33 protein-coding genes and 2 pseudogenes (1 of these 35 only partly in view) are annotated in these 46,572 nt (G+C 62.5%); 16 read left to right on the forward strand and 19 right to left on the reverse strand.

The features are described from left to right. Positions 1 to 8: the beginning of a glutaredoxin family protein gene (locus R3F00_RS04430; protein ID WP_371280509.1), read on the reverse strand. It extends 250 nt beyond the left edge of the window; only the first 8 of its 258 coding nucleotides appear in the window; its start codon is at positions 6 to 8; the stop codon falls past the left edge of the window. After that, a complete protein-coding gene (locus R3F00_RS04435) occupies positions 5 to 1,651 on the reverse strand; it encodes a sulfatase-like hydrolase/transferase (protein WP_371280511.1) in 1,647 nt (548 codons plus the stop codon). Before R3F00_RS04435 ends, R3F00_RS04430 begins: the two co-directional genes overlap by 4 nt. Positions 1,652 to 1,973: 322 nt before the next feature. Between R3F00_RS04435 and R3F00_RS04440 the strand changes: the two genes are divergently transcribed. The 3 genes from R3F00_RS04440 (at position 1,974) to R3F00_RS04450 (ending at position 5,556) form a co-directional block, all read left to right on the forward strand. Next, on the forward strand, positions 1,974 to 2,570 hold the full coding sequence (locus tag R3F00_RS04440; protein ID WP_371280512.1) for a hypothetical protein: 597 nt from the start codon (positions 1,974 to 1,976) through the stop codon (positions 2,568 to 2,570). A gap of 73 nt (positions 2,571 to 2,643) precedes the next feature. Next, the gene (locus tag R3F00_RS04445; protein WP_371280513.1) at positions 2,644 to 4,041 is read left to right on the forward strand and encodes a hypothetical protein; all 1,398 of its coding nucleotides are present in this window, start codon (positions 2,644 to 2,646) and stop codon (positions 4,039 to 4,041) included. 132 nt (positions 4,042 to 4,173) lie between these two features. Continuing rightward, on the forward strand, positions 4,174 to 5,556 hold the full coding sequence (locus tag R3F00_RS04450; RefSeq protein ID WP_371280514.1) for an L-serine ammonia-lyase: 1,383 nt from the start codon (positions 4,174 to 4,176) through the stop codon (positions 5,554 to 5,556). A 344-nt stretch (positions 5,557 to 5,900) separates the two neighbouring features. Here R3F00_RS04450 and R3F00_RS04455 read toward each other — a convergent pair whose 3' ends face one another. Beyond that, entirely contained in the window at positions 5,901 to 8,732 is a 2,832-nt protein-coding gene (locus R3F00_RS04455) for a S8 family serine peptidase (RefSeq protein WP_371280515.1), read from the reverse strand. 101 nt (positions 8,733 to 8,833) lie between these two features. On the opposite strand from R3F00_RS04455, the gene R3F00_RS04460 reads away from it, so the two are divergent. Continuing rightward, positions 8,834 to 9,169 (forward strand): hypothetical protein, encoded by a 336-nt coding sequence (locus R3F00_RS04460; protein WP_371280516.1) that lies wholly within the window; start codon positions 8,834 to 8,836, stop codon positions 9,167 to 9,169. Here R3F00_RS04460 and R3F00_RS04465 read toward each other — a convergent pair. The 3 genes from R3F00_RS04465 to mrcB all read right to left on the reverse strand — a co-directional run bounded on the left by R3F00_RS04465 (position 9,135) and on the right by mrcB (position 14,119). Beyond that, positions 9,135 to 11,057, reverse strand: coding sequence for an ATP-dependent DNA helicase (locus tag R3F00_RS04465; protein ID WP_371280517.1), 1,923 nt, complete (start codon positions 11,055 to 11,057; stop codon positions 9,135 to 9,137). The two genes, R3F00_RS04460 and R3F00_RS04465, sit on opposite strands and share 35 nt — an antisense overlap. A gap of 112 nt (positions 11,058 to 11,169) precedes the next feature. Further along, positions 11,170 to 11,712, reverse strand: coding sequence for a tetratricopeptide repeat protein (locus R3F00_RS04470; RefSeq protein ID WP_371280518.1), 543 nt, complete (start codon positions 11,710 to 11,712; stop codon positions 11,170 to 11,172). A gap of 145 nt (positions 11,713 to 11,857) precedes the next feature. Beyond that, positions 11,858 to 14,119: a penicillin-binding protein 1B gene (mrcB, locus tag R3F00_RS04475; protein WP_371280519.1), complete on the reverse strand. Its 2,262-nt coding sequence runs from the start codon at positions 14,117 to 14,119 to the stop codon at positions 11,858 to 11,860. Positions 14,120 to 15,733: 1,614 nt separating this feature from the next. Between mrcB and R3F00_RS04480 the strand changes: the two are divergent. Both R3F00_RS04480 and R3F00_RS04485 read left to right on the forward strand, forming a co-directional pair. Beyond that, positions 15,734 to 16,105, forward strand: a pseudogene (locus R3F00_RS04480) (glycosyltransferase); the annotation flags it as partial. Positions 16,106 to 16,540: 435 nt separating this feature from the next. Further along, complete coding sequence (locus R3F00_RS04485; protein ID WP_371280545.1) at positions 16,541 to 18,634, forward strand: glycosyltransferase; 2,094 nt, start codon at positions 16,541 to 16,543, stop codon at positions 18,632 to 18,634. 212 nt (positions 18,635 to 18,846) lie between these two features. Here R3F00_RS04485 and R3F00_RS04490 read toward each other — a convergent pair whose 3' ends face one another. From R3F00_RS04490 to R3F00_RS04500, 3 genes are read right to left on the reverse strand one after another with little or no spacing between them, the layout of a single operon-like run. After that, a complete protein-coding gene (locus tag R3F00_RS04490; RefSeq protein ID WP_371280520.1) occupies positions 18,847 to 19,827 on the reverse strand; it encodes a zinc-binding alcohol dehydrogenase family protein in 981 nt (326 codons plus the stop codon). Continuing rightward, positions 19,827 to 20,231 carry a DoxX family protein gene (locus R3F00_RS04495; RefSeq protein ID WP_371280521.1) on the reverse strand — a complete coding sequence of 135 codons (405 nt, stop codon included), beginning with the start codon at positions 20,229 to 20,231 and terminating at the stop codon, positions 19,827 to 19,829. The genes R3F00_RS04490 and R3F00_RS04495 overlap by 1 nt, the downstream gene beginning before the upstream one ends. Positions 20,232 to 20,252: 21 nt before the next feature. Continuing rightward, complete coding sequence (locus tag R3F00_RS04500; protein ID WP_371280522.1) at positions 20,253 to 20,729, reverse strand: SgcJ/EcaC family oxidoreductase; 477 nt, start codon at positions 20,727 to 20,729, stop codon at positions 20,253 to 20,255. A 113-nt stretch (positions 20,730 to 20,842) separates the two neighbouring features. On the opposite strand from R3F00_RS04500, the gene R3F00_RS04505 reads away from it, so the two are divergent. Next, a complete protein-coding gene (locus tag R3F00_RS04505) occupies positions 20,843 to 21,748 on the forward strand; it encodes a LysR substrate-binding domain-containing protein (RefSeq protein WP_371280523.1) in 906 nt (301 codons plus the stop codon). Positions 21,749 to 22,146: 398 nt separating this feature from the next. Here the strand turns inward: R3F00_RS04505 and R3F00_RS04510 are convergent, their stop codons facing one another. From R3F00_RS04510 to R3F00_RS04525, 4 genes are all read right to left on the reverse strand, one after another. Beyond that, complete coding sequence (locus R3F00_RS04510) at positions 22,147 to 22,944, reverse strand: NRDE family protein (RefSeq protein WP_371280524.1); 798 nt, start codon at positions 22,942 to 22,944, stop codon at positions 22,147 to 22,149. A gap of 60 nt (positions 22,945 to 23,004) precedes the next feature. Beyond that, positions 23,005 to 25,551 (reverse strand): protein kinase, encoded by a 2,547-nt coding sequence (locus R3F00_RS04515; RefSeq protein ID WP_371280525.1) that lies wholly within the window; start codon positions 25,549 to 25,551, stop codon positions 23,005 to 23,007. A 187-nt stretch (positions 25,552 to 25,738) separates the two neighbouring features. Then, a complete protein-coding gene (locus R3F00_RS04520; protein WP_371280526.1) occupies positions 25,739 to 27,865 on the reverse strand; it encodes a bifunctional (p)ppGpp synthetase/guanosine-3',5'-bis(diphosphate) 3'-pyrophosphohydrolase in 2,127 nt (708 codons plus the stop codon). A 146-nt stretch (positions 27,866 to 28,011) separates the two neighbouring features. Continuing rightward, positions 28,012 to 29,022, reverse strand: a complete 1,011-nt coding sequence (locus R3F00_RS04525; RefSeq protein WP_371280527.1) for a hypothetical protein — start codon at positions 29,020 to 29,022, stop codon at positions 28,012 to 28,014. Between the two features lie 235 nt (positions 29,023 to 29,257). On the opposite strand from R3F00_RS04525, the gene R3F00_RS04530 reads away from it, so the two are divergent. Further along, positions 29,258 to 29,737, forward strand: a complete 480-nt coding sequence (locus R3F00_RS04530) for a hypothetical protein (RefSeq protein ID WP_371280528.1) — start codon at positions 29,258 to 29,260, stop codon at positions 29,735 to 29,737. 21 nt (positions 29,738 to 29,758) lie between these two features. Here the strand turns inward: R3F00_RS04530 and R3F00_RS04535 are convergent, their stop codons facing one another. The 4 genes and pseudogenes from R3F00_RS04535 to R3F00_RS04550 form a co-directional block, all read right to left on the reverse strand. Further along, complete coding sequence (locus R3F00_RS04535) at positions 29,759 to 31,501, reverse strand: DUF3418 domain-containing protein (RefSeq protein ID WP_371280546.1); 1,743 nt, start codon at positions 31,499 to 31,501, stop codon at positions 29,759 to 29,761. Positions 31,502 to 31,567: 66 nt separating this feature from the next. Continuing rightward, positions 31,568 to 33,754 (reverse strand): annotated as a pseudogene (gene hrpA, locus R3F00_RS04540) (ATP-dependent RNA helicase HrpA); the annotation flags it as partial. Positions 33,755 to 33,943: 189 nt separating this feature from the next. Continuing rightward, positions 33,944 to 34,630, reverse strand: coding sequence for a YoaK family protein (locus tag R3F00_RS04545; RefSeq protein WP_371280547.1), 687 nt, complete (start codon positions 34,628 to 34,630; stop codon positions 33,944 to 33,946). Between the two features lie 2 nt (positions 34,631 to 34,632). Further along, positions 34,633 to 35,868, reverse strand: a complete 1,236-nt coding sequence (locus R3F00_RS04550; protein WP_371280529.1) for a threonine/serine exporter ThrE family protein — start codon at positions 35,866 to 35,868, stop codon at positions 34,633 to 34,635. Between the two features lie 481 nt (positions 35,869 to 36,349). Between R3F00_RS04550 and R3F00_RS04555 the strand changes: the two genes are divergently transcribed. From R3F00_RS04555 to R3F00_RS04570, 4 genes are read left to right on the forward strand one after another with little or no spacing between them, the layout of a single operon-like run. After that, a complete protein-coding gene (locus R3F00_RS04555; protein ID WP_371280530.1) occupies positions 36,350 to 37,462 on the forward strand; it encodes an ABC transporter permease in 1,113 nt (370 codons plus the stop codon). Beyond that, entirely contained in the window at positions 37,459 to 38,259 is an 801-nt protein-coding gene (locus tag R3F00_RS04560) for an ABC transporter ATP-binding protein (RefSeq protein ID WP_371280531.1), read from the forward strand. The genes R3F00_RS04555 and R3F00_RS04560 overlap by 4 nt, the downstream gene beginning before the upstream one ends. A 2-nt stretch (positions 38,260 to 38,261) precedes the next feature. Next, positions 38,262 to 39,206, forward strand: a complete 945-nt coding sequence (locus R3F00_RS04565; protein WP_371280532.1) for an MlaD family protein — start codon at positions 38,262 to 38,264, stop codon at positions 39,204 to 39,206. Beyond that, the gene (locus R3F00_RS04570; protein ID WP_371280533.1) at positions 39,203 to 39,832 is read left to right on the forward strand and encodes an ABC-type transport auxiliary lipoprotein family protein; all 630 of its coding nucleotides are present in this window, start codon (positions 39,203 to 39,205) and stop codon (positions 39,830 to 39,832) included. The genes R3F00_RS04565 and R3F00_RS04570 overlap by 4 nt, the downstream gene beginning before the upstream one ends. A 99-nt stretch (positions 39,833 to 39,931) precedes the next feature. Here the strand turns inward: R3F00_RS04570 and R3F00_RS04575 are convergent, their stop codons facing one another. Continuing rightward, positions 39,932 to 41,344, reverse strand: coding sequence for an amidase (locus tag R3F00_RS04575; protein ID WP_371280534.1), 1,413 nt, complete (start codon positions 41,342 to 41,344; stop codon positions 39,932 to 39,934). Between the two features lie 103 nt (positions 41,345 to 41,447). On the opposite strand from R3F00_RS04575, the gene R3F00_RS04580 reads away from it, so the two are divergent. After that, positions 41,448 to 43,052, forward strand: a complete 1,605-nt coding sequence (locus R3F00_RS04580; protein WP_371280535.1) for an electron transfer flavoprotein-ubiquinone oxidoreductase — start codon at positions 41,448 to 41,450, stop codon at positions 43,050 to 43,052. A gap of 24 nt (positions 43,053 to 43,076) precedes the next feature. Here R3F00_RS04580 and R3F00_RS04585 read toward each other — a convergent pair whose 3' ends face one another. Beyond that, a complete protein-coding gene (locus tag R3F00_RS04585; protein ID WP_371280536.1) occupies positions 43,077 to 43,589 on the reverse strand; it encodes a DUF1203 domain-containing protein in 513 nt (170 codons plus the stop codon). 458 nt (positions 43,590 to 44,047) lie between these two features. Between R3F00_RS04585 and R3F00_RS04590 the strand changes: the two genes are divergently transcribed. From R3F00_RS04590 to R3F00_RS04600, 3 genes are all read left to right on the forward strand, one after another. Further along, the gene (locus R3F00_RS04590; protein WP_371280537.1) at positions 44,048 to 44,428 is read left to right on the forward strand and encodes a hypothetical protein; all 381 of its coding nucleotides are present in this window, start codon (positions 44,048 to 44,050) and stop codon (positions 44,426 to 44,428) included. An 84-nt stretch (positions 44,429 to 44,512) separates the two neighbouring features. Continuing rightward, complete coding sequence (locus R3F00_RS04595) at positions 44,513 to 45,556, forward strand: alpha/beta hydrolase family protein (RefSeq protein WP_371280538.1); 1,044 nt, start codon at positions 44,513 to 44,515, stop codon at positions 45,554 to 45,556. A 165-nt stretch (positions 45,557 to 45,721) separates the two neighbouring features. Further along, on the forward strand, positions 45,722 to 46,441 hold the full coding sequence (locus tag R3F00_RS04600; protein ID WP_371280539.1) for a PaaI family thioesterase: 720 nt from the start codon (positions 45,722 to 45,724) through the stop codon (positions 46,439 to 46,441). Positions 46,442 to 46,572: the final 131 nt, after the last annotated feature.

Genomic DNA, 46,572 nt, shown 5'->3' on the forward strand with positions numbered 1-46,572 from the left:
GAACTCATGGACCGGCACTGCCCGATGTGGCTTCCTCAGTCTCGAGGCGGCGGTATTCCTGCATGGCGATGTCGGCTTGCTCCGCCTGCCCCGACTTCTCCAGGGCAGTCGCCAGATTGAACCAGGCCTCCTTGCGTCGTGGCTGCAATTCGGCCAGCACCGCCCACTGGTCTGCCGCCTCGGGAAACGCCTCGGATCGCATCAGGGCATCGCCCAGGGCGTAGCGTGCTTCGGCCCGGTGCGGCTCCACCTCAACCGCATGCTTGAGCACGCGCGTCGCCTCTTCAATTCTATTCAGACGCAGGAAAGCGATGCCCTGGCGCAGGTTGGCGAAACGGTTGTCGGGATCGGTGGCCAGCACATCGGCGAAAATCTCGGCCGCCTGAGCGTATCGCTGGGCTCGCAACAGGGCCTCGCCCTGTTGCAGGGTATTGCGCATGGCGATGCGCGACTTGGGATCGGCCAGATCATCCGGTGGCACCTCAACCGGAGCCCCCACGCCGACATAGCCCAGACTGCGCAAACGCTGCATGGCTTCATCGTCCGATGAGGTCTCGGCGACACGACCGGCGCTGGCTTGCATCCTGCCCAGGTCAAGACCCAGACGATCGGCGACTGCCGGCGAGGCTTCAGCCAGGTTGCTCTTTTCGTTGGGGTCCTTGATCACGTCATAGAGTTCCATGGCCGGCGCATCGATCAGCTTCCATGCTCCATCAAGCCACGCGCTCAAGGGTGCCCAACCGTAGTAGGTCCACGGCAGCCAGGTTTCCATCAAGGCCGGATGCAACGCGAGTTCGCCACCCGTGAGGCCTTGAGCGAGACTGCGCCCATCGGTCCGGGCCAGGGGTGGCAGATCGAGCAGATCGAGAATGGTGGCCGCCAGATCAATCAGCTGCACCGGTTCGGTACCTCTGGAAGGGCTGATACGGCCGGGCCACGAGATGATCAGGGGCACGCGCATGGTCGAGTCGTACACGAAGAAGCCGTGGGTGAGCTCTTCGTGCTCACCCAGTGCCTCGCCGTGATCAGCGGTCAATACGATCAACAACGGGCGATCGCCACTGGCCGCACGCGCCGTCTCCAGCAACTTGCCAACCCAGTAGTCCGTGTAGGTCACTTCGCCGTCATAGCTTCCACGCGGACCGGGCTGCCAGAATTCGCGCGGAGGCTCGTAGGGATCATGCGGGTCGTAGAAGTGGGTCCAGGCAAACCAGGGCTGCTGGCTTCCGGCTTGCCCTTGCAACCATTCCGATGCCGCTTTCACAGTATCTTCTGCGCGACGCTCGACCCAGCCCTGGTCGCCTTCGTTCATCACGTCGTCGTAGCGATCAAAGCCACGATCGAGGCCGAACATGGCCTGCAACGGAAACCCGCTGACAAAGGCGCCCGTGCTGAAGCCGCTATTCTTCAGGATCACCGGCAGCAACTCGGCATCGGCCGGAACGGTCTGTCCGTTATCGCGGACGCCATGATGGACCGGCAGCAGTCCGGTCAGCATCGAGGTATGCGATGGCAGGGTCAGGGGAACCGGCGAGACTGCGGACGAAAACAGGCGACCCGACTCAGCCAGGGCATCGATGGCCGGCGTATCCCGGCTCGCATCGATGATGCCCAGCGCATCCGGCCTGAGGGTATCGATGGTGATCAGCAACACGTTTGCCTGGGGCTGGCGGGGTGCGCAGCCGTTCAGCATCCACCCGCAAGGCAACAGGAAAAAGGCGATATGAAGAACTCGGGCAGGCACTGCACGCATGGGCAAGGGGCATCGGGGCGGCAGTACAGTCTATCGCCAGAGGGGGTTCCGGGTTGTTCTGGCCAGGCCCGATCGCACAAAAACAGCGCCATTGTTGACTTGGAGCCGCTTCATCGATAATTTCGCCTACTGGGTTCGTACGATTCACTTGTTGTGCCGCCGTTCTGGCCCTTGAGATGGTATCGCACGATCGACCAATTCCACTTTGGGGACCATTCTGATGAAGAAACTGCTTATCGCTTCCGCCGCTGCGGCCCTGTTCATGGGCGCGCTCTCTGCCAGTGCGGCCAATCGCTCCGATCCCGGGTTTGTCGCAGTGAATCCGCCTGGCGCCGGCGTAAACGGTGGCGGCAGCTGTGCCACCCCCGTGACGATCGGCGCGCTTCCATTCAGCCAGGCTGGCGACACCTGCGGCGGTGCCAACAACATCACGAACTACGGTGGGCCTTGTGGCACCGACTTGCCGTTTCCGTACCCTGGTCCGGAAGACGTCTGGGCCATCACGGTCGGAACTGGCAATGCGATCACCGTAAGCGCCGACCTGACGGGAAGCACAGGCGATCTCGCCCTGTTCTTCCTGAGCACCTGCGCAGACGGCAACAGCTGCCTGTTCAATTCGCAGGATGCTATCGGCGCTGGAGTCGGCCCCGAGGACATGAATGACGGCCTCGCGTTGACCGGCCTGACAGCGGGCAATACCTACTTCATCTACGTGGACTCCTACTACACAGTGGGAAGCGCGGGTGCGTGCGGCACCTACACGCTGAATGTCGGCGGTACCCTGCCGGTATCGCTTGAGTCCTACAGCATCGACTGACAGCTTGCACAGCGCTTACCCCGAAACCCACCGACTGGTGGGTTTCGGCATTTTTGGTTCCAGGAATTTTCCCATGGCGAGACTGTTCGCGCTGCTTGTAATGTTGAGTCTTTCCCCTCTTGCTTCCGGCGAAAGCCTGATCATCGAACCCAAACATGCACGGTTCGACACGAACATCGCGTCAACCCAGGTGCAGCAGGCGTACACGATAAGAAACCAGGGCTCCGAAACGGTTCACATCAAGAGCTGGAAGGCGATCAGCGATTTCGGAGAGGTCGTCAACTTGCCGCCCAGCCTGGCCCCTGGCGAATCTGCCGAGTTTCAAGTCGATCTGCCATTGCCCGGCAAGCTGGGAGAATCGACGTTCCGCTACGCGCTGTTCACCGATGAAGCTGATGTCGAGCGCTATCGGTTTACCTTGTCCGGCTTCGTTTTTTCGGTTATCTCACCCGAAAATGCTGTCATCGATCTGGGCAAGATTGAGGCAGGTTCGAAAGTGCGGCACGAACTGACCCTCGACGCGCGAGAGGAAATACCGCTGGAGCTCGTGCGGATCGTCGACGCACCGGACTGGCTTGATGCAAGCCTGAACGATACGACGGTTTCTGTGGGCGTTCGCCCGAATACGAGTCGAGGCATCAAGGCCGGGACGATTCGGGTGGCCACCAATCTCGCGCAACAGCCGTTCGTCGAGATCACGGCCAAGGCCATCATCGAAGGAAACCTGAAACCTTCCACTTACGTGCTCGGCTTCAAGCCTGCTGAAGTCGGAGAAACCGTTCAGGCACAAATGGAATTGCTCTACTCGGGCAAGCGAGAGCTGGGCAATCTCGAGCTCGACTTTCCCGGCAAATGGGAGGTCGAGCGCAAAGGGTGCTCCGACGCAGTCGGCAGCGAGTCGAAATGCGTGCGCATCACGCTGAAGAGAACCATTGAAGAATCGGGAAAAAACGCTGATGTCTTGCGTTTCAGCATGCCGGACGAGCCGGATCTCGAGATCCCGTTCGGCATCATGGGCTTGAATCCGGACCAATCAATCCGTGAAATCCTGATCGACGAGGATCAGAGAGCCGCCGTGCCGGCCAAGATCGACATCACCAAAGCCATCCAGGAACAGCGCGAAGCCAGCAAGGTCGAGCCAGAACCCAAGCAAGGGGCAGACGCCCGTAAAGTGTCGCGCGCCAAGGGCAGCGGACCGGTACGATTGCACTGGAAGGCTGCCAACGACGAATCCATCTATGGATACATGGTCTACCGTGCCAACGACCGGGCCGGTCCCTATAGGCGCATCACCGCAAAACCGCTTCCCAAGCAGCACATGGCGACAATGGCAACGCCGGAAGGTGGCCAGGTATTCGTCGATGAGAACGTCGAACCCGGGAAAACCTACTACTACTATATCGACACGATTGCGCGGAACGGCACACAGCAACGTTTGTCGCCGGTACTTTCGAAGACGGTAACTCCATAGGTGACTTTTCGCTGGCAGATTCTTGCCAGCGAATTTGTCACCCGGGATATTCCTCAATTCGGGGTCAGCCCGGAAAGCACTGGGTCTCGGTCCAGCGTAGAATCATGGGCCCACGCGTCCAGAACACACGCCATGGCTGTCAGCGTATTCGACCTCTTCAAGATCGGCATCGGCCCATCGTCATCACATACGGTGGGGCCGATGCGCGCCGCTGCGCGCTTCGTTACGCGCTGGCTCGACGAGCGCGACGTCCTTGAAAAGACGACTCGCATCCGGGTCGAGCTGTTCGGTTCGCTGGCGCTGACCGGTCGCGGCCACGGTACCGACAAGGCCGTGCTGTGCGGGCTGGAAGGGGAATGGCCCGACAGGATCGATCCCGACATCATCGAGGAGAAGTTGTCGCGCATCCGCAGCACGAAGCGAATCCTCCTGCTCGGCAAGCACGAGATCGATTTCGACGAAAAGACCGACCTGGTGTTCAACAAGCGCCAGAAATTGCCCTATCACAGCAACGGCATGCGTTTTGCCGCACTTGATGCCGAGGGCAATGAACTCGCTTCACGCGACTACTATTCGGTCGGCGGCGGCTTCGTGGTCAACCACGACGAAGCGGCGGACGATCGCATTGTTGCCGACACGACTGCTGTGCCCTATCCGTTCAACAGTGGTGACGAGTTGCTGGCGCAATGCGAGAAATCCGGATTGAGCATCGCTCAGGTGATTCTCGGCAACGAGCAGGTCTGGCGGCCGGAATCCGAGATTCGCGAGGGCCTGCTGAACCTGTGGCAGGCCATGCAGGATTGCGTGGCGCGCGGCATGCGCCAGACCGGCGTGCTGCCGGGCGGGCTCAAGGTCGCGCGACGTGCACCAGCCATGGTGGCCGAACTTCGCGAGCGCCCGGAACAGGCCTTGCGCGATCCGCTGACCATCCTCGATTGGGTCAATCTGTATGCATTGGCCGTGAATGAGGAAAATGCCGCCGGCGGTCGCGTCGTTACCGCACCGACCAATGGCGCTGCCGGCATCATGCCGGCCGTGATGCACTACTACATGCACTTCTGCCCGAAAGCGGACGAACAGGGAATCATCGATTTCCTGCTCACGGCCGGCGCGATCGGCATTCTGTACAAGGAAAACGCCTCGATCTCCGGTGCCGAAGTCGGCTGCCAGGGTGAAGTCGGCGTGGCCTGTTCGATGGCAGCCGGTGGCCTGACCGCCGCACTCGGCGGCAGCATCTACCAGGTCGAGAATGCCGCCGAGATCGGCATGGAACACAACCTCGGCCTGACCTGCGATCCGATCGGTGGCCTCGTGCAGATTCCGTGCATCGAGCGCAATGCCATGGGTTCGGTCAAGGCCATCAACGCCCAGCGCATGGCCATGCGCGGCGATGGCAAGCACCGTGTCTCACTCGACAAGGTCATCAAGACCATGCGCGATACCGGTCGCGACATGCGCGACAAGTACAAGGAAACCTCGCGTGGCGGCCTGGCGGTAAATGTCATTGAGTGTTGAGGCCTCCGCAACCTGCATCGAGTATCCCGCAAGAGCCGGCTTCAGCCGCGAAAGCTTCGCCGTATTCTTAGGAGCCAGCTGCAGCTGCGGTGCCCTTGCTCCTATGTAGAAGCCAGCTTCAGCTGCGATGTCTTCAGAAGCATTTCGAACAAGAGCATCACGGCAAAAGCCGGTTCCTGCAATATCTCAGCGCATCATGCGGACGCCGTTGCGTGATGGAGCGATCAACGCAATCCCTGCCATCCCTTTGAGCACTTGCTTGTCCGATGCAAAAAAAGAGGCGGGGTTTCCCCCGCCTCGATAGTTTCTGGTTCCGGCCTTTCAGCCGACAGACTCCAGCAGGCTTACGGCGTCGGAATTGTGATCGCCGCGCCGGAATTGTCAAACGTGTAGCTGACGAGAGTCGCGGGCATACCCGACACCCCTACCGCGCCCACGTTGTTTATGCGCAAGTAGCCGTAGTTGATAGTCGCAGTATCGGTATTCAGGAAGCGGAATCCAAGATAGCCGTCCACCCCTCCCGCAACTCGCCACGCCGAGGTCGGAGTTCCACCAGCACTATCAATGAATGTCGCCGCCGGACCGATAACGGCACCTGGAGCTGCCACGGTGTACGCCGTGCCCGTGCTCATGCCACCACGATTGGCCGTCGCACCTGTATAGGACCAAAAGAACGAAAGCAGGCGATCAGGAGTTCCCGAAGCAGTGTAGGCATTGAAATCATCGCCGGTGCAGCTCGCCAGATTGTCCCGTATGACGCCGGTCAGGAACTTCAGACAGGTACCGTTGATGTTGTTGAATACCGGCGCATTGAGAACAAACGTCACCAGGTTCGGATTCGGCGGCGGGACATCACCGTCGTATCCATCCTTGAAGATACCGTCACGCACTGCACGGATTGCAACCGTCATGTGCTCGTCGGGAGACAGGGCACCGGTTTCGACCAGCACGACATCACCGAAACTCGGATGGTTCGGCAGCTGGTTGTTCGGGCCATACTCGTCCGGCGTCACCGTGATGGTCAAGGCCTGAGTGGCGCCTGCAGCGATGGTGAAGCTGGATGGCGACACCGTTGCACTGACCCCATCTGCGGACTCGAAGCTTGCATTCCACGTGGATGAAGTGGCCAGCTTGCTGGTTACCGTGCGCGTGAACGTGCAGTTCGGGGTGCAGTTCGTGTTTCGCATCGACGGAATGTTGAGCGTCTTGATGTCGATGCTGCCTCCGTTCGGATTGGCGGCAAGGAAGTTGGCCACCGACTCTTCCAGGACCAGACCCGCCATGACCGCTTTACCCACTTGCACGCGGCCGTTGCCTATCTGGTCCGCATTCCACGGCGTCGTGCCGTCTTCCTGGACACCGGTACGTTTGGCCGTCATCTGCAGGGCAGACTTGATGGCCATGGGCGACCAGGTTGGATTCATGGCACGAATCAGTGCACCAGAACCGGCCGTATGCGGACTGGACATTGAGGTACCACCCAGGAACGCATAGTTGTTCGGCGCGATGTAGGCAGCATAAATATTGTCGCCCGGTGCGGTGATATCGGGCTTGGTCAGGTCGACCACGTCACCCGATGTCGGGCCACGCAAGCTGAAGTCCGAAAGCAGATCCCCAATCTTGGTAGCCGGCGTGAAGTCGACCGTTGTCGGTGTCGCGCCATTGCTGTCGATGAAGGCGCGCAGCGCCTGGCCATCAACCTGCAACATGCCATAGGCCGGCAGGGTCGCTCCGCCAATCGCCATGTTCAGCGTACCGGCAGCGTTGTTGTAGACGAAACCGACCAGTGCGCCAGCTGCCTGGGCGTTATTGAGCTTCTCCTCGAACGAGCAGGTGCCGCGCATGATCAGCGCCGCCGCATTGTCAAAGAAGCCGGGCGGGAAACCACCTGATGCCGTGCAGCCGATATCGTTCGCCGCGTTGACGCGGATGGGAATCACACCCCCGGTACCCACATTGATGCCAGCGACGCTGAGGACCAGATTCTGTGTGTTTGCTGGCGGTGTTCCGGGACCCGCCGCTGACAAGGTGCCGCCAACCGGATTCTGGTCGTGTGTCGAGGACGCCACGGTCATGACCCAGGGGCCGAGATGGTTGACTTCGCCAACCGGATCGGGCGTTTCAGCGCGCGTATTGCCGGCCGACGCCGCTACGAAAATATCGTTGTCGACGAAATCAAGGAAGGCTCGATCACTCTCGCTCGGATCCCAGGGTACTTCGCCGCCCGAAATGGAATAGTTGACAACATCGATGTCACCATCGATGAGAACGTTGGACAGGCCTGCCGTGATATCGGCCCCAGGACAGGTGCTGCCGGGGCAGACCTTGTAGGTGCGAATGGTGGCGCAAGGGGCAACGCCGCTGATGTTCGTGTAGCCGGGAGGAATGGCTGGCGGAGGGCTCACGGTGTTGTCGAGCATGTTGCCGCCGGAAGTGCTGGCCGTATGCGACCCGTGACCGTTGGTATCCAGCGGATTCGCGCCGTTGCAGACGCCGGCGGTACTGGAGGAACAGTCGACGAAGCTGCGCAACTTCACATCACCCGCGCCGAATCCGCAGCGCGGATCATTGGCGAAGGAAGGATGGGTTGCATTGACGCCGGAGTCGACGACACCGATGACGACACCCTTGCCGAACGATGCAGCTGTTCCGGGAGTCGGAACGGCACCGTTCCAGACATCGGTAGCGCCGATGAATGATGGGCCGCGGAATGTATCCAGTTGATACATCTTGTCGCGCTTGATCGAGACTACGCCAGGCATGCTTGCGACTCTCGCAGCTTCCGCCGGCGTCAATTTCGCAGCGAGTCCGCTGTGCGTGATCTGATAGGTATGCGGGACGCTGACATCACGGCCCAGCGCAGCCTTCATGCTGGCGATGAACGCAGCCTGTTCCTGTTCGAGGAACTGGCGATAGGCAAGAGCCTCGGGACTCTTGGCGTTGAAGCGCTCGCCTTCAGGGGCTGCCGTGCCCTGCAGGCTGCCGATGCCGCCACGGTAGGCGAGCGCGCCGGGGTCGGCGAAACGGATCATGTACGTTGCCGTCTCGTTGAGCGTGGTCACCGAACCCTGTTCGTCGGCTACGGTTGCCTGGCTCCACGCGACAGGTGCGCAAACGCCACCCAGACTGGCCGTGATCAACACAGCTAGGGTTTTCACACGAACTGTATTACGCATTTTGACTCCTGAACTTTCAAACAAAATGAAAACCCGGCAATCGACGGGCCAGCCAACTCAGATGGGAATTCAATGGGGATGGATGCGCACCTGAACACCTGATGTATAGCATCGCCAAGTGTGTTGATCAACGCGATTCTTGGCTGCTGCATCGCAGCATTCCTGGCGAGCTCCGTGGGTGCGATTTGATGAACGCAACCCGTGCAGGAAAGCTGAATGAAAAGGACAGCCAGATGCTCCGGATCAAGGCGTATTCAGACTCCGTCGGTGCGTCAATACTGCAGGATGAAGCTTCGATCCTTCCCTGGACCGAACAGGCACTCCATCGCGTCAGAAGGGGCACAGATCTGAACATCGAGATGAATCAATGCGACAACCGGTCAATCTCCACGCCGCGCTGTATCAGTCTGATGGCTCTTTTGCGAAGAACGCTTTGACAGTCGGCAGGTCACTCGTGCGTGGAAAGGTCGGAAGACTGGCAAGAAAAGTCCTCCCATAGGCCTTCGTGGAAAGGCGGGGATCGCACAGGACCAGCACACCGCGATCGCTGATGTCGCGGATCAGCCGCCCGGCTCCCTGCTTGAGGGCAATCACGGCATTCGGGATCTGCCACTCCATGAACGGGTTGAGACCCGATTCGCGCAGAACCTCGAGGCGTGCGACCAGGACCGGGTCATCCGGCGCGGCAAATGGCAGCTTGTCGATGACCACCACACTGAGCGCCTCACCGGCCACGTCGACACCTTCCCAGAAACTGGCGGCACCGAGCAGGATCCCATTGCCCGATTCGCGAAACCCGCTGAGCAATTGATGCCGGGGCACGGTCCCCTGAACGAACAGCGGCCAGGGTACCCGCCCATCAAGCAACTCGGCAGCGCGACGCAGGGCGCGATGTGAGGTGAACAACAGGAATGCGCGGCCATCCGAGGCCTCGAGCACCGGCATCACGGCCTCGACGACGCGCTCGGTGTAGTCACGTGCGCTCGGTTCGGGAAGACCGGGCGGCAAGTAGGCAAGCGCCTGGGTCGCATAGTCGAACGGACTGTCCAGGCACAAGCTGGCTGGATCTTCGAGGCCCAATTGGCGCGCGAAGTGATCAAAACGTCCTGCAATGGACAGTGTTGCCGAAGTGAAGATCCACGCGGCATGACTCTGTTCGCGCAACTCGCGCAGCGGCTGGGAAAGGTCCAGCGGCGTGGCATGCAGGGCAAACCCCTGTGCGGTCAATTCATACCAGTGCACGGAGTCGCGACTGCCGCTGTCGCACAGATGGACCAGGCGCGCGCACATCTGGACGGCGCGCTCGTGCACGGCATCGAGTCCGCGACTGCGTTCCGCATGCGCGGCCAGCGCCGTGGCCAGTTCGTCCAGGGCGACGCGCATGGCCTCGAGTTCGCGCTCGACTTCCGGATCCGTTTCAACGACGACAAATGCCGCCTTGGTCGGAAAGCGGTCGAGCGCAAGGCGCAGGCGACGCACGCCCGGAGCAATGGCTTCAACAGCCGCTTGCAGGGTGCCCAGAGCTCCGCTCACGGCCGCAGCTTCCGCCAGCGTGTCGCTGGCCAGTTCGGTCAGTTGCCGGGCTGTCAGGGTGATCGAAAAAAATTGCCCGGCCAGCTCGGGAATCTGGTGGGCTTCGTCGAGAATGAAGGCCTGCGCGCCCGGCAGAATCTCGCCAAACCCTTCCTGCTTGATGGCCAGGTCGGCGAACAACAGGTGATGGTTGACGACCACCAGATCCGCTTCCTGCGCGGCGCGGCGCGCCTTGACCACGAAGCAGTCGGAGAACATCGGGCACTCGCTGCCGAGGCAGTTCTCGGTGGTTGAGGTGACGCGGGGCCACAGTGGCGAGTCTTCCGGCAGCTCGGCCAGCTCGGCGCGATCGCCGCTCTGGGTTGTGGAAGACCAGGCATGGATCGTGTGCAGCTGGGCCACCTGTTCGCGCGTGGCGAAGCGGCCATCGCTGCGCGCCTGATCCAGCCGATGCAGGCAAAGGTAGTTGGCCCGGCCCTTGAGCAAGGCGGTCGACAGGCGCGCGCCGAGCACGCTGCGCACGCGCGGCAAGTCGCGATGGAACAGCTGATCCTGCAGGGCCTTGGTGCCGGTCGAGATGATAATGCGCTTGCCTGACAGCAAGGCCGGCACAAGGTAGGCAAAGGTCTTGCCGGTGCCGGTGCCGGCTTCGGCGATCAGTGCGTGACGCTGGTCGATGGCCTCTGCAACGGCTTCGGCCATGGTCTGCTGGACTTCGCGCGGCACGAAACCCGGGACTTCGCGCGCGAACGGTCCTTCCTCGCCAAGCAGTTCGGCCACCGCATCAGACATGCGCGGCGTATTTCCAAGCCGGCATCACGTGCCTTGTCCGCCCGGCAAGCACCGGTTGCCGGCGGTCGGATCGGGCGAAATCAAGTGGCGCACCCCTGCGACATTGGGCCCTTCAAAGACGCACCGGGCGCTTTGCCCTGCAGGCATCCCGTTTGCTTTCGGCATAGGGCAGATAGTCGTTGTCATTGAACACCTTGCGCGCCTCGAGGATGGTCTGCCAGTTCTGCTGACACAGGCGACCGATTTGCGGGCCATTCTTGAAACTTTCGTAGGCCCGCTTTTCAGCCTCGATCGTATTGCCACGCAGGAATTCGATTTCGGCTTCGTACTGCAGCAGGTCAGGCGCATCCGGAGCAAGATTCCTGGCCTTGCTGATTGCAACGAACGCGACGTCGAATTGCCCGGTCTCCTCGGCCCTGGCAGCCTCGGCAAGAAAACCTTCCACGGCAGGATCGCGCAGGGGATTGATCTGCAGGACGGATTCTTCATCGGCGCCGACTGCCCGAATCGCCTTGACTGCGCTGACGCTGGCGGGTTCGGCCTCTGGCCGGACCAGAACCGCCGTTTCCGGCTCGCTCGGAGAGGAGCAAGCGACCGAAGCAAGAACGAAGCAGGAAATCGCGATGGCGCGGATGTTGCGGGAAGCGAATGTCATGGATCTACGCGTGCTGGTATCCGGGAATCCGCCAAGCATAGCGTCAATCCGGACGAATCATGAGGGGTCGAGGGCGATCCCGACGCTGATGATGACAAGTGCTAGACGCGGAACGAGGGTCCGCGACCCCGTGAAAAAGACCGGATCAGTCGTCGCCGCGACCGAGCCATTCACGAATGCGGTCAAGTGCGCAGCCATGACGCTCGGTGGGCGCATAGCCGCTTGCAAAGGGCAGCTCGCGGGCTCCCGAGCAGACGGCATCGCTGCGTTCTCCGCTTTCCTGGTCGATCCATACGAATTCGATGCCGTCTTCCGATGGCAGCAACGGTTCCGCCGGCAGTCGCTTGAACAGGTCTATCCAGACCTTGAGCGCACCGGTGGATCCATACAGCGCAGTTGGCTTGTTGTCGTCGCGCCCGACCCAGACCACGCCAAGCTGGTTGCCGGTGAATCCGGCAAACCAGGAATCGCGCTGGGTGTCGCTGGTGCCGGTCTTGCCGGCCGCATGCAGATTGCCGAGTCCGGCTGCAACGATCGAACGGGCCGTGCCTGATTCGACGACCTGTTGCATGGCCCAGGTAACCAGTCGCGAAGCCGCCACGTAGTCTCCCGTTCCCGGCTCCACTCCGTATCGTGACAGCGTGCGGCCCTTGCCGTCGATCACGCCGCGAACGGCGCGCAATGGGACGGCATGTCCGTCGGCCGCAAAGTACTGGTAGAGCTGGGCAACATCGAACGGACTCAACTCCACGGCGCCAAGCAACAGGGAAGGATTGGGATTGATGTCACGGCCCAGCCCGAATGATTCGAGCAGACCGCGTACCTTGTCCACACCCAGACGCAGGCCAAGTTGCACCGTGGCCAGATTCCAGCTGTTCTTCAGTGCATCGATCAGCAGAACTTCGCCGTGCACGTCGCCATCGTCGTTTTTCGGCACCCAGCGCGTGCCATCGCGCTGCGGCAAATCGACTGGTGCATCATCAATATGCGAAGCCAGCGAGTAGCGTTGTGGCTGGGCCAGCGCGACCAGATAGACGAACGGCTTGATCAGCGAACCGATCGGCCTGCGCGCATCGAGGGCACGATTGAATCCCTGTGCATCGGCCTTGCGGCCGCCGATCAGGGCCTGGACTTCACCGCTCGGCACGCCAGTGAGGACGACTGCGGATTCGACCCCGGCGTCGCGCTTTCCAAGTTCGGCCAGCGCCGTTGAAAGCGCCTGTTCGGCCTGCAATTGCGCGGACGGAGCCAGCGTGGTGTGGATGCTCAGACCGGCGGCATCGAGCTCCCTGTCCTCGAAATCACGACGAAGCTGCTGCCGCACGAGCTCCAGAAACGCGGGATATCGATTGCGCGGCAGGGCACCGCGGGCGCTGACTCCGAGCTTGCTCGCCTGGGCGCCGGAAAGTGTCTTGGCATCGATCAGGCCCGTTTCATGAAATTGCTGCAGGACAAGATTGCGCCGCTCCAGCGCCCGCTGTGGCGAACGACGCGGATCATACAAGCTCGGACCCTGAACCATGCCCACGAGCAGGGCGATATCCGCGCTTCCGAGCGATCCGACGTCGCGCCCGAAATAGAATTCCGATGCGGCCGCGAATCCGTGCACGGCCTGACCGCCTTGCTGACCGAGAAAGATCTCGTTGACGTAGGCCTCAAGAATGCGGCGCTTGTCGTAGCGGTACTCGATAAGCAGCGCAATCAGCGCCTCATTGATCTTGCGCGCGAATCTCTGGCCGCGATCGAGAAACAGGTTCTTGACCAGCTGCTGGGTCAGGGTTGATCCGCCCTGCACGACACGACCGGCCGTGATGTTGGCCCAGGTCGCTCGCAGGATGGCGACTAGATCGATGCCGTGGTGATGCTTGAAGTCGCGATCCTCAACTGCCTGCAAACCCATCACCAGCAACGGCGGCAATTGCTCGAGCTGGACGATGCGTCGCTCTTCCTGCTGCAGGCCATACAGGGTGGCAATGCGTGCCGGGTCAAGCTCCGCGTGCTGCAGGGTCTGTCCGGAATCGCTGTCGCGCAGGCGCAGGACGCGGCCGCCCCCCAGTTCAAGGCTGATGCGCTGTGCGGGGTGGCGTCCATCGAGGCCGGCGAAGGCTCGCCGGGCGATGACAAATCCATCGCCATTGCGCGCATACGTACCCGGTGCGCGCGCACCGGCATCGGCCTGGTAGCGCGAAGCTTCCAGTTCCAGCAACAGGGTTTCGGTATTCATCGGCCGGCCCGGGGCCAGATCCAGCGGCCGCGCCAGCACCCGGCTCGGAATCTGCCAGCTCAGATCATCGAATCGATCGCGAACCTGCTGGTCAAGCACAATCGCGTAGGGAACCAGAAACCCCGCAATCGCGCCGATACCGAGCAGGATCGGCGCCCGGAAAATTCGCCACAGGAGGGCCATGAAGTTCAACAGTTTTCGAAACAAGGGCAGATGCACGTCCGCACGGAATGGGCCCGAGTTTAGCTGGAATAGTCCCGTACGATGAGACCGTTGCCACGCCACTGGTGATTCGAAAGCCGCGACCGGTCAGTGGCGGCGCGCTTGGGCATCACCGATAATCCGCCTCCACTCCCGTTCTGGAACGTCGTGCAGAATCAGTCGCCGGACATATTCCTGTGTGTGCACGGAAGCAAAACCTGCGGTGACGCATGGCTGGCTGCCGTGCTGGCGCAGGCGGAATCGACCGGGCTGGTCCTCTGCGGCAGCTGTGCGTCGGTGTCGGGGTATCCTGATGCGCAGCGCTTTCCCGAGTGGACTGAAGAAGACGCGGAAGCGCTGGCCACGCGGTTCGGCAGCCGATTCCCGGGATCCGGCCTGCTCCTGGTTAGAAGTGATGCCGAGCTGCCGGCGCTGGCGCTCGCACGCCTGCAACGCGCGCTGGAGCAAGCCGACGTACTTGCCGCCGGCGCCCTCGACAACCTGTGCGAAGAGCGCTCGCCCTTGCCGACAGGCACCGGCAGCGAAGCGACAACCGAGCGCATCGATGCTGTCTGCTACGCCTGTTCCCGCCGCCAGCTGATCGAGAGCCGTGGCGCATCGGCACTGGCTTCGGCCTGGCACGGCGAGCGCCTGGCCGAATGGCTGTCTGCCAGTGACGGCGCGGCGAACGCCGAGGCGAAAAGCGCATGGCGTCGAGTGACCCTGGATCATCTCTATGTGGGCGCATCCGGCCAGCCCTTGTCCGGCCCTGCCGAAGCTGCCGATCCGCGCGACCCGCTGCCGCCTTCGCCGCTGGCCGAACTGCGCAGCCGGGTCGCCGCGGCTCTGTCTGCAGGCCTGCATCCGGGATCCCCGGGGCTGGTGGCGCGGCCGGTCATCCTGCACGTCCTGCATGGCTGGGGAGGGGGCGCAGAGCGCTGGGTGCGCGATTTCTGCAGCGCGTTCGACACCGCACAGCATCTGGTTCTGGTCGCGCGTGGCAGTCACGCGCGGCGCTGCCATGGCGAATGGCTGGAACTGCATGACGGGTCAATGGCTGGACCGCCGCTGCGACGTGTTGCCCTGCCCTGCCCGATTGCCGACACGGCGATTTCGGATCCGGCCTACCGGCGCCTCCTGCAGGAATGGATTGCCGACTACTCGATTGACGCGGTTGTCGTGTCCTCGCTGATCGGCCACAGCCTTGATGCGCTCGGCACAGGCTTGCCAACCCTCAGGATCGTGCACGATCACTATCCCCTGTGGCCGGTGCTGCATCGCGATTTCAGCGACAGAACTCTGCGTTTCGACGACGAGCAGCGCGCCGCCGACCTGGCTGCGCTGGGATCCGATCGCGAATTCAGGAACACCCATCCGGCACACTGGAAGTCCATTCGCGACGCCTTCGTGCGTCGCATGCTGGCCGCGAACGCGACCCTAGTCGCACCAAGCCAGTCGGCATTGACGAACGAATTGCGTCTGGCGCCCGAATTGTCCACGCTGACCAGTGCCGTGATTCCCCACGGTCTGTCCGCCTGGCCGGATGGCAGTCCACGCTGCGGCGATCCGCCGGTGCGCGATCGTCTGCGCCTGGTCATGCCGGGACGCGTGCGTCGCGGCAAGGGTGCGCAATTGCTCGAGCAGGTGCTGCCGCGCCTGCGTGCGCATGCCGATGTATTTCTGCTCGGTGCGGGTTCCGATGCGCACGCATTCTTCGGACAGAGTGGCGTGCACGTCGTTCTCGATTACCAGCGCGATGAATTGCCCGAGCTGCTGTCCAGGCTGAACGCGGATGCAGCCGTGCTGATGCCGACCGTGGCCGAGACCTTCGGCTACATGCTTTCGGAACTGCGCGATCTGGGCTTGCCCGTGATCGCCACGCGCATGGGTGCCTATGTCGAGCGCATTGAGGACGGCGTCAGCGGCTTTCTGGTCGATGCCAGTGCCGATGCCATCGTTTCACGCATTGTCGCCCTCGCCGGCCAGCGCTCGCAGCTTGCATCGGTACGCGAGATCCTGCGCGAGCGAAGCGAGATGAACCTCTCGGCCATGGCCCAGGCCTATGCCCAGGCGTTCAGTTTGCCGGCGGTCCAGGCGCTGCGCTATCCGCTAGCCAGCCTCGACAGCACCGATTTGCAACTCATGCATCGCTCGACCGAGCGCGACGCGGCGCGAAAGCAAGCGGCGCAACTCGATGCGAAACTGGAGGCTGCACTGGCCGAAGCCGCCAGGCGCGGCGCATGGGGACACGGCCTGGACCGCGAGCTCGCCCAGTTGCGGGTCGAATTCGAGGAGCGCTCGAACTGGGCTCTGGCCCTGAACGAGGAGGTCGAGCAATTGCGCCCGATCGCCCTGAGTCGCTTCTGGCGCTACACCTGGCCGCTGCGCCGGTCTCTGCAGTTCCTGCGTGACCAGCGCGCTGCCTGGGGCTATCGCACGCATCATGCGCTGAATCAGGTTCGTCGCCTGCGCGGCAGCCTGGCCAGACACGGGATCCGCGGTACCTGGAATCGCCTGCTGCGCGAGGTCCGCGGCACCTCGCGGCACGTGGTACGCGAAACCTGGCCTGATCCGAGCGAACAGTTTTCGCCATTTTCCGTTCCGGGCAATGCCGAGCCACAAGTCTCGATCATCATTCCGGTGCACAACAAGTTCGCCTACACGGCGGCTTGTCTGCGCTCACTGGCGGCGCACGCGGGCCCGACGCCTTTCGAGGTCATAGTCGTCGATGATCTTTCCACCGATTCGACCGAGCAGCGCCTCGGCCAGATCGACGGCATCCGCGTGCTCCGCAACGCGGAAAACCTCGGCTTTGTCGGCTCCTGCAATGCCGGCGCAGGCATCGCTCGCGGGGAGTACGTGCTGTTCCTCAACAACGACACCCTGGTCACGCCGGGTTGGCTGGAAGCCCTGCTGCGCTGCTTCGAGGAAGCCCCCGACGCGGGACTGGTCGGTGCGCGACTGATCTACCCGGACGGACGATTGCAGGAAGCAGGCGGCATCATCTTCAGCGACGGATCCGGCTGGAACTACGGACGCTTCGAGGACCCGGAAGATTCCGCGTACGAATTCCTGCGTGAGGTCGACTACTGCTCGGGTGCGGCCATCCTGTTGCCTCGCGTCCTGTTTGAACGCCTCGGCCGATTCGATTCGCGCTACGCACCGGCCTACTACGAAGACACCGACCTCGCTTTCGCCGTGCGCGCGGCGGGGTTGAAGGTCTACTACCAGCCGCGCTCGCGCGTGGTCCATTTCGAGGGCATCACCGCCGGTACCGATACCGGCAGTGGCATGAAGCGTTACCAGGTCGTCAACCAGGCCAAGTTCCTCGACAAGTGGAGCGATGCGCTGCGCATGCAGCCGAAACCGGGTACGCCCATCCATGTCGCTGCCAGCCATCGCGCATCGCGTCGCATCCTCATCATCGATGCGGTAACACCCATGCCCGATCAGGATTCCGGCTCCCTGCGCATGGTCAACCTGATGCGCGTGCTGCGTCGGAATGGCTGCCATGTCGTATTCATGGCCAGCAATCGTGCCTGGACCGAGGGCTATACGCAGGATCTGCAGGCACTTGGCGTGGAAGTGCTCTACCACCCGTTCAACAATGATCCCGCGGCGCTGTTTCGCGAACGCGGTGCCGAGTTCGACGCGATACTGCTCTCGCGCCATTACGTGGCCGCCGAGTTTGTCGGCCTTGCGCGCATGTACGCGCCTAAGGCCCGGCTCGTATTCGACACGGTGGATCTGCACTATCTGCGTGAACAGCGTGCCGCCGAGCTTGAGGGCCGCGCCGATCTTGCTCGCGAATCGGAGCGGACGCGCGCGCAGGAAATCAGCATCATGCGCGCATGCGACGTGACGCTCGTGGTCAGTCCGGTCGAAAAGGAAATCCTCGCCAACGACGCGCCAGGCGTAGCGGTCGATGTGCTCTCCAACGTACATGAAGTCTATGGCTGTCGTCGCCCTTACCAGGAACGACGCGACTTGTTGTTCGTCGGCGGATTCCAGCATCCCCCCAACAGCGATGCGGTGCTCTGGTTCGCCCGGGAGATTTTTCCTCGCGTGCTTGAACGCATTCCGGATCTGCGCCTGAACGTGATCGGCAGCAAGGTCACCCCGGCGATACAGGCACTCGCCAGCGAGAACCTCATCGTGCACGGCTTCGTGGACGATATCGCGCCGGCCATGGATTCGGCGAGAATCTCGATTGCACCGCTACGCTACGGAGCAGGAGTCAAGGGCAAGGTCAACATGGCGATGAGCTACGGCCTGCCCGTGGTGGCCACGCCCATGGCCGTCGAAGGCATGCATGTGCGGCCCGGCGAAGAGGTGCTGGTCGCCACGGAGGCGGACGCTTTCGCCCAGGCAATCGTCGAGTTGCATGGCAACGAGGCGCTCTGGAACAGGCTTTCGGCGAACGGCCTGGCCAATGTGCGCGAACACTTTTCGTTCGAAGCCGCGGAAAAGGCCATTCGACGCATCATCGGATTCTGATTCAACAACATGAACGATTGGCCGAAAAGGCGGGTCTCGGACCCGCCCGCTCTTCTGACGAATTTCAAGATCCATCGTGGAGCCTGCACTGGGCCCAGCCTGCATGGATCGCAATTCCTGGCAAGACGCGGGCGAGTCTGAGACTCGCCGCTACGACGGTCGGTGCTGCCTCAGTCTGCAACTCCATCGCCCCGACCCAATCGGACTGCTGGTCACGCCAGCACAACGATTTTGCCACCCGCCTGGTTCCGCTCCATGCAGCGGTGCGCCTCGACGATTTCATCCAGGGAGAATGTCTTGCCTATGTGTGGCGAATACTCTCCCGCTTCAATCAGTTCGACAAAGTCTTGCAACGGTGTCCGCATGAAGTCCTCTGACCCGCCTGCATAGGTTGTCAGATTTACCGCAGTGGGTATCGCGCTCATCGGACTGAAGTCTGCAAGCGACCAGCTGTTGCCGACCATGCCGGTCATGCAGACCACACCACCTGCTCTGGCCGACTGCAGTGAATCAAGCAGGGTGTTGGTCCCGATCAACTCGAGGACCTTGTTCACGCCGCAGGGGAAGACCTCCCGAATCTGCGGGGCGAGCGCCCCATTGTCGATGAATACCTGGTCCGCACCATTTCTTCGCAACGTTTCCTCCCGCGCAGGGTCGCGCGTGGTCGCCGCCACCACGGCGCCGTGGCGCTTCGCCAGCGCGGCGGCGGCGAGCCCTACGGAGGTGGTGCCGCCGCGTATCAGGATCGTGTCGCCTTCCTGGAGTCGAAGCGACTTGAACAAGGAGCCCCAGGCCGTCGGCAACATCTCCGGGATTGCGCCCAGCACCTCCCAGGCAAGCCTGGTGTCCAGCTTCTTTACCTGTGAGACCGGTACGAGAGTGTATTCCGCATAGCTGCCATCGAAGGCGCGACCCAGCCCACCCATCGCCGTGGCCACGACGTCTCCAGGCTCGAATTCTCCACCCGGCGCCGCCTCGACCAGTCCAGTCGCTTCGATGCCGAGCACGCGCGGGAACTGCACGTTGGGTGAGTGGCCTTGCCGCGTGAAGAGCTCCGATCGGTTAAGGCCGAACGCCTTGACCCGAATCAGTACCTCACCCCGCTTGGGTGTCGGAACCGGGAGGCGCTCCAGCTTGAGCACGTCCGGCCCGCCTGCCTCGCGGATGACCGCGGCTTTCATGGTTCGGTTCATCACGCGCTCCTCCTTCTTCTTGAGATCAGGTTCTCGATGCTTTGCCCAGGCGCCCCGGTTTTCGCCAGCAGGAGCAAGCCGCCTGCCATCGCTACGTTCTTCAGGAACATGATCTGCTGAATCTGATCGCTGAAGTCCCGATGAAACACGGCGGCCGCGAGCAAGCTGAAACCGGCAAGCAGCAAGGCGCAGTAGCGAGTTCGAAATCCGACCAGCAACGCCATTCCGGCACCGAATTCGAATGCAATCGTCGGTACCAGAAGCACACCGGGGACGCCGAATGCCTCCATGTAGCCTTGGGTCATGTCAAATGCGCTGACCTTGCCGAGCGCGGAGAGGATGAATATCGCAGACATGGCTGCTCGCGCAGGCAGATCGGCCAGTCTTGTGATCTTGTCGAGCATGATCATTCTTCCTTGCTAGGACTACTGGCGAGGTGGGTTGGTGGTGGAAAAGATGTATCGAGCGATCTTCCATGCACCCTCCCGGGACTTGTGGAACATGAACAACTCCTGGTTGGCCTCCGGCATGCGTTCGCCGCTGGCGTGCAACGTGACGAACCCTTCAGAGCGCGTGCGTGCAAATGCCCACGTCGGCGCCACCTGCACGATCTCGTCGACGACGAAGTTGATCTCGAGGGATATCGCCTTGAACACAATCCCGTATGCAATGCGCACGGCATCCTTGCCCACGCTGGGTAGGCTGTGCTGCGGCATGAACACGCCATCGTCGGCATAGAGCGTGAGCACCGTCTCTGTGTCCGAATTGTTCAATGCGGTTTCGTAAGTGGAGAGCACGGACTCGATCGCAGCCCGATCGGTCGGGTGTACTTCGGCGGCGAGGCCCGGCAAGGCGGTCGCCGCGCCAGCGACGAGCAGTGCCGAGGTCAAGAAACTTTTCATCGGACATCTCCTTCGGTTGCGGCGGAATCGCCGCTGAAGGAAAGGTAGGACTTTTCTATCCAGAGGATTAGTAGGAGACTTAGGGAAAGATTGTTCCATTTATGGGAAAATCAATGATGGACCTTAACGCGCTGCTTGTCTTCGCGCGGGTGGCCGGGGCTAACAGCTTCTCCGAAGCGGCCCGCCGCCTGAACATGCCGATCTCTACCGTTTCGCGGAAAGTGGCAGATCTCGAAGACGCGCTCGGCGTCCGTCTGCTCGAACGTTCGACGCGAAGCCTCCGGCTGACCGACATAGGTGAAGAAATTCTGGCCGAAGCGCAACGAGGCGTTGAGCTTGAGGAGGCCGTGGAGAGCATTGTTTCCAATCAGTTGTCCGAGGTGCGTGGCCTGCTGCGCCTTTCAGCCCCGCCCAGCATCGGCGACAGCTTGTTGGCACCGATCATTACGGCATTTCAGTCCTCCTATCCCGGCGTGAGAGTTCACGTTCTGGTCACGGATCGTTTCGTCGACCCTATTTCGGAAGGGGTCGATCTGGCGTTTCGTGTTGGTAACCTAAAGGATTCTTCGCTGGTCGCAAGAACGGTACTCACTTACCGACGGCAGTTGGTGGCCAGCCCCGAGTACCTCTCAAGAAACCCTCCTCCGAAACATCCAAGGGAGCTTGGCCGGCATCGGTTGTTGGCATTCTCCTACACCAGCGATGAGCGAAGCTGGTCGTTCAGTTGCGGCAAAAGCAAGGAAACGATCAAGTACCTTCCTTTTCTTGCCATGAACGATTACGCGGGACTCGCCGAAGCGCTTCTGTCCGGCAGTGGGATCAGTGACATGCCGCCCATCGTACGGCCCGATTTGATCAGGGAAGGACGACTGGTGGAGGTCATGCCTGAGTGGCATCTTGCGCCAGAATCGCTTTCGATGATCCATCTCAGCAACCGCCATGTTCCGCGGGCGCTTAGACTGTTCAAGGAGTTTGCGGCCCAGATGGCGCCGTCGATTTTTCCGGACCTGCCGGTCTGATAGGGCACTGAATCCCGGACCGGGAATACACTTTCGACGTCCGCTTCTGGCCCAGGCTGCGTGAAAACTCCAGCCGATCTTTCGAGCATGCACACGTACGTCTCGTTAGAGCAGTTGATCTGAGCAAAATTCGCTTTGACACGTCGTACGAGGCCCGGTTTTGCGCGCTTTCTGTCACGCGATCATACGTATTCGCGTTTTCACACAGCCTGGGCCGACTCCAGCCTGCGCCGGAATGACGTGCGTCAAGTCGGTGCCAGTCGTCTCGGACCCGCCCGCTCTTCTGACGAATTTCAAGATCCATCGTGGATCCTGCACTGGGCCCAGCCTGCATGGATCGCAATTCCTGGCAGACGCGGGCGAGTGTGAGACTCGCCGCTACGACGGTCGGTGCTGCCTCAGTCTTCGACTCCATCGCCCAGGCGCCACTCGCCACTGATCGAGAGGCAATCCCAACTGACATCGCCGGATGGAATTCCCTGCGCTGCAAAACTGCGTTCGCAGAAATGCAGCGTGCCGTCCGAGTGCTGCATGACCAGGCTGCTGGCCCGGGTTCCGTAGTGCTCGCCGCGAATGAAGATGGGCGACAGAAGTCGTTCGCGTTCGATGCCGACGCCGGTATCCGGCAACTCCGCATCGTCGGCTTGTCGGGTATCGGCAAGCAGCGCGAGCAGACTCGCATCATCTCGCCAGCCTGCATTCGCGGTGCGGACAAAGTTGCTGCGCAAGCGCTCATGCTTGGGCCAGGCGCTGTCGAAGGGCCCGTTGCCGACGACATGCACACCCGCGCCCAGGCGTTGAACCGTGGCGCTGTGGCCATCAATCAACCAGACTGCCGAACGATCGCCGAATACCAGATTGAATCCGCCGTATTGTTGGATTTCGGCAAGAACGTGCCGGGCGAATTCTGCGGCGGGTCGATTGCCGATGACGAAGTCGCGGACCAGCATGCCACGTGATTTGGGCGCCTGCGCTGGAATGCCGCTGCGCAAATTGGTGACGGCGGCAAAGCGGCCGTCGTTGCGTTGCGCCAGCCAGCTGCCGCCGCCGACCCGATCGAGTCCGCCGAGGCAATCCGCGGCGCCCTGCCAGGGCTGCGCGGCAAGCGTCGCACGCGAGTGAAACTCGTCGCGGTTCCCGAGCAGCAGCACGGGCCAGTCAAGCACGGCATCGATCGCTATCAGCAGGATGCACATGGAGGAGCCCAGGCAAGTACAGCCAGATTCGGACCCGGGTCTGCAAATCGGCTGCGCATTTCAGTTTGCCGGTGTCGACTGGCCACGCAGTTGCTGTTCGATGGTGCCGAGACGGGGATGATTGGGGCTAAGATCGCGCGCAGTCTTCAACGAGCGCCTGGCATCTTCGAGCTCACTCCTGGCCATCTGCTTTTCGGCCTGGTCCAGATAGGCCGAAGCCAGCAGTGCCGACATCGAAGCCAGGGTCGAGTCCGCGGGAGACACCTGACGAACCACCTCAAGCATTCCGAGCGCGCGCGCCAGTGAACCTTCGCCAAGATACTCGTCGAACAATTGCCTGGCGCGTACCGGCAACTGGTTGAGTCCGATCAGGGCATCCTGATTGTTGCCATCTATCGCCAGCGCGGCGCGGTACTTGTCGTAGGCGCTGTTGCCGGGCGGGTTGATCAGCCGCCCGGCCCGCACCGCCGATGCGGCATCGGCGATCAGGGTCTGCACGCGCTGGATTTCGGCCGCAGAGGGCGGCGGCCGTTCTGCCGCGATCGCCAGGCGTTCGCGCAACTCGCGCAGTTCGATCCGGGCACTGCGCAAATCCGCCGTCTCCGGGGCGATTGCCGCGGCTTGCTTGAGCAACTTGTCCGCGTTCCCGGGATTGCTGTCTTCGATGGCGGCACGAGCCTGCGCCACAAGGGCTTGTGCCACTCGGCGCAGGCCAGCGCGCGCTCGTGCATTGTCCGGATCGCGCTGCAGCACGGATTCAAACAGGGCCTGGGCCGAATCGGCATTGCCGGCATAGCGCCCGGCACGCAATTGCGACTCGCCCCTGGTCAGATCCTTGTCGATATCCTGCGCTGCCGATTCGAGCTGACTGGCCAGTTGTGCACGCAATTCCGGCAAGCCCGGGAAGGCTGGCAGGATGCGCGCGATATCCTCGATTCGGGCCGACGCCGTTTCCAGTTCGCGCGCTTCAAATGCGGCAGCAGCCTGATCGGATAGGATTTTCGCACTGCGGCTGATGCCTGCGGTGGCCAGCGAATTGCCCGGATCGGCAACCAGCATGCGCTGATACAGGGCAACTGCACCGTCTTCGCCCAGGATACGACCCGCATCAAGCGCCTGTTGGGCCGAGTCGAGCAATGCCTCGGTTTCCGTGCTGCGTGCGTCCAGCGCTGCAATGGCCTGGTCAACCTCGTCCACCGAGATGCCACCACCGAGCAGCTCGCGCGCCGCAGCCACCGACTTGCGCGCCGTGTCGGGATCGTTGCGTGCCAGCGCATCGCGGGCGCGCGCCAGCAGTTTTTCGCCCACGCTGCGCAGTCCGCGCCGGGCGATTTCGTTGTCGAGATCCAGTGCACGCGCGCGCTCGAACAGCTCGCGTGCGCTGCTTCCCTGGTTGCCATCGAGCTCTCCGGCATCCTGGGCGCGCTGGGCGCGCGCGAGGATGTCGTTGAGTTCGGTGTTCGGCAGCAGGGCGCGCAGCCAGTCCTGGTTTTTCCAGACCAGGGCGGCGCCCGAACCCATCGCCAGAAGCAGCACCAGCAAGGTCACCCACAATCCGGTGCGTCGCTTTTTCGGGGTTGCTCGCCGTGCTGAGCTGCGACGCGCACGCATGATGTGGTCGTCGGTCGCCGCCATGATTTCCTCGAGCCTGCCCATGCTTGGATCGGCCCTGTTGCGCCCGCCAGCATCGGCCGAATCCGGTCGCGGCGAATGCTGGGTCAGGGGCAAGGGAGAAACTCGCGTTTCGGCAGAATGCGATTCGGATCGCTCGCCCGAAGTGAGCGACTCGAGCCCCTCCAGTTCGCCGCTGGCGATCGCCTGTTCGTAACGCGCGATTGCAAGCGCGGCATCGTTGCCGGTCTGGAACCGGTCGTGCGGTTCCTTGGCCAGCAATCCATCGACCAGAGGCTGCAGCACGGAGAGGGAATCGGGCAGCTTCGGAACCGGCTGGGTGATATGCATGATGCCGACCGCGAGCGAATCCTCGGCATGGTAGGGCACGCGCCCGACCAGCATTTCGTAGAGCACCACACCCAGGCTATACAGATCGGCACGCCCATCGAGCTGCTTGCCGCGCGCCTGTTCGGGACTCATGTAGTGCGGCGTGCCGACAACAGCACCCGTGCGCGTCATGCGCGTCGCCGAATCGTTGGCGCGGGCAATTCCGAAATCGGTCAATACCGAGGATTCGTCGTCGCGCAGCAGAATATTGTCGGGCTTGATATCCCGGTGGATGAAGCCCTTCTGCTGGGCGTAATTGATGGCGCCGGCTATTTCGCGGGTCACGCGCAACGCGAACGACACCGGTCGGGCCGGTCCATCCTTGCTCAGGACCGGGCCGCCAGCCAGATATTCCATGGCGATGTAGTGATAGTCGCCTACCCGGCTGACATCATGAATGCCGACGACGTGGCGATGATGCAGGCGCGCGGCGATCTTGGCCTCGCGCAGGAAGCGTTCTCCGAAGTTCGGATCCACGAGCAGGGCCGGCGACATGATCTTGAGCGCGACTTCGCGGTCCACGGACTCCTGGACCGCCAGATACACGGTAGCCATGCCGCCACGCCCAAGCTGGCGCAGCAATCGGTATCCAGGGATTTCGATCACTTCCGGTTTCTATCCATGCAAACTGCCGCGCTGCAGCGGGGCCTGTAGCATATCAGCCCGCCTGCCCGTTTCGCCCGTCAGCCGCAACGCGAGCCTTGCCAGGGTCAGCAGCCTTCACTCTGCCTCGCAGTACGGCAGGCAGACTTTCTGAACGCCATGACGGTTGTGCCACTTGATCCGGATTGGCTTAAACCTGACGCTGCGCCTCGATCACGTTGGGTAGCGCATGCAGTTGCCCGAGCAGGGTCGAAAGCTGGCCGAAGTCGGCCACGCGCAAGGCCAGATCCATGCGCACCTGATTGCTGCCCGGATCGACCCGCGCCTCGATGGCAAGAATCTGGACATTGGCTGCGGCAATCACGTTGCTGACATCCTTGTGCAGGCCCTTTCGGTCATATGCCTCAAGCACCACGCTGACCTCGTAGGCCTGCTGTCGCCCGCCTCCCCATTCGACCTCGATGATGCGATCAGGATCCAGCGTGCGCAACCGCTGCAGTTGGCGGCAGTCCGCGCGATGCACGCTGACACCGCGGCCGCGCGTGATGAACCCGCAGACCGGATCGCCCGGAACAGGCTGGCAGCAGCGCGCCAGCACGGACAACAGGTTGCCGACCCCCTCGATGACCAGGGCGTCCCGCGCGCGCGTCGGCAGCTTCGGCATGGAAGTGCGGGAAGGCACCAGTTCCTCGTTGCGCTCACCCTCGTGCAAGGTGCGTGCGATCTGGGTGGGGGTCACGTCGCCCAGGGCCAGAGCTTCGAAAAGATCATCCACGCTGCGCAGGCCGAAGCGCGCCGGCAGGCTGTCGAGCTCGACGTTGTGCAGGGCCAGACGCTTGAACTCGCGTTCGAGAACGCTGCGACCGGCGGCGATGTTGATTTCCCGGTCTGCCTGCTTGAACCAGCTGCGGACCTTGTTGCGGCCGCGAGCCGTATGCAGGAATCCATGGTGGCTGGACAGCCAGTCGCGGCGCGGCTCGGCGGTCTTGCCGGTCAGGATCTCGATGCGGTCGCCGCTGGCTGGTTGGAACGTCAGCGGAACAATGCGCCCGTTGACCTTGGCACCGCGGCAGCGGTGTCCGACATCGGTGTGGATCACGTAGGCGAAATCCAGAACGGTCGCACCCTTGGGCAGATCGACGACCTGCCCTTTAGGAGTCAGCAGGTAGACGCGGTCCTCGATGACTTCGGTGCGGAAACTGGCCAACAAGGCCGACTCATCATCCTGATCGTCGCGCGATTCAAGCAACTGGCGCATCCAGGCGATCTTGCGTTCGAAGCTCGCGTCGCCGCCGCTGCCTTCCTTGTAGCGCCAATGGGCGGCAAAGCCGAGTTCGGCGTTGGCGTGCATGTCGTGCGAGCGGATCTGCACCTCGAGCGTGCGCCCCGCGGGGCCGACCACCGCGGTGTGCAGGGACTGGTAGTTGTTGCCCTTTGGGCTGGCGATATAGTCGTCGAACTCTCCGGCGATGAATGGCCACAGCGAGTGCACGACGCCGAGCGCCGCATAGCAGGCGGGCACATCCTTGACGAGAACGCGCAGCGCACGAATATCGTAGAGGCCGGAGAAATCCAGCCCCTTTTTCTGCATTTTCTTCCAGATCGAGCTGATGTGCTTGGGCCGACCGGCGATCTCGGCCTCGACTCCGGCTTCATCCAGCGCTGCCTGCAGGATCGAGCGTGCCTGCGCGATCCAGGCCTCACGATCGCCCCGGCGTTCGTCGAGCAGTTCGACGATGCGTCGATACGTCTCGGGCTGCAGGTAGCGGAAGGCGAGATCCTCCAGCTCCCATTTCAGCTGCCATATGCCCAGGCGATTGGCCAGCGGAGCATGGATGTCGGCAGTCAGCTGGGCCAGTGCCTGGCGCTCGGCGACATCCAGGCTCATCGCGCTGCGCATGCGCACGAGCTGTCCGGCCAGCAGGATGAAAACAACGCGCAAGTCGCGGATGATCGCCAGCAGCAGGCGGCGCAAGCCCTCTGCTGCGCCAGATCCTGCGCGTACCGAGTAGAGAGGCCAGACCTTTTCGGCAGCACGCTGGCCTTCGACCAGGTCTGCCACTTCCTCACCGAACGCCTTCAGGTCGGCGGCACCAAATTCGCAGCCTGCCCGCATGGCCTCATGCAGCAACAACGCAACCTGGGCGGCGCTCCCGGTTTCCAGGCGCTCGAGCTCAGCGAGGATTGCCTGTCTCTGGGCGGCATCCGCATCCCAGCGAGCGCGAACTTCCGGCTGTCCAGCCAACCGCTCTTCGATACGGGCCAGCGTGGCGACCGTGGAAACCGGACTATTCGGCCCTTCGCTGGGCTGGTTCACGACACCATCCTCGAATCAGGTACGCGGACGCCCCGGCAATGGCCATTCACGCTGGTTGAACGCAGGAGTGCTGCGGCGCGGGCTCAACAGGGAGCACCCGCGGCAGTCGGAGCCTCCAACCGCCGCGGAAAATCAGGTGACGGGCGTCAGTAGACGTACCAGACGCTGTCGTCGCTGTACCAGTCCTGCACTTCTTCGGGTACGCCGGCCATGCCACCGCTGGTGCGAATGGCAGCAAATCCCTGCGCAGGCGTTCCTGCAGCGGGGCTGCCCACTACGTCACGATAGACCAGCACCTGGAACGGGCCGGTGCTACTAATCGGAAACACCAGCGGCTGGTAGACATACGGGCCGGTCTCCTTGAAGAAGCCCGGAAACAGGATGCTGGTGTCGTCGCACAGCCCGGCCGGCGGAACCGAACCCGGCACCCAGTCCGATCGCAGCAGGCACCAGTTTGCATCGAAGCTCGCGGACAGTGCCTGGGTGTTGAACCCATCGACCAGGGTCCAGCCGGCCGCTGCCGGCGAGGACGGATCGAACTGCATCTCGACGCTGACAACGGTGACAGCCTTGCCGGTGAAGCCAGGAAACGCCTCGCCCGTGACAACGATGTTCTGGTGCGGGCCGCTGGGCGGCGTGGGCGCGGAATTCCCACCGAAGCCGCTATCGAACAGGCCCTGGCTGACGTTCGGATATTCCGTGCTGGATCCCGGCACCGAATTCAGGCAGCGGAACTGGCTGGTTGCGAGATTCGAGGCCTGACCGAGATAGAGCGTGGGCGCTCCGTTCTTGTGGAAGCCGCTGCCTTCGTAGACAAGGGACTGCAGATAAATGTCGGGGAAACGCCAGACATTGCTGCCCTGTGCAACCGACTGCTGGAAGCGGGGACGCAGGGTCGTCTGGCTCGGCTCAAGTGGCGATTCCGCGCAGAAGACATGGGATGTGAAATAGGCAGTCGCCGTCGAAGGCCCCACTGTCGGCTTCTGGAAACTGAAGGCCGATGACACATTGGCATCGAGTTCAACCGTGGCCTGGTCTCCAGAGACCAGATCACCGCCGATCAGGGCGGAAGTGCCATCTGCAAGGACCGCGCCGGAACCGGCGATCAGTGCGAGGGAGAGCGCGGCCCGCAAGCTGGGAGCAAGATTCTTGTTCATCAATTTCATCAAATCCGGTTTACATGGTGAATCGGGGAAGGGATCGCCTGTGGCATCGGCATTTCGTCCAACGCTCACGCAAAAACAGGGCACACGGTTTTCCGTTGCCCGATGCTAGACTGCACGGGCTGACATTCTACCCTCTGAATTTCCGCAACGCACCTGTTAACCTCCCGTTAGACAACGAGTTTTCGACCAACTGGTCACGTTTTGACCAATGCCAAGAGCCCAAGTCATGCATTCCCGAGCCCTGTTTATCGCCCTGTTTCTCGTCCTTCCGTTGTCCGCTGGCGTCCTGGCGCAGTCCCAGACTCCCACGTTCGAGGAGCGCATGTCGCAATCGGAATTCAAGGCAGCGGGCCTCGAGAAGTTGACTCCGGAAGAATTGAAATTCCTGAACGAATGGATCCAGACCAAGGGGGTCAGCCAGATGGGCGCGCCCATGATCAAGGCCGATGGTTCGACTGTCTTCTATGCCGACGGCAGCGAGCGTCAGCTGATCGAATCGAATATCGTGGGCGAATTCAATGGCTGGGGAACGAAGACCCGCGTCACCCTCGAAAACGGCCAGGTCTGGGAGCAGGCCGAATCCGGTTCGAAGGGCGGATATCGTCTCATCTCGCCCAGCGTGCGCATCAAGCCGATGAGCTTTGGCAGCTGGCTCATGTACGTTGACGGCTGCGCATGTGACGTACGCGTCAAGCGCATCAAGTAGAGTGCCCCGCGTCGAACCCGATCAAAGTCTGGCCAGCACGCTGGCCAGGCGTTTTGGCGAAACCGGCTCCGCCGTGCGCAGTTCCTGAGCGAACACCGAAACGCGCAATTCCTCGATCAGCCAGCGCAGTTCCTCGAGCGCGTCCGGATCGGCATTTCCGCTCGCCCGATGTTTGAGGTATTCGCGCCAGTACGTGTGCACGTTGAACATGCGCGCCTGATCCCGGGACGGATCCTGGCGCAGCCGCTCTGCGCGCAGGCGCATGCCGCGCAGGTAACGCGGGTAATGCGCAAGTCGCCGAGGGTCGGTGTCGCGAAGAAATCCCGGCGAAAGCAATTCGTCGCGCTGTTCGAGCAGGTCCTCGTAGTTGGCCGTTGCAAAACCCAGCAATGGCGGTTCCAGCCACGGCATCAGCTCGGCATGGGCCTCGATGATGGCCTCGGCAAGCTTCAAGCGCTCGACGGCGGCGGCAAACAACTCACTGCCGAGTTGTGACCTGAGACTTTCGAAGGCAGCCCGTGTCCGGGCGTCGAGCACATGGGCCTGAAGGCGCTCGGCAAGTGCCGCTTCGACCAGGTCGGCACGCAGGGTTTCGGCGCTGCCCAATGCCGCCCACTTCAAAGCGGTCAGGTTGGCCAGGGGCAGTTGTCGTCGCGCCTGCTTGACCTTGTCTGCCAGCGCGCGACGCAGAAGTCGTTCGAGGCCATGCCGGTGCTGTTCGCGGGCGTCGTCTGCGTTCTCGAAGACGCGCAAGGCCACGCTATCGCCAAGATCGACAAGTGCGGGCCATGCGACCAGACCTTCGGGGGAACGAATTGACTCGGGGATGTCCTCGAGATCGAAGCCGCTCAGATCCTCCCGCGTCAGCTCGGCATCGGCGCGCTGTGAAAATGCCTCGCGTGCGGCTGAAGCCCAGGATTTCTGGATCGCGGCCAGATCCCTGCCCTCCGCAAGCTGCCGGCCTTTTTCATCCTCGACGCGAAAGCGCATCAGCAGATGCGCCGGCAATCCTGTCGCCGAAAAATCGTTGGCAGAAATGTCGACACCGGTCACTTTCTCGAGATACTCCGCCAGCGACTCGGTCAATGGTTGCTGGCGAGGTGCGCGTTGCTTGCCCAGGGATTCGACAAAAGCGCGCGCAAAATCAGGCGCCGGCACGAAGTTTCGACGCAGGGATTTGGGCAATCCCCGGATCAGTTCGGCAACCTTTTCATTGAGCAGTCCCGGCACCAGCCACTCGCAGGCATGCGCCGACATGGCATTCAGCAGCGCAAGAGGCACATGGGCGGTTACTCCGTCCGCCGGATCCCCGGGAACGAATCGATACTCCAGACGAACCTCGTGAGCACCGACTGCCAACGTGGTCGGAAAAGCTTCGGCGGCGAACCCGGGCGTGGATGACAGCACGTCTGCCAGGGACCAGCGCAATCCGGCCTGTTCGGCCGGCGTGGCCTTGCGGTACCAGGAATCGAGCGCTGCACTGGTATGGATGTCGGCGGGCACTTTCCCGGCAAAGAAACCCGCCAGTTCTTCGGGCGACTTGAGCAGGCCGGAGCGGCGCTGCCTGGCCTCGATTTCCGCGGCCTTCGAAAGCGTGCGCTGATTGGCCTGGATGAAGTCCGCGCGCGCGTTGATCTCGCCGGTAGCCAGCGCCTCGCGCACGAATATCTCGTGTGCCAACTCCGGCTCCTGCCTGCCGTACTGGACCGCTCGTCGCTCAACCAGGATCAGGCCAAACAGGATGACCTGCTCAAATGCGATCACCGCACCGCGTTTGCGCGACCAGTGCGCATCGTGCCAGCTGCGCCGGACCAGATGCGCCGCCTGCTGCTCGATCCAGACGGGTTCGACGCGCGCGCACTGCATGGCGTAGACCTTGCCGATGTCGATGATCTGCCCGGCCAGCAACCACTGCGGTGGCGACTTCGCCAACGCCGAGCCTGGAAAGATCGCGAACTTCCGCTCGCGCGTTCCGCGGTACTGATTTTTCTCATCCTTTCGCGCGACCTGAGTCGGCCAGCCGCTGAGCAGACAACGGTGAATGGATTCACTGTTGTCGGGAATGGGGAATCGGGAATGGGGAATGGTTGAAGCGGTTTGAGGTGCATCCGACTTGCTTGATGCCGCTCCTGTCTTGCTTCTTGCGCTGCCTTTGCGCCCGTTCTTGCCCCTCTCGACTCCGGATTCCTGGTTCCCGTTTCCCGCCCTTCCCATTCCCCATTCCCGATTCCCCACTCCCGGCTCCTGAACCACCAACTGCCGATGCAGCTCGCGCCATTCGCGCATGCGCATGAACGACAGGAAATGGGCGCGACACCAGTCGCGCAACTTTGACTGGGTGAATTCCTCGTGGGCCGTTGCGTAGGCAGCCCAGAGATTCAATACGCCGAGGAAGTCGGATTTCGGGTCGGTGAAAAGGGCGTGCGCGGCATCGGCTTGCGGGCGTGAGTCAGCAGGACGTTCGCGCGGATCCTGAATGCTCAGGAACGAGACCAGGATCATCAGCTCGCGCGAGACGCCAAGTCGCTGAGCCTCGATCAGCATGCGTGCCAGTGCGACATCGACCGGCACGCTTGCGATCGTGGCGCCGATTCGGGTCATTCGATGTTGCTCGTCGATCGCCCCGATCTCGATCAGACGCCGATATCCATCGCCGATTGCGCGCTCGGGCGGCGCCTCCACGAACGGGAAGTCGGCGACGTCGCCAAGCTTCAGGCTCAGCATGCGAAGGATTACGCCCGCCAACGAAGTACGCAGTATTTCGGGATCGGTATAGGCCGGTCGTTCGGCGAAATCGTCTTCCGCGTACAGGCGATAGCAAATGCCGGCTCCGACACGCCCACAGCGGCCCTTGCGCTGGTCGGCGGCGGCCCGCGAAATCGGCTCGATGTGGAGGCGCTCGAGTTGCCCGCGCTGGCTGTAGCGCTTGACTCTCGCCGTGCCGGTATCGACGACAAAACGAATTCGCGGAACGGTCAGTGAGGTCTCGGCGACATTGGTCGCCAGCACGATGCGCCGCTTCGGGCCCGGTTTGAAAACGCGGTCCTGTTCGTTGGCGGAAAGTCGCGCATACAGCGCAAGCACCTCGGTCTCGCGATACTTGCGTCGGTCAAGGGCGAGGTGGGCGTCGCGAATCTCGCGCTCGCCGGGCAGGAACACGAGCACGTCACCACGCGGATCCTCGGTCGTGATCTCATCCATGGCATCGACAATCTGCTCGACCAGACTCGTCTCGCCACGCTCCGGCGGTGGCCGCCAGCGTACTTCGACCGGGTAGGCACGTCCCTCAACCTCGATCACGGGGGCGTTGTCGAAGTGTTCCGCGAATCGCGCGGTATCGATGGTGGCCGAAGTCACGATCAACTTGAGGTCGCGCCGCCTGGCCAGCAGCCGCTTGAGATAGCCAAGCAGGAAATCGATATTGAGGCTGCGCTCGTGAGCTTCGTCGAGAATGATGGTGTCGTAGGCGCTGAGCCAGGCGTCACCCTGTGTTTCGGCGAGCAGGATGCCGTCGGTCATGAACTTGATCAGGGCGGCATCACCGACCTGCTCGGTAAAGCGCACCTGGAAACCGACCAGGTCGCCGACCGTCGTGCCGAGTTCACTGGCTACGCGTCGGGCGACCGTGCGTGCAGCAATTCGGCGCGGCTGCGTGCAGCCGATCATGCCGGCAACGCCACGCCCGGCAGCAAGGCAGAGCTTGGGCAACTGGGTGGTCTTGCCGGAGCCGGTCTCGCCGGCCAGCACGATGACCTGGTGCGCGCGGATCAACTTGATGATTTCGTCGCTGCGATCCGCTATCGGCAATGACTCGTCGACACGAATGGCCGGCACACGGGCCGCTCGCGCCGCAACGCGGGCAGTCGATGCCTCGATCTCCGAAGTCAGCCTGGCGACTTGTTCGGGCGTCGCGCTGGCGGGAGCCGTCTGCAATCGCCGCCAGCGGCCGAGCAGGCGTCCGCGATCGCGCGACATGATGCCCGACAGCGCTGTTTCGAGTTTTTTCAGTTCGGACATGGGTCGTCGGGAGGCTGTGCTGCAGGCAGTGCACGAAACCGGGCAAAGGCCGTGCGCAGAAAGGCGACATGATAGCGGCTGGCGCCCAACCGGTTGTCGATGCCGCGCTTGACGGAGGCCGGTCTGTGCCGTTGCACGCCCCGATCTTGCGGGACTTCATGAGCGCTGGACTGAAAGGCTTTCCACTCCCTATTTCGCGCTTCCCACTCCTTCCCGACGCAATTGATAGTGCCTGTAGCCTGCGTAGGCAATGCCCGTTGCCCCGGTCAGGATGGCGGGCACATACAGGGCGTTGTAGAGATAGGCGGCAAACAGCCAGCTTCCGACTACCGCGCCGATCAGAAATGAAGTGACCAGGGCCAGCAACAGGCGCACGCGACGCGAATCGACCGGCACGCCTCGCAATCGATGGCCGAAGAAAATACCGAGATCGGTCAGGGTGCCGGAAAAATGCGTGGTTCGCAGGACGGCACCGCTGTAGGTGCTGACCATCGCGTTTTGCAGGCCGCAAGCCGCCGAAGCCAGGCAGTCGCCGAGGAAATTGTCCACTCCCAGCAAGGGCACGGCGAGCACCAGCAGCAAGGCTTCGAGAGCAAGGACCACACCGTAGCGTCGTCCTAGTCGCAGCGTGGAATCCTGGATGATCATGCCGCTGAGCGTACAGCCCGTCATGAAGGCGAGGATCAGCGCGGCAAAATGCGCCGCCACGCGGAAATCCTGATTGCCAAGCGCAATGCCGAGCAGCGTCGTTGTGCCGGTCAGGTGGGTGATGCCCTGATGCTGCACGCCGAGGAACCCGGTGGCGTTGACGATACCCGCGACAAACGCCAGCAAGGCACCGCCTGCCAGCACCCAGCGTGGAAGTCTTGCGATGATCATCAGAGCTTGCGCCGCGGTGGAACGAGCAAGTCGCCGAACAGCAGGCCAGCGACCAGGGCCACAAGCAGGGTCATCAGGGTAATGCCGGTATCCAGCCCGAGCATGACATCCCGCTCGAAGACGAAACTGAGCGTGCGGAAGCCAACGCTTCCCGGTACCAGCAGGATGATGCCGGGCTCGCGGATCAGCGCTCCGGGTCGATTGAATACTCGCGCGAACACGTTGCTGGCGGCGCCAAGGAGCAGGCCGCCAGCGAACACGCCGAAAGCGGCCGAGACATAGACGCCGCCGACGCGCGTGCAAATGTAGCCGGCGATGACCGCGCCGATGACGATCGGAAAGTAGCGCAGGGGACTGCGGAAGGTGATCGCAAACGTGATCGCCGACAGCGGCACCGCGACCCATTCGGTCCAGGCCGGAATCGCCAGCAGCGGCACCGGCGGCGGCACCAGGCCAAACAGGGCACAGATCTGCGTCGCTGCAACCGTACCGAATGCGAGTTTCAGCAGTACCGCCATTGCGCCCGCCATGCGAGCCGTGCCGGATACGAGATCCTGGCTGGACAGTTCGCGCACGGCTGCAGTCAGGCTCATGCCGGGCAAGAGGATGATCAGGCTGGCAACCACTACCGAGCGCACCTGAATCGGAACCAGATAGACCGCGACCACGGTGGCGATGATGGTCGCCAACAGCGCCGATATGGCCTCGAACGCTGCCGCGATATTCGGTCGCTTGCGCGCACTGAGCGCGGTCACGCCGGTCACCAATCCGATCGCTGCCGCGGTGCCGACACCTGCCCAGCCTGTGAGCAGGATCGCGGCGACGCAGGCAGGTGCCACGGCATAGGCCAGAAGGGTCAGCAATTTTATCGCCAGCGAGGGTTTCAGCGTGGCGATATCGCGCAGCCGACGCCTGCCCTCCGCCAGATCCATGCTGCCGTTGATGACCTGATCGGCAATCTCGTCGACCAGGCACAGGTGCTTCAGGTTCACCTCACCTGGCGGCAGACGCAGCACCTGGGTCAGTTCCGCGATCCCGCTTTCGCTGTTGCCCAGGTGCGAGAACGACATGATGATCGAGGTTGGCGTCGACAGGATGTCGCAGCTCAGAGAAAGGCGCTGGGCCACCAGGCTGATTGCGGCTTCCAGTCGCGGAGCCGCCGTGCCGTACTCGTGCAGGCGCCTGGCCAGCTCGACGATGAATTCCACACGCGTGGTCAGGGGCACACTGGTCATTCAGCTTGTCCATCAGGTTCTTGCGGGATCGGGCGACAGCCACAGGCGCGCGGTTTGCGGCGCGACGATCGCCGCTCCCGGTGCATCGACACATCGAGCTGCAAGCCGCGCCAGCCATCTGGGGCTGGGCCTGCGGCATTCAATGGATCACCCCCCCGACGGGCCGCCGAAATCCGGACGACCATGCCATCGCGCCTGGCACGCAATCCGGCGGGGCCTCGCTTGCTGCGGCCATCCGGAATGACGATCCACGCGACGAAGTGTGCAGGATAGCTGCTAACCTTTGCACGCGTGCGAATGTCGAGGAGCCGTAGGCAGGATGGTAGGCAATCGTGGCGAACGAGTTTCGCCATTCATTCCGATGAAATCGGGCGTTGACGGGGCGACATCCCGGAACAATCCGCATTTTGCACACCGCCCCGCCGGCTACTCGCTTAACGCCATGCAATTGGCATCGTCTGACAACGGATTCCCTGGCTGAATGGATAGCATCGGAACTGCCAGCTTCGCTGAAGAAAGCAACACGATCGTTGCCAGCGGCGACTGGACGCTCGATCACCTGAACGCGCTGTCCGCGCTATGCAAGACGTTGCGCCGTGGCATCGGCACCCAGGTCAGTGTGGACGCCAGCGCCGTCGGGCGCATGGACACGGCCGGGGCCAGCATCCTGCTCGAGCTGGTCGACGACGATCCAGCCCGCGTCAAGGTCGATTCCGAGGCTGTGCGAAAGCTGATTGCCGCGGTCGCAAAGGCAGAAAATGCGCCGCCTGCCGCCCCTCCAAAGCGGGATACGGGCTTTCTTTCCAGCGTGGCCAATGTGGGCGCTTCTCTGGAGGAATTCTGGAACAATGCCGTCGAGCTGATCGGATTCGTCGGTCTGATCCTGTCGGCGTTCGGGCGCACGGTATTCCGGCCAGGCACCTGGCGACTCACTTCGACGATCGCGCACATCGAGCAGACCGGCCTGAACGCGCTGCCCATCGTCGGATTGCTGTGCTTTCTGGTCGGTGCCGTTGTCGCCTTCCTGGGCGCAACCGTGCTCAAGGAGTTCGGGGCCAGCATCTACACGGTGGAACTGGTCGGCTATTCCTTCCTGCGCGAATTCGGCGTGCTGCTGACAGCAATCATGGTCGCGGGCCGCTCGGGCAGCGCGTTCACCGCACAGATCGGCTCGATGAAGGCACGTGAGGAAGTCGACGCCATCCGCACCCTGGGCCTCGAGCCTGTCGATGTGCTGGTCATGCCGCGGGTCCTGGCCCTGCTCGTGTCGATGCCGATCCTGACCCTGGTCGGCATGCTGGCCGGACTGATCGGGGGCGCAGCGGTCTGCGTGTTTGCGCTTGATGTATCCCCGACCATGTTCATCGTGCGCTTGCACGAAACGACAACCGTGCGCCACTTCTGGGTCGGCATGAGCAAGGCGCCCATCTTCGCCTTCCTGATTGCCGCGATCGGGTGCCTGGAAGGATTCAAGGTTTCCGGAAGTGCGGAGTCGGTGGGCTCGCACACCACCTCAAGCGTCGTGCAATCGATTTTCGTGGTCATCCTGATCGATGCACTGGCCGCAATCTTCTTCATGGAAATCGATCTATGAGCCAGGAAGAGCCGGTCATCCGCATTCGCGGCCTGCGCAACCAGTTCGGCAGCCAGGTCGTGCACGAGAATCTGGATCTCGATGTCTATCGTGGCAACATCATTGGTGTGGTCGGCGGCTCCGGATCGGGCAAATCGGTCTTGCTGCGTTCGATCATCGGCCTGGGTCACCCGGCTGCAGGCAGCATCAAGCTGTTCGGCGAAGAGGTGTCGACCCTGACCGATGCGCGTCGCGCCATGATTGAACGTCGCTGCGGAGTACTGTTTCAGAACGGCGCCCTGTTTTCCTCACTGACCGTGGCCGAGAACGTGGCGGTCGCGCTGACCGAACACCACGATATCGACCCGCAATGGGTGGCCCATCTGTCCAAGCTCAAGATTTCCCTGGCCGGGCTGCCGCTGAGTTCGGCCGACAAGTATCCGGCGCAATTGTCGGGCGGCATGGTCAAGCGCGCCGCACTGGCGCGCTCGCTGGCCCTGGATCCGGACATCCTGTTTCTGGACGAGCCCACCGCCGGTCTGGATCCGATCGGTGCCGCAGCATTCGATCAGCTGATCCTGACCTTGCGCGACAGTCTTGGCCTGACCGTATTCCTGATCACCCACGATCTCGATACGCTGTACACGATCTGCGACCGGGTCGCCGTGCTGGCCGAAAAACGCATCCTCGTCGCCGACTCGCTGGATGTCGTGGAAAACAACAGCAATGAATGGATCCAGGAATACTTCCAGGGTCCCCGCGGGCGCGCGGCGCAACGCGCATCCGCCAATCACGCACACCAACCCGCAGGCCATTGACGATGGAAACCCGTGCACACCACGTTCTCATAGGAGCATTCGCCATCACCGCCTTCCTGGTCGGGCTCGGCTTCGTGCTCTGGCTTTCCAACTCGGGTGCCGACAGCAAGTTCAGCAACTACGAGGTCGTTTTCACCGAAGCCGTGACCGGCCTGTCCAAGGGCGGCCTCGTGCAGTACAACGGCATCAAGGTCGGCGAAGTCACCCAGCTCAAGCTGGACGCCAAGGACCCGAGAAAGGTCGTGGCCCTCATCCGGCTTGATGGCGACACACCGGTCAAGGTGGATACCAAGGCCAAACTCGGCCTGCTTGGCCTGACCGGCACGGCCTTCATTCAATTGTCGGGCGGCAGCCCGGGCAGCAAGCCCTTGCTGCCGACTCCGGAGCACCCGGTGCCGGTGATCGTGGCCGAAGAGTCGGCCCTGGCCAAGATCATGGCCTCGGGCGAGGATATCGTCACCAGCGTCAATGAATCGCTGCTGCGGGTCGGTCAGTTGCTGTCCAGGGAGAACATCGATCACGTCACCGCGACGCTGGAGAACATCAATCTGATCACGACCACGGTCGCCGACCAGCGTCAGGACATGACCATCGCCCTGACCCAGTTGGCCGATGCCAGCAGCGAGCTCAAATCGACGCTCGCAACCCTGCACAACATGGCCACCACAACCAACGAATTGATCAATACGGATGTTCGACGCGTTCTGGAATCCACCGACAAGGCCATCGCATCGATCGAACGCGTCGCCGAGTCGGCCGATCTGCTGGTGACCGAAAACCAGGCCGCGCTTTCCAACTTCAGCAACCAGGGCCTGCGCCAGGTGGGTCCGACGCTGTACGAACTTCGCGAAACGCTACGCTCCTTCCGCCAGCTCAGTGACCAGCTCGGCAGCTCCAATACCCTGCTGCTCAATCGCGACCAACCTCGGGAGTTCAATCCGAAATGATGCGCAATCTTCGATTCCTGCTGCCCGGCGTGCTGGTCTTTCTCAGCGCCTGCTCCGCCCTGGGCGGCAAGCACACGCCATTCGCCATCTACGCACCCCAGGTGAACCTGCCGGCCAGCGCAGCCGGTGCTGCCTCGATCGAGTGGCAGCTCCTGATCGATACGCCACGCACCAGCGCAACGCTCGACTCGACCCATATCGCCGTAATGCCATCGCCTGGCGTGCTTGAGGTGTATCCAGCTGCGCGCTGGCGAGATCCTGCACCGATCATGCTGCGCAGCCTGATCGTGCAGGCCTTCGACAGTGACGGCCGCATCAGTGGCGTCAGCGCCGCCGACGCAGGGCTCAGCGGTGACTATGCGCTATCCCTGGAATTGCGCGGATTCCAGGTCGAGATGAGCGGCGACAATGCCGAAGCGGCGATCCGGCTCACGGCCAAGCTGTTCGACCACGCCAGCAACCGGATCGTGGCGACGAGGCCTTTCGACGCGCTTGCGCCTGCCGCCAGCAGCGATGTCGGCGACACGGTCAGGGCCTTCGAGCAGGCGCTCGATGAAATGCTGCCCAAGCTGGTCGAATGGACCATCGAGCAGGGCAACCTGCATGAGAACGGGAAAAAGCCCTGAGCGGGGAGTGGAGTTTTCGCCTGCCCGGACTCGCGCATTTGATGGCGAGCGAAGCAAACCCCGACATCGTGCAATGCAGGGTCGACGAAATCGCCGCGATCAGCGGGGCGGGAGGACCGGATAGTCTGGCGTCGCGTCCAGCGTCGAAGCGCAAACTTCGGCCAACTCGATCAGGCGCAGGTCCGAACCGGGCGCGCCCACCAGTTGCAGGCCGACCGGCAAACCGCTTTCGAGCTTGCCCATCGGCAGACTGATGGCCGGGCAGCCGGCGACGCTGGCGAAGCTGCAGAGATCCGCATCGTTGGCCCGCTCGGTCTCGCCAATCCGGTAAGGCCCCTGCGAAACAGTCGGCAGCACCAGCACATCGATCTGCCCGAACAACTGGCGTGCCTTGAGCACCGCACCGTCGAGCATGCGATCGGCAGCCGCGTAGTGCACCGCAGACTTGTGCCGGGCGAAACCCAGCATGTCGCGCAGGCGCGCCGATACCGGATGCGCACCGTCATCCAGATCGGATTCCAGCTCGCAGGCCAGTTCGCTTTCCATGATCAATAGCGCGGCGCGACGGACGCGGGCGAAATCGTAATCCGAGAAATCCGCATCCATGCGTTCGCCCAGTTCCAGTCCGAGCGCGTCGGTGGCACGGGCGAACAGGCTGCAGACCTCCGGACTCACGCCGAGCGACGCCAGATTCGGCAGGAAACCGCTGCGCAGACGTCCCGGCTCCCAATCGGGAGGCGACAAGGCCACGCGTCTCCGGCGCGAGCGCACATCCTCGACGTCATAGGCATCGAGCACCTGAAGCACGACGGCCAGATCCTGCACCGAGCGCGCCAGGATACCGACGCTATCGAGGCGTCGCGCTGCGGGAATCATTCCGGCAGTCGAGATCTCGCCGACGGTCGGACGCAATCCGAATACACCGCAATGACTGGCGGGGATGCGCACGGAACCCAGCGTATCGGTACCGATGGCAAAACTGCACAGGCCCGCGGCAACCGCTGCGGCGGAACCGGCTGATGAACCTCCGGCAATGAATTCGGGGTGATGCGGATTCCGGGTCGCGCCGGTGTTGGCCGTGGTTCCGGTCGTACCGAGCGCACCTTCATCGACCGCCGTCTTGCCGAGAATGATCGCACCGGCGGAACGCAGCCGGGCAACCACCGTGGCATCGGACTCGGCAATGCGCGCCGCACGACCGGCCAATCCCAATGCGGTCGGCAGACCTGCCACGTCGATATTGTCCTTGATCGCGACCGCTACACCATCGAGGCGGCCAATGATCGTCTTTCCATTTCGGCGCTGATCGCTGGCAGCGGCATCCCTGGCGGCCGTCTTGTCGAGCGCGACAAAAGCGTTCAAGGCTTCGTTCAGGTCGGCGATGGCTTCTTCATATACCGCGCAAAGTCGACTCGGCGCGAGGCGCCCCGAAGCCATCCAGTGCAGCAACTGGAAAGTGCTCGCACCGCGCAATCGCTGGCTGGAAAGTTCCGCTTCTTGGATGTCAGTCATGCGTTAATCCTGTTCGATCCCCGATTATGCCGCAACTGCGAATTGCTGCCGGCATCCCGAACCCGGACAATGAGCGCTGGCCCGAAGCAGACAGGACCTCGAAATGAGCGAACGCGAAACGATGGAATACGACGTCATCACGGTCGGCGCAGGCCCGGCCGGGCTCGCTTTCGCGATCCGCCTGAAGCAGCTGAAGCCCGATCTGAACGTCTGCGTGATTGAAAAAGCCTCGGCGATTGGCGCCCAGATCCTGTCCGGCGCGGTCATCGAGCCCGAGCCGCTGAACGAGTTACTGCCCGAATGGGGGGCGAATCCGCCACCGATCTGCGTGCCGGCGGCGAAGGACGAATTCTGGTGGTTGCGCGATCACGAGCGCGCGACCAAATTCCCGATCGCACCGCCGCAGATGAACAATCACGGCAACTTCATCGTCTCGCTGGGCGCACTCTGCGCATGGCTGGCACCACAGGCCGAAGCGCTGGGCGTCGATGTCTTCCCGGGTTTTGCCGCGTCTGAAGCCATTTTCGATGAAGCCGGAGCGGTCAAGGGTGTCCGCATCGGCGACATGGGCGTGGCCCGCGACGGCGCGCACAAACCCGGCTACACCGAAGGCATCGATATCATCGCGCCGATCACCGTGCTGGGCGAAGGTTGCCGAGGCAGCATCAGCAAGCAGCTGATCGCACGCTACAAGCTCGATGCGGACAGCGATCCGCAGACCTATGGCATCGGCCTGAAGGAACTCTGGCAGCTGCCCGAAGGGCGCGGCGAGCCAGGCAAGATCGTGCACACCTTTGGCTGGCCGCTCGACCCGGCCACCTACGGCGGCAGCTTCCTGTACCACCTCGACAAGGATCGCGTCGCGATCGGCTTCGTCGCCGGACTCGACTACGTCGATCCGGAATTCAAACCGTTCGAAGCCTTCCAGCAACTCAAGAACCATCCGATGATCAAGCCCTTGCTCGAGGGTGGCGAGATTCTCTCGGCCGGCGCGCGCGCGATCATCGAAGGCGGCTACCAGTCGCTGCCGAAGGTCGAGATGCCGGGCGCCATGCTGATCGGCGACTCCGCAGGCCTGGTCAACGTGCCCAAGATCAAGGGCACCCACCAGGCCATGCGCTCCGGCATGCTCGCCGCCGAACACATTGCCGAAACCGGCAAGAGCGACGGCTGGGATGCGAAGCTGCGCGGCTCCGTCGTCATGAAGGAACTGCGCAAGGTGCGCAACATTCGCCCCGGTTTCAACAAGGGCATGTGGTTCGGCCTGGCCAATGCCGGCTGGGAAACGGTCACCGCGGGTCTGTCGCCGTGGACGCTGAAGAACCATGCCGATCATTCGGCGCTGAACAAGATCGCCAACTACGAATCACCGAATCGCGACTGGACCGATCGCAGCCTGCCTCCACGCGATCGTCTCGCCAGCGTCTATTTCGCCGCCACCGAACACGATGAAGACCAGCCGGTCCATCTCAAGGTCGCCGACACGAATGTATGCATCACCCGGTGCGCCGAAGAGTACGACAACCCCTGCACGCGTTTCTGCCCGGCTGGCGTCTACGAGATCGTCGAGGACGATTCCGGCAAGCGCCTGCAGATCAACGCGGCCAACTGCGTGCACTGCAAGACCTGCGACATCAAGGACCCCTACCAGATCATCACCTGGGTCACACCCGAAGGCGGCAGCGGGCCGAACTACCAGAACATGTGATCCGGACATCGGTCTGTCGCCGATTCATGCCCGATCCACGCGACACTGGAAGCAATTGAACTTCGAGCGGATGTGGACATAGGCCACCTCGGGATTCTCGAGCAGTGATTCGCATGTCGCTGCAATCTCGTCGCCCTTGACGATGCGCGCCGTCTCGTAACGGATCCAGTCATTGCCATCGTAGCCACGAACGATGGCAGGGTCGAAATGCGTGAACCAGGTCGGCAGATGATCGCTTTGGTAGCGATCGCATTCTTCCGCATGCAGAAAGATCGGACCGGATTCGGCATAGGGCTGGACCGTCTCGAACGGCCGCCAGGACAGTACGAGCATCGGACTGCCCTCGGCGATCAGACCAAGACAGTGGCGGCAGGGATTGGCGCCTGCATCTGCTGTTTTCAGCAACGCGGGTTGGCCGTTTGCATCGGCGCCCCCGTTGCGGATTCGGACTGCTTCTTCATGTGCTATTCCTTCGACTCTCATTCTCATCGGGTTGCTGTCCTCTGAAGTTGCCTTGCCGGTGTCGGCATGTGCCATTGCATCACGGCACGCGCTTCGCTACTGGCCGAATCCGGACCTTGCACACATGACGTTCGGGCCCACACCGGCAGCATCAATCGGCCGTGCTCGCATGCGCGTTGCCCGGAGACATGCATGACTGTTCGATCAGGCAGGCAACCCGTTGCCGCCGGACCGGCACTCATCCCGAGCGGCACTGACAAAGTTGCGAGATTCCACACTGCGAGGCGGGGGCGATTGAGCTCAATGTCGATGCCATCTTTGCCGACGGCTTCGAGGCGACCGGAGCGGAAATACCAGCTCGCCTGCCGGCCTGGCAGAGCCACCAGGGCGGGCTCCATGCCTTTGGAACCGGGTTGGTCAGGTCCCTTTCGAAGTCGTCCCAGGCCCAACGGCGGCAAGTTCGGCGCACCCGGCGCATTGCACTTCGCACGAAACGATATAAACTGTTTACACCGTTTTCTGGCGAACCCCGCATGAACAAGTCAGCCAAGCCAGCTGCCGCAGCCGGCAGCAAGAAAGTTGCAAGAAAAGCGGCCTCAACGTCCGCAAAGTCGAAACAGGCCGAGAAGAAACCCCGCAAGGTCGAGAGGAAGCCAAAGTCCAAGACTGCGCCTGCCGAAGCGCCGAAGGTGCGCGTAAAGCTTGTCCGCGACAGTTTCACGATGCCGCGCGAGGACTTCGAACGGATTGCGAGGCTGAAGGCCAGGGCAATCGAGTTCAAGCGACCGGCAAAGAAGAGCGAACTGCTGCGCGCCGGTTTGCAGGCGCTGGAGCGAATGGACAACCCGGGCCTGCACGCTGCACTGACCGCGCTGACGCCGATCAAGACCGGTCGACCCAAGAAGCGCCACTAGCCGGCCTTTTTTGCTTTGAATTCCCGCGCGCGGCCGCACTGGCACGCGCCGGGACGCTTTTTTCAGGACATCCGCTTGCCCGTCATGAGCCGCTCAGTTTTCCTTGCCATTCGGCGTCGACTGCGCGCTGCACTGCTGACGCCGATCGTCTGGCTGCCCTTGCTCGTGCTCGGCATGCCGTTGTGGATTCACGCACACGGCACACAAGGGGCGCACTCGCAAACGACGCACACGATTCTTCCCGACCCCAGTGCTGGCTACAAGGTCGTCAACCTGGCGTGGATGGATGCGGCACGCTCGCGCAGGGTACCGGCCCGTCTGTTCTGGCCGGTAGCGGCGCAGTCGGAATCGGTTCCCCTGGTCATCTTCTCGCCGGGGATCGGCAGCTCGCGCGACGGCTACACCTACCTCGGGCGCTACTGGGCCGAACACGGCATCGCCAGCCTGCATCTGCAGCATGTCGGCAGCGACCGATCGCTGTGGCTGGGCAATCCATTCTCCCTGATCTCCAGATTCCAGAGCGCCGCCAGCGACGCCGAAGCGATCGCGCGAGTCAAGGATGCACGATTCGCGCTGGATCGCCTGCTTGCCAGCCGCCTCGGGCCGCACATCGCACTCGATCAGATCGCCGCGGCAGGCCACTCCTATGGCGCCAACACCACCCTGCTCGAAGCGGGCGCAACGGTCACCCGCAATGGCGAAGTCCTGAACTTCCGCGACCCGAGAATTTCGGCTGCCATCCTGATATCCGCGCCGCCGTTCTACGGCGAGCCCGATTTTCGGCCAATTCTCGCATCGATTACGATCCCGACCTTGCACATCACCACTGAAGACGACGTGATTCGCATTCCCGGATTCAACTCGGGCGTGTCCGATCGCGAGAAGATCTTCGATGCAACCGGCAGTGGGCACAAGGTGCTGGCGATCTACAACGAAGGCAGCCACAACGTGTTCACCGATCGGCGCTACTTCGATTCGAAACAGGTCGCCGAGAAGGTGAAGGCAGACACCAGGGCGCTGTCCCTGACTTTTCTCGAGCAAGCAGGCAGCGGCTTTCCACAGCTCGACAGCTGGCCGGCCCGGCACCCTGGCCTGATCGGGAAGTACGTCGTGGTGACGCGCGAATAGTCGAGCCGGGCAGGCAGCGGTGAGCAGCGCGGACGCCCTGCCCCACTTGGCATCAGTCCGGTGAGTTTGCATTCGCTGCAATGGATGCAGCAGGATGCCCGATCCCGCGCATGCTGCGTCCCCCGCATGCCTTCCAAAGCTTGCGTCTCATTCACGGTGACAATCATGCATGTCGAACGCTTCAGCATTTCCGAACGATTTCGCGGTCCACCGAAATCAGGCAATGGCGGCTATGTGTGCGGACGCATTGCCGCCCATCTGCATGGCACGGCTCGGGTGCGACTCAAGGCACCCCCGCCACTGGAAGTCGAGTTGCGACTGGAGACTTCGGACCAGGGTGCGCGACTGTTCCTGGATGAGACCCTGATCGGCGAAGCGGGCAGCGCGCAACTTGATCTGGAGGTTCCAGCGGTTCCGACTTTCGAGCAGGCCGAAGCCAGCAGTCATTCGTTTGTCGGCTTTCATCAGCATCCGTTTCCGGGTTGTTTCGTCTGCGGCCCCGAGCGCGAGCTGTCCGACGGTTTGCGCATCTTCCCCGGGGCAACCGGCAAGTCCGGCCTTGTGGCGGCCCCATGGATTCCCGATCACTCGCTGGCCAATGCCGAGGGTCTCATCCAGCCCGAGTTCCTCTGGTCCGCGCTCGATTGCACTGGTGCATTCGCGATCCTTCCGCTGGCCCAAGAAGTTGCTATCGTGCTTGGGGAACTGACCGCGTCAGTACCCGGCAGTGTCTCGCATGGAGATCAACTGGTCGCTGTTGGCTGGAAGCTCGGAGTTGAAGGCAGAAAGCACTTCGCCGGCTCGGCCATCTGCAACGCGAGCGGTGAGGTGATTGCCCGGGCCAGGGCCGTCTGGATTGAAGTACCCCTGAGCCAGTGGCATTGACGAGCTGCCGCGGGCGGAGGAGAGGGCGGACGCCGGATCAATGCACTGAGTCGCGCTGCGCCTAGCGCAATGGCGGGTCTGGATGGATCCGGCGACACCACAACAGGCGGCCGCCTGGAGCCGACTCCACA

Origin of the sequence: Dokdonella sp. (assembly GCF_041395345.1) — a bacterium.
In the GTDB taxonomy this organism is placed as follows: domain Bacteria; phylum Pseudomonadota; class Gammaproteobacteria; order Xanthomonadales; family Rhodanobacteraceae; genus Dokdonella.

Bases quoted from the DNA above. Each gene is read 5' to 3' on its own strand.
- R3F00_RS04490 (WP_371280520.1), bottom strand. From the start codon at position 19,827: ATGAACCGAACCATGAAAGCCGCGGTCATCCGCGAGGCAGGCGGGCCG.
- R3F00_RS04575 (WP_371280534.1), bottom strand. From the start codon at position 41,344: ATGACTGACATCCAAGAAGCGGAACTTTCCAGCCAGCGATTGCGCGGT.
- R3F00_RS04525 (WP_371280527.1), bottom strand. From the start codon at position 29,022: ATGAACAAGAATCTTGCTCCCAGCTTGCGGGCCGCGCTCTCCCTCGCA.
- R3F00_RS04455 (WP_371280515.1), bottom strand. From the start codon at position 8,732: ATGCGTAATACAGTTCGTGTGAAAACCCTAGCTGTGTTGATCACGGCC.
- mrcB (WP_371280519.1), bottom strand. From the start codon at position 14,119: ATGGCCCTCCTGTGGCGAATTTTCCGGGCGCCGATCCTGCTCGGTATC.
- R3F00_RS04560 (WP_371280531.1), top strand. From the start codon at position 37,459: ATGAGCCAGGAAGAGCCGGTCATCCGCATTCGCGGCCTGCGCAACCAG.
- R3F00_RS04495 (WP_371280521.1), bottom strand. From the start codon at position 20,231: ATGCTCGACAAGATCACAAGACTGGCCGATCTGCCTGCGCGAGCAGCC.
- R3F00_RS04565 (WP_371280532.1), top strand. From the start codon at position 38,262: ATGGAAACCCGTGCACACCACGTTCTCATAGGAGCATTCGCCATCACC.
- R3F00_RS04440 (WP_371280512.1), top strand. From the start codon at position 1,974: ATGAAGAAACTGCTTATCGCTTCCGCCGCTGCGGCCCTGTTCATGGGC.
- R3F00_RS04470 (WP_371280518.1), bottom strand. From the start codon at position 11,712: ATGACATTCGCTTCCCGCAACATCCGCGCCATCGCGATTTCCTGCTTC.
- R3F00_RS04585 (WP_371280536.1), bottom strand. From the start codon at position 43,589: ATGGCACATGCCGACACCGGCAAGGCAACTTCAGAGGACAGCAACCCG.
- R3F00_RS04505 (WP_371280523.1), top strand. From the start codon at position 20,843: ATGATGGACCTTAACGCGCTGCTTGTCTTCGCGCGGGTGGCCGGGGCT.
- R3F00_RS04460 (WP_371280516.1), top strand. From the start codon at position 8,834: ATGTATAGCATCGCCAAGTGTGTTGATCAACGCGATTCTTGGCTGCTG.
- R3F00_RS04550 (WP_371280529.1), bottom strand. From the start codon at position 35,868: ATGACCAGTGTGCCCCTGACCACGCGTGTGGAATTCATCGTCGAGCTG.
- R3F00_RS04510 (WP_371280524.1), bottom strand. From the start codon at position 22,944: ATGTGCATCCTGCTGATAGCGATCGATGCCGTGCTTGACTGGCCCGTG.
- R3F00_RS04590 (WP_371280537.1), top strand. From the start codon at position 44,048: ATGAACAAGTCAGCCAAGCCAGCTGCCGCAGCCGGCAGCAAGAAAGTT.
- R3F00_RS04530 (WP_371280528.1), top strand. From the start codon at position 29,258: ATGCATTCCCGAGCCCTGTTTATCGCCCTGTTTCTCGTCCTTCCGTTG.
- R3F00_RS04450 (WP_371280514.1), top strand. From the start codon at position 4,174: ATGGCTGTCAGCGTATTCGACCTCTTCAAGATCGGCATCGGCCCATCG.
- R3F00_RS04500 (WP_371280522.1), bottom strand. From the start codon at position 20,729: ATGAAAAGTTTCTTGACCTCGGCACTGCTCGTCGCTGGCGCGGCGACC.
- R3F00_RS04595 (WP_371280538.1), top strand. From the start codon at position 44,513: ATGAGCCGCTCAGTTTTCCTTGCCATTCGGCGTCGACTGCGCGCTGCA.
- R3F00_RS04580 (WP_371280535.1), top strand. From the start codon at position 41,448: ATGAGCGAACGCGAAACGATGGAATACGACGTCATCACGGTCGGCGCA.
- R3F00_RS04445 (WP_371280513.1), top strand. From the start codon at position 2,644: ATGGCGAGACTGTTCGCGCTGCTTGTAATGTTGAGTCTTTCCCCTCTT.
- R3F00_RS04570 (WP_371280533.1), top strand. From the start codon at position 39,203: ATGATGCGCAATCTTCGATTCCTGCTGCCCGGCGTGCTGGTCTTTCTC.
- R3F00_RS04555 (WP_371280530.1), top strand. From the start codon at position 36,350: ATGGATAGCATCGGAACTGCCAGCTTCGCTGAAGAAAGCAACACGATC.
- R3F00_RS04465 (WP_371280517.1), bottom strand. From the start codon at position 11,057: ATGTCTGATGCGGTGGCCGAACTGCTTGGCGAGGAAGGACCGTTCGCG.
- R3F00_RS04600 (WP_371280539.1), top strand. From the start codon at position 45,722: ATGCATGTCGAACGCTTCAGCATTTCCGAACGATTTCGCGGTCCACCG.